The sequence below is a fragment of the Synechococcus sp. 60AY4M2 genome, assembly GCF_002760375.1.
Lineage (GTDB): Bacteria > Cyanobacteriota > Cyanobacteriia > Thermostichales > Thermostichaceae > Thermostichus.
Genome location: NZ_AUMZ01000001.1, coordinates 3,066,830 through 3,121,584, shown reverse-complemented (window position 1 = coordinate 3,121,584; position 54,755 = coordinate 3,066,830). Strand labels below are relative to the sequence as shown.

Here is a 54,755-nt window from a genome sequence, read left to right as displayed (position 1 = left end):
CTTTTTGGGCGCTCTGATGTAGCTGTCGAGGTCATACCTTCTCGCCCTACCGGATGGTGTACGTACTGCATGGATCCAGCCCTTCTGTTCCCATCGCCTCAAGGTGTGGAGACACACCCCAAAATAATCCGCCGCTTCTCTCGGTTTTACATACCTAGCCATACCAAGCAGCCATACTGAACATACTGGGCATTATTTTCAGTATAGTCCAGCATATCATTGACTAGAGTCATGCTCTCACCCCCTAGGCAGCTGAGTCCAAGGGCAGGATACGGCCATAGGCCCGCTGCAACACCTGCGGCTGCAACACCTGCTGCGGGGATCCCTGGGCAATCAGCACGCGGTTGAGGAGCAGCACCTCGTCAAAGTAGGCCAGCGCCTGCCCCAGGTCGTGGTGCACCACTATCACGATATGGCCGGCGTCGGCCAGCTCCCGCAACACCTGAAACACAATGGCCTCGCTGGGCTGGTCGATCCCGGCCAGCGGCTCGTCCAGGGCGTAGATCTCCGCTTCCTGCGCTAGAGCCCGCGCCAAAAACACCCGCTGCTGCTGTCCCCCTGATAGCCGACCAATGGGCCGATCCCGATAGGCTCCCATCCCCACCCGCTCCAGGGCTTGCGCGGCCCGCTCCCGACCTTCTGGCCCGATGCGGCGCAACCAGCCGGCAGCTCTTACCTGTCCCATCAGCACCACATCCCACACCGTGGCCGGAAAGCTCCAGTCGATGGCCGACCGCTGCGGCACATAGGCCACTTGCTCCCCCCGCAGCACCTGGCCGCCGTAGCGCACCTCGCCCCCCTCTTTGGGCACCAACCCCAACAGCGCCTTGAGCAATGTACTCTTGCCGGCCCCGTTGGGCCCCAGGATGCCCGTGATGCGCCCCGGCCGGATCTCGGCGCCGATCCTCTCCAACGCCAGCAACTTGCCGTAGCGCACCGTCAGATCCCGCACCACCAGGGAGGCCGGACGAAGCGGGAGAGAAACCGCTGGTTTTTTCATTTTCCTTTCATTTTCATCAAGACCAGTGTAACCTAGGGGGGTACATGAATCATGAAACGATTATGAAAATGAAAGCTTTGTTTTTTGCTGGGCGCCACTTGGCGGTGGGATTTGGCCTGGTGATCGGGGGTTGGCTGTCCCTGGCTGGCTTGGCTGTGGCGCGTCCCCGCGTCGTGGTCACCACCACCTTGATTGCCGATTGGGTAGGGCAGGTGGGGCAGGATCGCATCCAGCTCAGCAGCCTGCTGCAGCCGGGCGTGGATCCCCACGTCTATGAGCCGACGCCGGCCGATGCCGCGGCCCTGGAGCAAGCGGATCTGGTGTTTTACAACGGCTACAACCTGGAGCCGGGGTTAATTCGTCTTATCGAGGCCACGGCCCAAGGAGCGCGGCGGGTTGCCCTGGCCGAGATCCTTGAGCCCATCGTCGCCGATGAAGACGGGATCCCGACGCCGGATCCCCACGTGTGGGGCAATGTGGAAAACGTCATCCTCATGGTGGAGCACATTGCCCAGGAGCTGACGGAGCAAGTCCCCAACGAAGCCGCTTTTTTCCAGGCCAATGCCGCCGCCTATCGGGCGGAGCTGGAGGAGCTCCACACCTGGATCGGGGAACAGATTCAGACCATTCCCCCCGCCAACCGGGTTCTGGTGACCACCCACGATGCCTTTGCCTACTACACCCAAGCCTACGGCCTGAAGATGGGGGGATCCCTCCTGGGGATCAGCACCGAGGAACAGCCCAGCGCCCAGACGGTGGCCCAGTTGGTGGAGGAGATCCGCGCCCTGGGGGTGCCGGCGGTCTTTGCCGAGACCACCCTTAACCCCGCTCTCATCCAGACGGTGGCCGCCGAAGCCGGGGTGCAGGTAGCCGAACAGGAACTGTACTCGGACTCTTTGGGGGAAGCAGGCAGCGGCGCCGAAACCTACGTCGCCATGATGCGCCTCAACACCTGCACCATCGTGGCGGCCTTGGGCGGATCCCCTGACTGTCCTTGAGGGGCAGCATCGAGACGGTGGGGCTGAGTTTTGTATGATAGGGGCTCAGACCCTCGTTATCTCACCGCGTCCATGCCTGCTGCCATCCGTCGCCCGCCTCGTTCCCTCTACTGTGGCCAAGTGCGCCCGGCCCACATCGGCCAGACCGTCACCCTCTACGGCTGGATCGACCGCCGCCGCGACCACGGCGGTGTGATCTTCTTGGATCTGCGGGATCGCTCCGGCATCGTGCAACTGGTGGCCGATCCCCAGAAAACCCCCCTCTCCTACGAGCTGGCGGGGCAGGTGCGCAGCGAATATGTGGTGCGGGTAACGGGAACGGTTCACCAAAGACCTAGTGACTCCTTTAATCCCCGCCTGGCCACCGGCGAGGTGGAGGTCTACGCGGAAGAGTTGGAAATTCTCAGCCGGGTGGGCAAGCAGCTTCCCTTCAACGTCTCGGGGGAGGAAGGGGAAGAGGTGCGGGAGGAGATCCGCCTGCGCTACCGCTACTTGGACTTGAGGCGAGAGCGCCTGTCCCGCAACCTGCAGCTGCGTCACCAGGTCATCAAGGCCATCCGCCGCTTCCTGGAGGACGAAGAAGGCTTTATCGAGGTGGAGACCCCCATCCTCACCCGCTCTACCCCCGAAGGTGCCAGAGATTACCTGGTGCCGAGCCGCGTCAACCCCGGGGAGTGGTTTGCCCTGCCGCAGTCGCCCCAGCTTTTTAAGCAGTTGCTGATGGTGGCCGGCGTGGATCGCTACTACCAAATTGCCCGCTGCTTTCGGGATGAGGATCTGCGGGCGGATCGCCAGCCGGAGTTTACCCAGCTGGACATGGAGATGAGCTTTATGGATCAGGAGGCGATCCTGGAACTCAACGAGCGGCTCCTCTGCCATATCTTCAAAACCGTCAAAGGCATCGACCTGCCCCGCCCTTTCCCGCGGCTGACCTATGCCGAGGCCATGGCCCGCTACGGCTCCGACAAGCCCGACACCCGCTTTGGGCTGGAATTGGTGGATGTTTCGCCGCTGTTTCAGGGATCCGGCTTTAAGGTCTTCGCCAAGGCCTTGCAAGAGGGCGGTGTGATCAAAGTTCTGCCGGTGCCGGGCGGCGACGAAAAGATCTCCAACACCCGCATCAAGCCGGGCGGGGATCTGTTCAAGCTGGTCACCCAGTACGGGGCGGGTGGCCTGGCCTTCATCCGGGTGCGGCCCGGCAGCCTCGACACCATCGGCGCCCTCAAAGAAAGCCTCAGCCCCGAGCAGGAACAGCAGTTGCTGCAGCTTACCAACGCCAAGCCGGGGGATCTGCTGCTGTTTGGAGCAGGGCCGGCTGCCGTGGTCAACGAGTCGCTGGGCCGCCTGCGGCTGCACCTGGGCCAGGAGCTGGGCTTGATCCCGGAGAACGCCTTGAATCTCCTCTGGATCACCGATTTTCCCCTGTTTGAATTCAATGCCGAGGAAAACCGCCTGGAAGCCCTGCACCACCCCTTTACCGCCCCCCACCCCGACGACTTGGCCGACCTGAAAACGGCGCGGGCCCAGGCCTACGACCTGGTCTGGAACGGCGTGGAAGTGGGCGGGGGATCCCTGCGCATCTACCAGCGCGAGATCCAGGAGCAGGTTTTCCAGACCATTGGCCTTACCCCTGAGCAGGCGCGGGACAAGTTTGGCTTTTTGCTGGAAGCCTTCGAGTACGGCACCCCGCCCCACGGCGGCATCGCCTATGGCCTAGACCGGCTGGTGATGCTCTTGGCGGGGGAAGATTCCATCCGCGATGTCATCGCCTTTCCCAAAACCCAGCAGGCCAGGTGTTTGCTCACCGGTGCCCCTTCCGGCGTCGAGGCCAAGCAGCTCAAAGAACTGCACGTGGCCTCCACCTATCAGCCCGGCTGAACAGGATCCCCTGTTCCGGACTGTGGAAGGATAGAGAAGAACCTACCCCACCTTTCCGTATGCTAGACCTGACCGGAAAAAAAGCCTTGGTAACCGGCATTGCCAACGAGCGCTCCATCGCCTGGGGCATTGCCCAGCAACTGCACAAAGCGGGGGCGACGTTGGGGGTTACCTATCTGCCGGACGAGCGGGATCGCTTCAAGACCAAAGTCCAGCAGCTCACCGAGCCCCTGCAGCCGGATTTTCTCCTCCCTTGCGACGTGCAAAGCGACCAGCAGATTGACGAGCTGTTTCAGGCAATAGCCCAGAAATGGGGTCAGGTCGATATCTTGGTTCACTGCCTGGCTTTCGTCAAAAAAGAAGAGCTGAGCGGCAACTTTAGCGATATCTCGCGGGAAGGGTTTGCCCTGGCCATGGATGTGAGCACCTACTCCCTGATTGCCCTCTGCCGGGCCGCCAAGCCTCTCTTGAGATCCGGCAGCAGCATCCTCACCCTCACCTATTTGGGGGGGGTGCGGGTGGTGCCCAACTACAACATGGCCGCTGTCACCAAAGCGGGCCTGGAAACCTGCGTTCGCTACCTGGCGGCCGAGCTGGGCCCCGCCGGGATCCGGGTGAATGCCATCTCCGCTGGACCCATTCGCACCTTGGCTTCTTCGGCCATTGCTGATTTCCATGCCATGCTGCACGCGGTCGAGGAGAAAGCTCCGCTGCGGCGCAATATCACCCAGCTCGAGGTGGGCAATGTGGCAGCTTTTCTGGCCAGCGACCTGGCCAGCGGCATTACCGGCCAGGTGATCTATGTGGATAGTGGATATAGCATCCTGGGTTTTTAGGCTCTTGGGGATCCCCCTGGCATGAATCGCTTCTCGCCTTTGCAGCGGCTGCTGCTCACCTGGATTTTGATCGTCATCAGCGGCTGGCTGGCCCTACAGGTGGGCCGGCTGTTTGGCCATCTGCTCACCACCATCCTGACGGCGGCGGTGCTGGCTTTTTTGCTCAACTATCCGGTGCAGGTGCTGCGGCGCTATCGGGTAAGCCGCGGTTTGGCAGTCACCCTGGTTTTTGCCCTGTCGGTGGTGCTGCTGGCCTTGGTGGGGATCGCTGTGGTGCCCATCCTGGCCAAGCAGGTGGTGCAGTTGGGGGCGCGGATCCCGGAGTGGGTGGATACCTTACAAAGCTGGCTGGATCAAATCAGCCTGTGGGCGGCAGAGCGCAACATCAACCTCGGCCAGACAGAGCTGGTGAACACCCTCCTCAACCGCCTGCAGGCCAGCGCCGAAAAAATTGCCGGCCAATCCCTGGACATCCTCCTGGGCACCTTCAATCAGGTGATCGATCTGGTGTTGGTGTTGGTGCTGGCCCTCTACATGCTGCTCTACGGGGGGCAGTTCTGGCAGGGGTTGCTCAGCCTCTTCCCCAAGCCCTGGGGACCGCGCATCGGCGAAGCCCTGGCTCTGAGTTTCCAGAACTTTCTCATCAGCCAGTTGGTGTTGGGGTTCATCATGGCCCTGATGCTGGTGCCAATTTTTGGGTTTTTGCGCGTGCCCTTCGGGCTTTTGTTTGGCCTGTTGATCGGCCTGCTGGAGGTGATCCCACTGGTGGGGGGCTTTATTGGCATCGGCGCGGCAGCGGTGCTGCTGGCCTTTCAGGATATCTGGCTCAGCCTCAAGGTGGTGCTGGTCTCCCTAATTGTGCAGCAGGTTAAGGATCGGGTCATCGCCCCCCGCCTGATGGGGGAACTGATCGGCCTCAACCCGGTGTGGATCTTGATCGCCCTGTTGGTGGGGGCGCAACTGGGGGGCATCCTGGGCGTCATCGTCGCGATTCCCCTAACCAGTGTGGTGAAAAGCCTCTACGAGATCGCGCGTTCCGCCGACTTGGCCGCCGAAGAGGGCTTGGACTCGACCACGAGAGTGACCTCTCTGGGCGAAAGTCGCAGAGAAACTCGCCGGGATCCCACCTTGCCCAAACCGGAGACCCAACAGGTTTAGCGTGCTGACGTTCCAAGCGGAGCCGAACCCGAATCCGTATCTCCCCTCTCCCTTTGGGAGAGGGGCCGGGGGTGAGGGCCTCAGCGAATTTTTCCCTCGATAAAAGGCACCTCCAGCACCTTTTCGTGGTGGATGGGGCCATGGCCAAAATAGCCCCCTTCCCCGAACAATTCGCCGTGGTCGGCGGTAACGGTGATGTAGGTGTTTTTGGGAACCAGATCGAACAATTGTTCAAAAACCCCATCTAGGTAGCGCACCGCCTCGATCTGCCGCTGGCGCAGCTCCTCCAACTGGGCGGCGCTGAAAAAGGGGATCCCGGCCTCTTCCCCTTCATCCAGGCGCTTTAACACGCCATTCACCCCAGAGATGCGGGGCCACAGGCTGGGATCCTCATCGGGCAGGGCGTAGGGATAGTGAGTTTCGCCCACATTCAACAGGTAAAAGCTGGGGCGATCCGGATCAAAGCGCAACTGCTCCACCATGGCTGCCATGTCGTTGTGGCGCGGCATGAGGCGGTAGGAATCGAAGTCGCGGTTGAGCAGGGTGCTGGGGTTGAGCACCGGCAGGGAGACCATGGCGTGGGTGGTGTAGCCCAGTTGGTGCTTCAGTAGCGTCGGCAAATAGAGGTGGGGCAGCAGATGCTTGAACTCGATCGGCTGCCGGGTACCGAGGCGCTCGTTGTAGCGCAAATATTCCTGCTTGTAGTGTTCAGACGCGAAAACCTGGGTGGGGCTGGTGTGGGGCAGCAGGCCCATGAGCAGGTTGTAGTGGGCGGGAGCCGTCCAGGAAGCGTAGCTCCAGCGCTTTTCCAGGGATCCCAGCTTGAGCAGATGCTTGGGGTTGGCGGCCAGCAGGCTGTCGAAACGGCAACTGTCGAGAACGATCAGCAGATAGTTATTCTGTCCCTGGGGTTCCGGTCGAGGGTCGGACTCAGACGAGGGAGCCGCAGAAGATCGCCACCAGTTCAAGAGTCCCATTCCTCTTCCTCCTGGGCAGAATAGGGCCGTCGGACGATCCGCCAGTTGGGGGCTGTGGCCGCGTCGTCTTCCTCCTCAAGTTCTTCCTCAGGATTGGCAGATTTAGGAGCCGGGTCGCGAATGCGTTCCGGCGGGATATTGGAGTAGGAATAGCGGCCTGCCTGGGGATCCGGCAGATCCTGAGGCAAATAGTGGTCGGGGGGAATCATCTGCGCTTCCAAAAAGCGCACTCGCTCGATGAGCTGGTTTAACTTGCGGATTGCCTGTCGCTGGAATACCCGGTCGTGCAGCCGCCAAGCGCCCACATACAGAAACCCCAAGCCCACTCCTACCCCATAGGCCGTCAAGAGCGTCAGCGACAAAGGAATCGCAGCGCCAGCTTGCCCGGCTACGACTACGGCTGCCGCAGATCCCCAGTTTTGGACAAGGAAAACGAGCAGGGTCAGTATCCACAGGCCCAGGAGTATGGAGCGGATATTCTGGAGCATGGCCGCCACCTTCCCTCTTCACCAGGCTACCACCACCCCTGCAAGGAGCGGCGGAGGAAACCCCGACTCCTCAGCCACCTCCGATTGCGTTGGATCCCCAGCCCGGAGCCACTTGAGCCGCCCTGAGGATAAAGGCAGCCAGGTTGCGCAGCGCTTCATCATCCATCCAGGAGGGGGGCACGGGGCGGCAGCCATAGCTAACCTCGGTGCCATCGTAGCTGCGGGGATCCCGTTGGTACTCCACCAAGGCTTGAATGGTGTCGCGGGGTGGGGTGGCGCCGCGCAAGTCCTTGAGCGAAAGGGAAATGTTGGGGGCCGGTAGGGTAGAGCCACCCACGTGGCAGTTCAGACAGGCGGACTGAAAGCGATTTTTCCCGTCGGTAAGTTGCTCTGGAGTAAAGGTGAGCATGTGCCCTTCCGCATCCCAGGGCAGCTCTATCGGCTCAGTGGTTCGCAGATAGTGGCTCACGTAAGGATCAATGCGGCCTGCTGCTGGGCTAGCTAGCCCTAGCCATACCAGAAGCAGGATCCCGGCCCACCTCCAGCCACGGCCCGGGACCCGCCACCGCTTTGCCCCTTGAGTTTGCCCAGGCATCAGAGATAGGCCGAAAGGTCACTGTGGGATTCGCTCTTGGTGCCGCCCCAGCCGGGCACGGTCTTAGCCTGCACTAGGATGTAGCCGGCAATTAACTTCAGATCCTCATCGGTGAGGTTGCGCAGGCGAGGATACTCACTTAGAAGCTGGGTGTTGGGATGATATTCCACCAGGGACTCTACCCCGTCATAGGTGACCGGGTTCTTGATGTAGTCCACGATCGCCAACACATTATCGCGGGGAGGTGTTGCCCCCTCCAGATCCGAGAGCTTCAAGGTAACATCCGGATTGGGATAGGTCTGTCCACCCACATGACACTGGGCACAGGCCCTGTTGAATAACTGCTTTCCTCTGGCCAGTTGCGCTTCCGTGAAAGTGATGGACTCGGTTGGCGACAAGGCTACAGGAGGAATCTGCCTGGCCGCCAAGGCCGGCCCCCAGGCATACCCGGCCATCCCCAAAACCAAGATCAGGATCAGTAACCGACGACGCGCCGCCGCGAACGCTTTCTGAAGAGAAAAAAATTTGCTAAACATGGTTCTCCGTAGTTCGATCTTAGAAAAGGGGTCAGCTCTGCTCCAGCGACAAACCCGACAACAGGATCAAGAATAGACCATTGCGAGATCATTTGCAGATGGGATCCGGGATCCGTTTTGCAAGGCGTTCTCTTCGACCTTGGTGTTAAGTTTGATTGCGAATTCAGGGCCCCTTCAACGGTCGGGTTATTGCCCCCACCCTGCCGAGATCGGCAATGCGATACACAAAAGCAAACTCGGAGAAGGGATCTCTTTCCTCCTGGAGAGGACAGCAGAGGTTGGGACAGATAGGGTTGAGGAGTCCTCAAAGGCGGTTCAATTGCCAGGGATCCCCTGGCTGGGGCTATCCTGTAAGCATCTCTCCTGCGTGCGTTCTCTAAGTGGGTAGGCAATGCCTTGGGACCTGGGGCGGTTTTGGAACACGCTGACCTACTACGAAGCGCTGCCCTTTGCCGACCTATGGCGCTGGGTTCAGAATGGGTTCCAAGCAGCAGCGGTTGACTTCATGCCTCCTTCCCTGGCGACTTCAGCTCCTCTTCCCGTGATCTTCTTGGGCGATGGCCTACCAGTGGGGCTGGCGGAGGCGCTGCAACAGCAGGGGGCGGAAGTCCAGGAGAGAGGGGATGAGGTGACAGCCAGGGTCATCCTGGGTCTGGAGAACCGGGAGGAAGCTAAGGCCCACCTGGAGCGGCTGCGCCGCAGCGGCCAGACGGAACAGATGCTCTTTGACTTTCGCCGGCCTGACCCCCAGGTGAACCAGTTCTGGGGCATCCTAGACGATGTGGTGATGGGCGGGGTGAGCCAAAGCCAACTGCTCTGGGGCGAGGGCGAGCTGCTGTTTACGGGGCAGGTTTCCACGGCCAACTTCGGCGGCTTTGTTTCCACGCGCACCCGCAACTGGCAGCCTCCCTTGGATGTGTCGGGGTTTGCCGGCCTGGAGCTGCGGCTGCGGGGGGATGGGCAGCGCTACAAGGTTCTGCTGCGGGATCAAGGGGGTTGGGACAGCCCGGCCTACGGCTATGCCTTCGACACCACCCCAGGGGAAGAGCAGACCGTCCAGGTGCCTTTTGCCGAGATGGTGCCTACCTTTCGCGCCCGCCGGGTTGCTGCTCCCCCTTTGAATACCCGCCAGATCTATTCCCTGCAACTGATGCTGAGCAAGTTTGAGGCGGACGGCAGCCCCAACCCCCGCTTTCGGCCTGGGCCCTTCCAACTGGGCCTGCGCTGGATCGGGCTCTACCGCCGCGATCCGCTGCCGCAACTGATGGGGGTGGCGCGGGGATCCCTAACTCCCGATTGGGTGGCGGCCTTGCGGGAGAGCTCCAGCCGCTGGTGTGGGGTGGAGATTCCTGCAGAGATCGAGGGATCCGCTCTGGCAGCCCAGTTGCTGCGGCTATTGCACTCGCCCGAGAGTGTGGGCCGGGTGGTGCCTCTAGAAGCTGTCCATGGCTAAGCTTCTGGGCCGCCTCAAGGGATCCCTGGGGCTTTTGGCCGGCCTATGGCTGTGGGCGGGCCAGGGGATCCCTTACCTGTTTGACTGGGACGAGCTCATTTACGCCAGCTTGGCGCGGCAGATGCTGGCCAGCGGCGATCCCCTGGCTTTGCAAATTAACGGCGAGCCTTTTTTCGAAAAGCCCCCCCTCTTTTTTTGGCTGCAGGCCCTGGCGATGGCGGCCCTGGGGGTCAACGAAGGGGCGGCGCGGCTGCCCAATGCCTGGGTTGGCGGGATCACCGTAGCCCTTTTGGTGGCGTGGGGAGGGCGGCTGCGCGGGGCGGGGTTTGGCTGCCTCTGGGGGATCCTGCTCCTGACGGGCTACCTGCCCCTGTTTTTCTACAAAACCGGCCTCATCGACCCGCTGCTGAATTTGGGTATGGGCGTGGGGCTGGGATCCCTTTGGGCTGCTGAGGAGGCGCGTCGGGCCGGGCGCTCCGGTCAGGGGTGGAGAGCTCTGGGCGCGCTGGCTTTGGGCCTGGCGGTGTTGGCCAAGGGGCCGGTGGGGCTGGTGTTGCCGCTAGCCATCTGGATCCTCTACAAGCTCTGGCAGCGGGATCCGCCAATGGGGTGGGGGGAGATGGTGATCTTTTTGGGCCTGGCGGCGGCTGTTCCCCTGGCCTGGCTGGTGCTGGAAGTGACAGCGCGGGGGCTGCAGTGGCTGGCGGCGTTTTGGCACTACCAGTGGGGTCTGGTGAGTACCCCCAGCGGCCATCCGGGCCCGGTCTACCTGCATCTTTTGGCCTTTGCCTGGGGGTGCTTTCCCTGGGGGGCTTTGGCCCTGGCCGGGATCCTGGAGAGGATCCCCAGGAGTATTGACTCGGCGGCTGCGGATTTAACTCAGCGGGCAGAACGCCTGCTCTTGGTGGCCTTTGGGGTGGTGCTGGCCCTGTTTTCGCTCCTGGTGCAAACCAAGTTGATCCACTACACCTCGCTGCTTTACCCCATCGGCGCCTACTTTGCCGCCCTGCGCCTGCAAGGCCTGGTTGCCGAGAAAAGGGGGCCCAGCTTTGGGGAAACTGCCTGGATCCTGCTCAGCGGCCTGGGTTGGCTGGCCCTGTGGCTGCTATTGCCGTGGCTGGGATCCCAGGATCCGGCTTTGCGGGCCCAAGTGGGGGCCGCCTTGGGGATCCCCGACAGCCTAACCGGCCGTTTGGCCCTGGGATACCTACAGGCCGAGGTGGAATGGCCCTTCTTCACCTATGGCCCTGCTTTGCTCCTGGTGCTGGGGGGACTGGCCTGGATCAGGGCGCGGCAGAGCGTTCGGGGATGGGCCATCTTGCTCTTGGCCACTGGACTCAGCGCCCAGTTGGCCTGGAGCTGCATCTTCCCAAGGGTGTTGCAGCATACCCAGGGGGGATCCGTCTACTTTTTCCGCCAGTTTGCCGGCCCAGAACCGGCTCTTTCGGGAAGGGTTGGCCTCTACGGGCTCCGCTCGTTTGTACCCTATTTTTATGGTCCGCTGCGGGTGCCCTATGCCGCCAAGCTGGAGGAGCTGGCTGCCTGGCAAGCCCAAGGCCAGGTGCCCGACTATCTGGTGACCTGGGATCCCTTTGTAGCTGAGCTAACGGAGCCAGGGATCCCAGCGGCAGCTTGGCAGGCCGTGGAGCGCCGCAGCCCCTTTTGGCTGTTGAAGAAAACCTAGGGAAGATATGGGCCAGTACGTGTTGCGGATCAGCGACCTTCCCCTTCAGGATCGCCCGCGCGAGCGGCTGCTCAGCCAAGGGGCCAAAAGCCTCTCCCACGCCGAGCTGCTGGCCATTTTGCTCAATACCGGCCAGGGGCCGGGCAAGCTCTCGGCTGTGGGCCTGGCCCAGTTGCTCTTGAAAACATTGGAAGCCCAAGGGGATCCCCTGGCCCAACTGCGCCAGGTGGAAGCCGGAGAGCTGCTGCAAATTGAGGGCATTGGCCCAGCCAAAGCAGCAACAGTGTTGGCCGCCATCGAGCTGGGGCGGCGGATCTTTTTGGCCCGACCCCCCGAGCGGACGGTGATTGAATCGCCGGAACAGGCGGCCATGGCCCTAAGCGGCGACCTGATGTGGGAGCCCCAGGAGCATTTTGCCGTCCTGCACCTGGACATCAAACACCGCCTCATCGGCCAGCAGATCGTAACCCGGGGAACCGCCACGGAAACCCTCACCCACCCGCGGGAAACCTTCCGCAGCGCCATTAGGCAAGGGGCCAGCCGCATCCTGGTGGCCCACAACCACCCCTCCGGCAGCTTGGATCCCAGCCCGGAAGATCTTGCTCTCACCCGGCAACTCTTGCAGGCGGGGCAACTGCTGCAGATCCCGGTTTTGGATCACCTCATCCTCGGCGGCGGGCAGTTCCTCAGCCTGCGCCAACACACCCGCCTGTGGGAGGAATTTCCCCAGCCCGAGTAGTTCCAAGCGCTTCGCGCCGCTAACGCGACCACCCCCGCCCCCCTACATCCCCCCGCAGGCGGGGGGACAAGAGGGGGGCCGGGGCTAGGGATCCGGCAGCACCTCAAAGCGCATGCCCACCCTGAGTTGGCCGCCGTTGACCAGATCCCAGGCCGACTGTTCCTTCCTGCCGGGCAGTTGGGCCCGCCGGATGAGGAGGGATCCCTCCCCTGTGGCCACATACACCCCTTCTCCCCTGGCCAGTCCCACCACTTCTCCGGGGCTGCCCGGGGGAAGCTCGGCAGGTGGCGGGTGCAACTGGGGAGCGGCGGAGCGGACAATCTTAATCCGCTGCCCCTGCAAGCCGGTAAAACAGTCCGGGGAAAAGGCGCGGATTTGGTTGTGCAAGGCCTGGGCCGGGCGCTGCCAGTCGAGCTGGAAGTCCTGTTTTTTAAGCAGGGGGGCATAGGTTGCCCGCGAGTCATCCTGGGGAATGGGGGTCAGCTCTCCTTTTTCCAGTTTCACCAGGGTTTCCACCAGCAGCTCTGCCCCCCGTTGGGCCAGTTGGGAGGCCAGCTCCAAGCCGGTCTGCTCCGGCTCGATGGGCAGCTTGGCCTGCAGCAAGATGGCCCCCGTATCCATGCCTTCGTCCATGAGCATGGTGGTGACGCCGGTCTCGGTCTCGCCGTTGGCAATGGCCCACTGGATGGGGGCGGCGCCGCGATAGGCCGGCAGGAGGGAAGCGTGGACATTGATGCAGCCCAGCTTGGGCATCTGCAGCACCGCCGGCGGCAAGATCTGGCCGTAGGCCACCACCACAAACACATCGGCAGCCAGCGCCTCTAGCGCCGCCAGCACCTCTGGATCCCGCCGCAGCCGGCCAGGCTGCCACACCGGGATCCCGTGGGCTTGGGCGAGGATCTTGGTGGGCGGGGGGAGCACCTTCTGTCCTCGCCCCTGCGGCCGATCCGGCTGGCAGACCAATCCCACCACTTCAAAGGGAGACTGCGGCTGCAACAAGATCTGCAGCGAGGGCAGAGCAAACTCCGGCGTGCCAAAGAAAACAACCCGCATGGCCGACCCCCTGAGCCCTGCCCTTTAGTCTAGAGCGGCCGGGGAAGGTGGAGAGGGCTCGCCCTCGGCGGCGTCGGCTGCTGGAGAAGGAAAGGGAGAAAGCCTGGTCGGGGAAGCCTGCCAAAAGGCGGGCTGTTTGAGATCGAACTCTTGGCTCCAGGCCGGCAAGAAGGAGCCCAGCTTTTGCCCGGAAAGCCGCAGCCGCTGCACAAAGGTCCATTCCAGACGGGTCAAGGCCCGCCGCACAAAGTCCTTGGCCCAAGCCGGATCCGGAACTTCCGCTGCCTGCAAGTTCACCTGTAAGAGGCCCAGCTTGGGGTGCAGATGGACGCGGGCCTGGATCCCCTGCGGGCGCAGCAGGTAGTCGAGCACATACTGGATGGCTTCTCCATCCCCGCGTTGGGCGCGATACAAGGGGCTGTTGGGGTTGGGCGGCGGCTGGTAGCGCCACTCGCGGTGCCACTCCGGGATCCCTTCGTTGGGGGGAAAGCCAAACAGCTCCACCTGGCGCTGCCGGTAGCTCAACGCTATTTCCTCTAGGGTTGGCAAGAGGCCCTGCAGCAGCCGATCCGCATCCGGGAGGGGATCCCCTTCCAGGCGCAGCAACAGGCGGTGTCCGGAAAGACGCGCCTGCACCTGCAGATGTCCCAGCCCCTGGGATCCCAGGGCTGCTTGCAAGCGAGCCACGATCTCCGGGAGAGCCGCCTGGACCTCCACAGAATGGTCAGACATCGGCAGGGATCCGCAACAAGACCAGATCCAACCTAGCCCAAGTTCGGCAAGGGCTTGGAGGGGTTGCCAGCCGGGGCTAGATTCCCAGGATTAAGCGGGCAACGGAGAAGTAGATCAACACCCCTAGCACATCCACAATCGTGGTGATGAAGGGGGTAGCCATCAAAGCGGGATCGAAGCCGAAGGAGCGGAACAAAAAGGGCAGCCCCGCCCCCGACACCGAAGAGAGAACAGAAATCCCAAATAGGCTCAGCCCGACGCTGATCGCCACCAAGAGATCCCGCTGCAGGGCATAGGCCCAGCCGATGGTGATCAAGCTGAGCATGATCCCCAGCATGGCTCCCACCGCCGCTTCCCGGGCCAGCACCCCAAACCCGTCCTTGAGGCGCACCGTCGCCGTGCTCAGGCCGCGAATCACCACCGTCGAAGACTGGGAGCCGACGTTGCCGCCGCTATCCACCAACAGGGGGATAAAAGCCGCCAGGGCAATCACCTGGCTTAAGACTTCTTCCTGACCGGCAATAATCGTGCTGGTAAAGGTGTTGGTAAACAGCAAAATCAGCAGCCACACCACCCGCTTGCGGGCCGCCTGCCAAAAGCTGAGGTCGAAATAGTCCTCTTCTCCAGACTGCAACCCCCCCAAGGAGTAGATGTCTTCGGTGGCCTCTTGCTCCAGGATGTCCAGTACATCATCTACCGTAACGATCCCCACCAGTCGCCGCTCGGCATCCACCACCGGCACCGCCAACAGGTCGTACCGCTGGATGACCCGCGCCACTTCTTCTTGGTCGGTGTGGGTGCTGACAAACACCACCTCCCGGTTCATCACCTCCTCCAGCCGCTGGGCCGGGTCGGCCATCACCAACTCCCGCAAGGACAGGGTTCCCGTCAGGTGTCGCTCTTGGTCGGTGACGTAGAGGTAGTAGATGGTCTCGGTTTCGCGGGCCAAGAGGCGCACCCGCTCCAGCGCCTCGGCTGCGGTCAGGTTCTCTCGCAGGGAAATGTATTCCGGAGTCATGATCCGCCCCGCGGTGTTGGGGGCATAGCCCAGCAGCAAGGCTGTGGCTTCCCGCTCTTCGGGGCTGAGCTGCGGCAGCAGTTCGGCAACCACCTTGGCCGGCAGTTCGTCGAAGAGGCGGGCCCGGTCGTCCGGCGACATCTTGTCCAGGATGTCCTGGATCTCTTGGCTTCTGAACTCGCGCAGCAGCGTCTGTTGCAGCTCTATGTCCAGGTGTTCGTAAACGCGGATAGCCAGATCCTTGGGCAGCAAGCGAAAGGCCAGAGCCTGCTGCGCCTCCGGCAACTCCCCAATGACCTCGGCAATGTCCACCGGCTGCACCGGCAGCAGGAGAGATTTGGCCTGTTCCAAGTTGTTTTCCTTTAAGGCCAAGCTGAGCTGGCCGCGCAAGAGCTCACAAGATTGCTCGCGGCTCAACTCAGGACTGGGGGCGGGTGGGATCAGCGGGGCGGAATTCAACGGCCTTGCTCCCTGCAACTCTAGCTGTAACCAAAGGTCGGGCGGCGCAAGCCCCGGACTTTAGCCCTGGGGATAAGCCGCCTTATCTCGACTTTATGATGATGTCACGAGCGCCTGCGGATTTCGATCCACGGTATTGGTTCGAGCAATATCCGACGCAAGTATCTCGGCTTGGCCCAGTAGTTGGGGTTATGGCGTCCTCCCCAACCCCCCGTCTACGGGGGGCCCTGGAGAGAACGTCAATAATGCCAGCAAGGCTGAGCCCCTATTTCGCTGGCCACAGCTCGGCTAGAGCCCATAAAAGTCGGGGCCGGATCCCTCGTAGCTGGGGTTAACCCGCAGGTTTAAGTGGGGGCAGACGATCTCGCAGGTGCGGCACTGGATGCAGTTTTCCAAAGCCATGGCGTGGGAGCGGATGCCGTTTTGCTCGCGGATGTGGTGGACTTCCGCGGTGCAATCGGCCACGCAGGGGGTGGGGCGGTTGAGCTTGTCGTAGGTGGCAATGCACTGGCGGCAGATCTCGGCGCTGAACTCGAGGATGTGCCGGTTGCCTTCGGGGTAGCGGGGATCCGCAAAAAAGACGGCATCGGATCGCGAGAAATAGCCCGCTCGCGTGGTCAATGTTTCGGGATCCAGACCTGGGGGAGCCACAAAGTCCGCTTGGATGGCGGCATGGGGGGCGACATAGCCTTGGGGGGGCGGCTCGCCGGCGCTGACCCGTCCGCTGAGCAAGGTGTAGGCGCGCAGGAGTTCTCCGCCACGACGCACGGGATCCTGCAGGCCCCAGCGCAGAGATCCCAGCCAGGGATGGCCGGCATCGACGCTGCGGCAGATCTGGGGCAGGTATGCTTCCAGCAGGCGGGAGTTTTCCAGAAAGGCTTCCCGAAAATAGCGGCTGCGGTAGAGATCTTGGCCGACGGAGCTCTCCAGCACTGCTTTTTGGTAGGCCGCTTGGATGCGCAGATCCCCTTTCAAAAAGCCGTCGTGAATGAGGCCCGCCGCCAGGTAGCCGGTCTCCATGGCGTTGTTGATCCCGGCCAGGCTGCCCACATCCAGCACCCCCAGGGCATCGCCCAAAAGCAAAGCCCCTTCGACGCCAAAGCGGCTGGGCAAGCTGTAGTAGCCCCCCTCAGGAATGACGGCAGCCCCATATTTGAGCAACTTGCCGCCGGCAATGAGGGACTGGATCCAGGGGTGGGCCTTGAACTCCTGCAGGCGCTGCTGCGGGTTGAGGTTGGGGTTTTTGCTGTCGAGGCCGATGATCAAGCCCAGGGCCAGGCGGTTATCTTTGAGGCCGTAGACAAAGCCGCCGCTGAAGCTGCCATCCAAAACCGGGTAGCCCAGGGTGTGCCACACCTGCCCCTGCAGTGAGCAAGGGATCTGCCACAGCTCTTTGACCCCCACCGACCACAGTTGCGGGCGGGGGCGCAGGTGAAACTTCTCGACCAGATCTTTGGAGATAAATCCCTTGTCCCCGAAGCAGGTGAGCTCGGCAAAGACGCAATCTTCATAAACCTGGCCGGAGTCGCTTACCCGCACCCCAATGACCCGCTCGCCGTCATAGAGGATCTCGTGGGCGGCAAAGCCGGGGAACACATCCAGGGTGACGTTGGGGATCCCTTTGGCTTTTTCCTGCAGGGTTTCGGCCAGCCAGCGGATGACATGGCTGAGGGTAAGGATGAACTGCCCCTGTTTGCGCAGCCCCTTTGGGATCGCCGCCTCTGGCAAGTCCCAGCGCTCCTGGGATCCCAGTACGCTCAGGTGGCTCACCTCCACCCGCCCCTCGTGGGGAAATCCTTGGCTCTCAAAATCCGGGAAAAGCCTGGCGATTACCTGGGGATTGCAGATGGCACCACTGATGATGTGCCCGCCGAATTGCCGGGCTTTTTCCAAAAGGGCGATGGAGAGCTTGAGCCCCGAGAGCTTGGCCAGATCCAAAAGGCGATGGGCCAGGATCAGGTTGGAGGAGCTCCCCCCCACCAAAAGCAGGTCGTAGCGGATGGCGTCACTCATGCAAAATTCCCCACCCAGTGGCTCTGGAGAGTCTGCCCGTATCCTAGAAAGGAAAAGTGGAAAGATCCCAAAACTTTAGACCTTCTCAAGGCTTTGGGCGTTCTCCCCGCGGGGGCCCACCCCCAGCCTCTTGCCTTGCTTGGGTAGGGATCCCTCCTTCCTGCAATTTTTCCAGCTAGCCGGATTCGAGCCTCTCTTGCCAGAGAAAAAGGGGCTGTCTTTGAGCTGGCTTGCGGTCTTACTGCTAGCTGGCAGAGCTTGGATTCTACGCTAAACAAGTTGTAGGCGGCAATGAAGGAACATCCTCTGTCCAAGTCTTTCTTGGCAACGCTGGTTGGAGCCTTCTTTGTTCTTTTAGGCTGCAGCGTTGTGCGGCACCACTTGTTTCAGTCGGGAGGGTATGATCTCGGTATTTTCGACCAAGCTGTTTATTTAATCAGCCGTGGCGAGGTTCCTTTTTCTACTATTCGCGGGATCCACATTCTTGGGGATCACGCAGCTTTTATCTTGTATCCTCTCAGTCTCTTGTATCGCATTGTTCCCTCTGTATATTGGCTGTTTGGCATCCAAGCTCTGGCACTAACGCTGGGAGCGCTGGCCGTTTACCATCTGGCGCTCCAGGCCGAGATTGATTCTGGCAGGGCGAGAACAATTGCCGCCGCCTATCTTCTCTACCCAGCCATCTTCAACGCCAACCTTTTTGATTTTCATCCAGAAGTGTTGGCCGTTCCCCTTTTTTTGGCCGCTATACTCTGTGTTCGCTCTGGCAAGCTGTGGGGGTTTTTGCTGTGCCTAGGCGGCATCCTCGGCTGTAAGGCGGCATTGTCTCTCAATGTCGCTGCCCTGGGAGTTTGGCTTTTGATCTGGGAAAGCCGGCGGATTGACAAGCGCTGGCAACGGCGCTGCCAAGTGGCCGGCTGGCTTGCCATAGCGGCAGGGTCGGCTTGGTTTGGCGTGGCTACTTTTTGGATTATTCCTCACTTCAGTGGCAGCGAGCCGGCAGCCGTTTCTCACTATAGCTATTTGGGCAGTTCTGTTCCTGAAATTATCCAAAACTTGGTTCTCAAGCCAACATTAGTCCTGGGCAAGGTCTTCTCTCTCGACACCCTATTCTATGGATTTTTGTTAGTCATCCCTGTGGCTTGGGGCCTCTCTTGGCGCCACTGGGATCCCTGGATCCCTGCCCTGCCAACTTTGGGGCTGAATATCCTTTCTAGCAATCCTGCTTATCGGGACCTGGTGCACCAGTACGCGCTGCCTGTTGTTCCTTTTCTATTTCTAGCTGTTATCGAAAACGGGAAGACGACCAACCCTCCCGCCTCTTCTGCGAAAGTAAACAAAACAGCCCTGATCTGGTCTTTGCTGGCTTTTTTGGCTTTGGCCAAGTATACCTTTTTCGGCTCCCTCTATCTCCAGTCTCTCGACACTTGGCAGGCCACTCGTGAGGCCCTTGCCCAGATCGCCACCTCAGGGGGCGTTCTCACCACCCATGAGATCAGCCCCCACCTCACCCATCGGCGGGTTATTTACTTTACCGACGAGAGCCGCTTTAAGGGATCCCCTCCCGACCAATGGGATCCCTTTGATTATGTCTTGCTCAACAGCCGCCATCCGGGGTGGCGCAGCAGCCCAGAGTTCTCCCAGACCCTGATTGCCGCTTTACAAAACGAAACCTCATTTCGACTTCTCTACCATCGCGATGGGGTGTATCTGTTCTCCAAGCTACGAGAAAGATCCTGACAGGCAGCCGCAGCAATGCCCTGCCTCATCGCAACAAATCGTTAAAAAAAATTGTTACGTCGATCTAAAGAAATTCTCCAAATCGGCAAGGCTTAACCTGGGCTTGGTCTCTCCTTAACTTCGAGCCACTAGTTTTGTAGTGCCTATCCTTATGCGTGAAAACAGTCACGCGGGGAATAGATGTTTTTTGTAAAACATCTAGCTTCTAGAAGACCGACAAGACAAGAGAAGAGGAGAACCAAAGTGAATAGCAATCCGCATGGCCCCCGGCTCCGTCATGGGGACGAGCCTCTGTGCAATCATTCGCCCAACCCTACCTTCAGCAGCATTCTGGAAACCCGCCTGCAGCGGCGCCAAGTGCTGCAGGGCGGCATTGCGGCGGCAGTGGCCACCTTTTTCGGCCTGCCGGCGCTAAACGGCGCTTCCAAATCTGCCAAAGCGGCCAGCGGCAGCTCCTTGCTGGGCTTCAAGGCGATCCCCGTGAGTGCAGAAGACAAAGTGGTGGTGCCCGAAGGCTACACGGCTCGACCGCTGCTGGCCTGGGGTACCCCCATCACCGGCACCTACCCACAGTTCAAGCTGGAAAACACCGGCGCCGAGCAAGGGATGCAGGTGGGCAGCCACCACGACGGCATGCACTTCTTCCCCATTGATGGGAAGGATCCCTGGCAGGGCCGCTCTGATGAGGGCTTGTTGGTGTTCAACCACGAGTATGTGGAGCCGCGCTTCATGCACGCTGCCGCCAAGGGGCAAAAGTTTGACGACGAGGACTATCCGGTCAATCCCGACGGCAGCCGCGATCCCGATCAAGTACTCAAAGAGCTGAACGCCCACGGGGTGAGCATTGTCCACATCAAGCAGCAGGGGGACGGCAACTGGACTGTGGTGCGGGATCGCCTCAACCGCCGCATCACCGGTCTTACCCTCATGGAGATCCACGGCCCGGTGCGGGGATCCGACTTCGTGAAAACCAAGTTCAGCCCTGAAGGCACAATGACCCGGGGTACTTTGAACAACTGCGCCCACGGCGTTACCCCCTGGAACACCTACCTCACCTGCGAAGAAAACTGGGCCGGCTACTTCACCAACACCAGCAAAGGGCCGGATCAAAAGCCCAACCTGCCCCGCGAGCACAAGCGCTACGGCGTGAGCACCGAGACCTCCCGCTACGGCTGGGAGCTGGCCAGCAACAAAGCCGACGAGTTCATCCGCTTCAACGCCACCCCCACGGGCGCCGATCCCACCCAGGACTACCGCAACGAGCCCAACACCTTCGGCTGGGTGGTGGAGATCGATCCCTTTGATCCCAGCAGCACGCCCAAGAAGCGCACCGCTCTGGGCCGCTTCGCCCACGAAGGCGTGGTGTTTCAGCCGCCGGTGGAAGGCCAGCCGATTGTGGCCTATATGGGGGATGATGCCCGCTTTGAGTACATCTACAAGTACGTCTCTGCCGAGCCCTACCGCAAGGAAACGGCGGGTGGACATCTGTTGGACAATGGCACCTTGTATGTGGCCAAGTTCAACGAAGATGGCACAGGGGAGTGGCTGCCGCTGGTGTTTGGGAAAAACGGTCTAACCCCGGAAAACGGCTTCACCAGCCAAGCAGATGTGTTGGTGAATACCCGCACGGCGGCGGATTTTGTCGGTGCTACTAAAATGGACCGGCCTGAGTGGGGAGCGGTGGATCCGCAAACCCGCATGGTCTACTTCACCCTGACCAACAACAGCCGTCGGGAACCAGACCAGGTGAACGCTGCCAACCCCCGTCCCAAGAACCAGTGGGGCCACATCATCCGCTGGAAAGAGATGGGCAGTCCCCAGTCCACCCGCTTCGAGTGGGACATCTTTGTCTTGGCCGGCCCCTCCGCCGACAGCCGTACCCTGTCAGGGCAGCCTCTCAACGCAGACAACATCTTCAATTCTCCCGATGGGCTGTGGTTCGACGCCAGCCGTCGCCTCTGGATCCAGACCGACACCAGCGAAAGCAATCTCAACCAAGGGGATTTTGCTCCTTTTGGCAATAACCAAATGTTGGCTGCCGATCCGGATACAGGGGAAATTCGCCGCTTCTTGACCGGGCCGATTGGGCAGGAGATCACCGGTGTGGTCACCACTCCCGATCAGCGCACCATGTTCATCAACGTGCAGCACCCAGGCGCCACCACCAGCGAGGACGACTTTGCTGCCGGCAAGGTCGATTCCCGCTGGCCAGACTACGACCCCAATCTCTACCCCCGCTCGGCGGTGGTGGTGATCACCAAAAATGACGGCGGGATCATCGGCACTTAATCGGCGCTGAATCCTCATTATCAACCGCATCACGCAATCAGGCGGCAGGGATCCTTCATCTCTGCCGCTTTCTTGCACTTAACCCAGCAAGGCTGATCCCTGCAGGGTCAGGAATCTGGAGCTATCTCTCAAGTACCAATTCTCCCTCTGGGAGACGAGCTGGGGGTGAGGGAAATTAATCCCACAGGTTTAAATCCGTCACCGCCCCCAGGCTGCTGCTGGAGACCAGCTTGGCGTACTTGGCTAGGGTGCCCCGTTTGTAGCGAGGCTCAGGAGGAGACCAGCGGGCGCGGCGGCGGGCCAGCTCTTCCTCACTAACATGCAGGTGCAACAGGCGAGCGGGGGCATCGATGGTAATGAGATCCCCTTCCTCCACCAGGGCAATGGGGCCGCCTACGTAGGCCTCAGGGGCCACATGGCCCACCACCATGCCGTAGGTGCCGCCGGAGAAGCGGCCATCGGTAATCAGGCCCACGCTGTCCCCCAGGCCGGCGCCGATGATGGCCGAAGTGGGGGAGAGCATCTCCCGCATGCCGGGGCCGCCCTTGGGGCCCTCGTAGCGGATCACCACTACGTCCCCCGGTCGAATTTGGCCGGCGAGGATGGCCTGCAGGCAGGATTCTTCTGAGTTGAAGACTCGCGCCGGCCCCGCGATCTTGGGAGTCTTGACGCCGCTGATCTTGGCCACCGCCCCTTCGGGCGCGAGGTTGCCTTTGAGGATAGCGATGTGCCCTTGGGGGTAAAGGGGGCTGTGCCAGGGGCGGATGACCTCTTGGTCGGGGCTGGGCTCGTCGGGCACGTCCCGCAAAACCTCGGCAATCGTCTGGCCGGAGATGGTGAGGCAGTCGCCGTGCAGCAGGCCGTGGTTGAGCAAGATCTTCATTACTTGGGGGATCCCGCCGGCCCGGTGCAGATCGGTGGCAACAAACCGGCCTGAAGGCTTGAGGTCGCAGAGGACGGGCACGCGGGCGCGGATGGTCTCGAAGTCATCCAGCGTCAGGGGCACTTCTGCTGCGTGGGCAATGGCCAAAAAGTGGAGCACGGCGTTGGTGGATCCCCCTACCGCCATGATGACCGAGATGGCGTTCTCAATGCTCTGGCGGGTGATGATGTCCCGGGGTCGGATATTGGCTTGGATGGCCTCAGCCAAGACCTTGGCCGATTGGGCAGCGCTTTCGGCTTTCTCTTCGTCCTCTGCCGCCATCGTGGAAGAGTAGGGCAGGCTCATGCCCATGGCCTCAAAGGCGCTGGACATGGTGTTGGCCGTGTACATGCCGCCGCAGGATCCAGCACCGGGACAAGCATGGCGCTCGACTGCCAGCAGCTCGTCCTCGGAGATGCGGCCAGCGCTGTACTCCCCTACGGCTTCAAAGGCGCTGACGATGGTGAGGTCGCGGCCGTTGTAATGCCCCGGCTTGATGGTGCCGCCGTAGACGAAGATGGCGGGCACGTTGAGACGGGCCATGGCGATCATCGCCCCCGGCATGTTTTTGTCGCAGCCGCCGATGGCCAAGAGACCATCCATGCTCTGGCCGTTGACCACCGTCTCGATAGAATCGGCGATCACCTCCCGCGACACCAAGGAGTATTTCATCCCCTCCGTACCCATGGAAATGCCGTCGCTGATGGTGATGGTGCCGAAGACCTGAGGCATGCAGCCGGCGGCCCTGAGGGCAGCTTCGGCGCGCTCGGCCAGGGTTTGGATGCCGATGTTGCAGGGAGTGATGGTGCTGTGGGCGTTGGCGATGCCGACAATGGGCTTGCCGAAATCCTCATCGCGGAAGCCCACGGCCCTGAGCATGGCGCGGTTGGGAGAGCGCTGCACCCCCTGGGTGACCACTTGGCTGCGCAGCGGAAAAGGAGGGTTGGCCATCATAGGTAAAGAGCGGGACAATAAGCCCGCGCTGGGATCCAATTCAAAAAAAACAAGTAGAACCTATCCTACTCGGTTTTTCGCCAGGCAAGCCGAACGAGAACCCTGCCGGCAGGCCAAATCTAAAGCAACCCTGTAAGTTCTCGGCTCTCGCTGTCGGGATTGGCCAGCCTAGCTAGTAAGAATCCTGAGGAAGCCTGCGATTATGGTGGTCAGTTCTTCTCCGCCCGTAGTGCCCAGCAGCGCCGAGCGCGAGATGGCGCGGGATGTGCTTACCCTCTCCCGGCATGTGCTGCAGCAGTTTAGCGGCTTTACCCCTGAGGCCCAAGACTTCAGCGCCCTGATGAACCGCATTGCTCTGGCCGGCAAGATGATCGCCCGCCGCCTCAGCCAGGCAGGGCTGATCGAGGGGACGCTGGGGGTAACCGGCAGCGTCAATGTGCAGGGGGAAGAGCAGCAGCGGATGGACGACTACGCCAACCGGGCCTTCATCCGCGCTTTGGAGCAGACCGGCCTGGTGTGCCGGCTGGTATCAGAAGAGCTGAAAACGCCGGCCCGCCTGCCGGAAAACTGCTCCCTCAGCCGCTTGGCCCTGCTGATCGATCCCTTGGATGGATCCTCCAACATTGACGCCAACCTCAGCGTCGGCTCTATCTTCTCCGTTCTTCACCCCCTTGAGGATCGTCCGGAAGCAGACAACCAAGATCTCCTCCAGCCAGGCCGTCGCCAACTGGCCGCCGGCTACATCCTCTACGGCCCCAGCACGCAACTGGTCTATTCCGTCGGCAAGGGAGTACACAGTTTTACCCTGGATCCCAGCTTGGGCGAGTTCATCCTCTCCAAGAGCGACCTTCGCATTCCCGAACGCGGCTCCGTCTACAGCCTTAACGAGGGCTACTTCTGTCAGTGGAGCGAAGGGATCCAGAACTATGTCCGCTATGTCCACCGCCGCGATGGCTACACCGCCCGCTACAGCGGCGCTCTGGTGGCGGATTTTCACCGCATCCTGTTGCAGGGAGGAGTGTATCTCTACCCTGGCACCCGGCAAAAACCAGAGGGCAAGCTGCGGCTGATGTACGAGGCCAACCCGCTGGCGTTTTTGGCTGAGCAGGCGGGAGGCGTAGCCACCACCGGCACCGAGGCCATCCTGGACATCGTGCCCCAATCCCTGCACCAACGAGTGCCTTTGATTATCGGCAGCCGCAAGAATGTGGAAGAAGTGTTGCGCTGCCTGGAAGGGTCGTTGACCCCCTAGCCACCCTTCCCAACCCCGCCCACCCAAGCTGAGCCGACCCTATGGCAACCCTGACTGAAAACCCCTTGCGCGTTGGCCTCAACCAAGAGCGCATTCCGGATCCTTGTATTTTGGTGCAGTTTGGTGCTTCCGGAGATCTGGCCGCCCGCAAGCTGATCCCGGCCTACTACCGGCTATTCGTGCAGCGACGGCTGCCGCCGGAGTTTACCCTGGTGGGGGTGGCCCGGCGCGACTGGAGCCACGAGGTCTATCGGGACAAGATGCGGGCGGCCCTGGAAGAATTTGCCCCCCAAGATCTGGGGCCAGAAGCCCTCTGGCAGGACTTCGCCAGCCGCCTGTTCTATTGTCGCCTCGATATCGGAGAGGCCGAGGGCTACCTGCGTCTCAAGCAACTCCTCGGCCAACTGGATGAGGAGCGGGGCACCCGCGGCAACCGGGTGTTTTATCTGGCGGTGGCGCCGGACTTCTATGCCCAGGCCCTCCAGCAGTTGGGGGCAGCGGGGATGCTGGCGGATCCAACCAGGACGCGGGTGGTGATCGAAAAGCCCTTCGGCCACGACCTCACCTCGGCCCAGGAGCTGAACCGCCTTGTGCAGCGCATCTGTCAGGAAGAGCAGGTCTACCGCATCGACCACTACCTGGGCAAAGAGACGGTGCAAAACCTGCTGGTCTTCCGCTTTGCAAACGCCATCTTTGAGCCTCTCTGGAACCGCAACTACATCGACCACGTGCAGATTACGGTAGCGGAAACGGTGGGGGTGGAGGACCGGGCCGGCTACTACGACGCTGCCGGCGCTCTGCGGGACATGGTGCAAAACCACCTGATGCAGATCTATTGCCTGACTGCCATGGAGCCGCCCGTCTCCTTGCGCAGCGACGGCGTGCGCAATGAAAAGACCAAAGTGCTGCAGGCCACCCGTCTGGCCGACACTCGCAACGTGGCAGCCGCAGCGGTGCGGGCCCAGTATGGTCCCGGCTGGATTGGCGGCAAGCCGGTGCCAGGCTATCGCCAAGAGCCCAATGTTAACCCCAACTCGCAAACCCCCACCTACGTTGCCCTGAAACTGGAATGCGACACCTGGCGGTGGCAGGGGGTGCCCTTTTACCTGCGCACCGGCAAGCGCCTAGCCAAGAAGGTCTCCGAGGTGGCCATCTACTTTAAGCAGGTGCCGCTATCTCTTTTTCCTTCGGCAGCGCGGGAGGTGAGCCCCAACATCCTGGTGCTGCGCATCCAGCCCAACGAGGGCATCTCCTTGCGCTTTGAGGCCAAGATGCCGGGGCCGGAGATCCGCACCCGCTCGGTGGAAATGGATTTTCGCTACGGGACAGCCTTTGGGTCAACCACGCCAGATGCCTACGAGCGCCTACTGTTGGACTGCCTGCTGGGGGATCCCACCCTGTTCACCCGCGCTGACGAGGTGGAAGCCGCCTGGCGGGTGGTGACGCCGGTTTTATCGGCCTGGGAAGCCCAGCCCGGCGGCAATGGCAGCAGCGTTGCGCCGCCGCTGTACACCTACGAAGCCGGCACCTGGGGGCCGAAGGCCGCCGAAGACCTGCTGGCCCAGTCGGGGCGGCGGTGGCGACGCCTCTAGTTTGTTTCAATCGCTGCCTTTACCCCCAGCCCCTCTTCCTCAGGGAGGGGGGAGTTGGAGGCCGCCGACACGTTCGCGACAGCGTTGGATAGCAATATGGTTGAAACCAGTCCTGGCAGGAAGGATCCCCGCTTGCTGCAGCTAACATGGGCATGGCCTGTTTTTGCGTGGGTGTCATGCCGCCACTGTTATTCCGGTTGTCTGTCCGGTTTTTGCTAACCTTGCCGCTGGGCCTCGCCATGGTGTTGGGGAGAGGGAAATGGGATCCCGCTCGAGCCCAGGTGTTGCTGCGTGTTCCCCTGCCCAATGGGGAGTTGATGCGGGCGCAGGGGCTGCAACTGGCCACGGACGCGCTGCGGCTGGCCCAGTTTGGCCAGACGGAAGAGGCGCTGCGCCGCCTGCAACTGGCGGTGGCCATGGTGCCCACCTCTTCCGAGCTGCTCTACGTTTTGGGCAACGTCCACCTGGAGCTAGGAGACTATGGCCAAGCCATCCAAGCGCTGCAAAAGGCCCGCGCCCTGGCTCCCGACGACGCCGACATTCTCTACTCGCTGGGATCTGCTTACTTGCGGCAGGGCAGCTATTTTGCCGCCGCTGAAACCCTGGAACGGGCTGTTGCCTTGCAGCCAGATAGCCCCAACGCCCGCTTTCAACTGGGCAATGCCTACCTCATGCTCGACCAATGGGATCGCGCCCGGCAGGAGTATGAGAAAACCTTGGAGTTGGATCCCGCCTATTGGCCGGCCATGAACAACATCGGCCTGGTGGACTATGAACAAGGGGATCTGGAGGCGGCCATCGAGCGCTGGGAACGCACCATCGAGATGAACGACGCGGTGGCAGAGCCCTACCTAGCCCTGGCTACGGCCCTCTACGTTCGCGGCGAAACCGAACGGGCGGAAGAACTGGGGGCCAAGGCCATGCGCCTGGATCCCAGCTATGCCCGGCTAGAGGTGCTGCGGGAGAACCTGTGGCGGGAGAACCTGCTGCGGGATGTGCAAATCCTCCTGCGCACCCGTCCTGTTGCAGAGGCTCTGCAGCAAGCCGCCATCGAGCAGTTCAACCAGCAGATGGGCCTTGGGAAAGAGTAGGCTCAGGAGCTGCCCAGAATAGCTTGAGCCTGCGAGGCCCTCTGTCCCTGAAGGGCCTCGACCTTGGCCCGGATGCGCTCGGCAATGCCGACGCTGTTCAGGCCCAGTTCCGCCAGCGATTCTTCAGGAGTGGCGTGCTCCACCCACACATCCGGCACCCCCAGGCGCAACAGCGGCACTCGGATATCGGCATCCAGGAGAGCTTCCCCCACTGCCGAGCCAAACCCGCCCATGAGGCAGCCTTCTTCCACCGTCACCACCAGGCGGCTCTGTTGGGCCAGGGGCAGGATCAGCTCGGTATCCAGAGGCTTGGCAAAGCGGGCATTGACTACCGTCGTGGAGATGCCGTGTTCCTTGAGGATCTCCGCTGCCTGCAAACTGGGATGCACCATCGACCCATAGGCTAGGATCAGGACCTCGCCGCCGCTGCGCAGCACCTCTGCTTTGCCGATGGGAATGGGCTCCCACCCCTCTTCGGCCAGAGGCACCCCCACGCCAGCTCCGCGCGGGTAACGCATGGCGATGGGGCCCTTTGTGTACTGGATCCCGGTCACCACCATGCGCTGCAGCTCCGCCTCGTCTTTGGGGGCCATCAGCACCATCTCGGGAATGCAGCGCAGATAGGCAATGTCGTACATGCCCTGGTGGGTGGGGCCGTCCGCTCCCACCACCCCTGCCCGATCCAAGCAGAAAAAGACCGGCAGCTTTTGAATGCAGACATCGTGGATGATCTGGTCGTAGGCCCGCTGCAGGAAGGTGGAATAGATGGCCACCACCGGTCGCATCCCCTCGCAGGCCATGCCAGCAGCCAAAGTAACAGCGTGCTGCTCGGCAATCCCCACATCCACGAACTGATCCGGCAGTTTTTCTTTGAGCTTGTCTAGGCCGGTGCCGGTGTCCATAGCCGCCGTGATGCCAATGATGCGGGGATCCCGCTCCGCCAGTTTACAAAGAGTGTGGCCGAAGACCTTGCTATAGCTAGGGGGAGTGGGTTTGGTAGGAGGATAGGGTTTGCCGGTGGCTAGGTCGAAGCGGGATTGGGCGTGATAGCTTACCTGCTCAGCCTCTGCCGGTGGGTAGCCCTTGCCCTTGACCGTAGCCACGTGCACCAGCACCGGCCCAGAGATGCCGTGGGCCAGCTCAAAAGCATCCAACAATTCCGCCAGGTTGTGCCCGTCCACCGGCCCTACGTAGGTAAAGCCCAGCTCCTCAAAGATGATGCCGGCCTTGTTGTTCTGCACGGCAGTAACCAGCTTCACCGTCTCCTTGAGACGGTCGATTTCCGGGCTGAGGCTGGAGCCAACTAGAGGTAGGTTCTTTAGCTGCTCCTCCAGGCTGTCGGCCAAAAACTGCACCGGTGGGCTGAGGCGCAGGCGGTTTAAATAGCGCGGGATCGCCCCCACATTGGGGGAAATCGACATGCCGTTGTCGTTGAGAATCACCATCAAGTTGGTCTTGGGCAGGTGCCCGGCGTGGTTGATGGCTTCATAGGCCATGCCCCCAGTCAGGGCGCCATCCCCGATGATGGCCACCACCTTGAAGTTTTCTCCCCGCCGATCCCGAGCGATGGCCATGCCCAGGGCTGCCGAGATGCTGGTGGAGGCGTGCCCGGCCCCAAAGTGGTCGAAGCGGCTCTCACTCCGCTTGAGGTAGCCGGAAATCCCTCCTTTCTGGCGAATGGTATGGAAGTTGTGGTAGCGGCCAGTAAGCATTTTGTGGGCATAGGCTTGGTGGCCCACATCCCAAATCACCTTGTCGCGATCCAGGTCGAGGGTTTTGTAGAGCGCCAAGGTCAGCTCCACCACGCCCAGCCCCGGCCCCAGGTGACAGCCGACTGGAGAGTTGGCAGCCGTTTGCAAGTGCTTTTCGCGAATCTGGCGGGCTAGGCTGCGCAACTGGCTGAGGCTGAGGTTGCGGAGCTGGTTGGGGTGAGTGATCTCACTCAGGTGCATAGGGGACTTGTCCTTCCGGTGTAATCTCACTGTGACATACTCCCGCACTCATGCTGACGTATAGAGTGCGGGCTTCTCGCTTCGTCGGGGAGCTTCTGCAAGAACCCTCTGCGTTCGGCTTTGCCGTGCCGTTAGGGATGCAGACATGGAATGCCCTACCGCGTAGTTGCACCAGGTTCCGGCAACGCCGTTTTCTACAACTAGATCCATTTTATTGTTGCGAGTCTGCGACGGGGGTATCTGGCACTGACTGCCTCTCGACAGTACAGTGCGGGGCTGATCTACCCCCGAACCCCCTTCAGCTAAATCATTTTCTGGGCGGGTTTTGTTGCCATCCCCTGCGGAACTTCGGAAAACATCGGGATCCCCTGGTCCAAGGGCAGTGAGATCCTGAGAGGGAGCACCAAGGAGCTCATGCAGGGGTTAGCATCGCACAAGGCCCTCGGCTGCTCTGGACTTGAGGCCGACGGCCTGCTGTCGCGATCGGTTTCTGCCTTTTTGTGAACCATGAAAATTGCCGCCAACATCACTCAGCTCATCGGTCGTACCCCTCTTGTGCGGCTAAACCGGATCCCTCAATCCGAAGGGTGTCTGGCTGAGATCGTCGTGAAATTGGAGAGCTTTAACCCTGCCGCCTCGGTGAAAGATCGCATTGCCGTGAGCATGATCGAGGCTGCCGAACGAGCTGGCTTGATCACCCCCGGCAAGACCATCTTGGTGGAGCCCACCTCTGGCAATACCGGCATTGGCCTGGCCATGGCTGCTGCTGCCAAGGGTTACCGGCTGATCATCGTTATGCCTGAGAGCATGAGCCTGGAGCGGCGGCGGCTGCTGAAGGCTTACGGAGCAGAGGTGCACCTGGCCAGCAGCGCCGGCGGCATGGGGGAGGCCATCTGGAAGGCCGAAGAGATCGTGCGCCGCACCCCCAATGCCTATATGCTGGGCCAATTCACCAATCCGGCCAACCCTCAAATCCACGCCCGCACCACTGGCCCGGAGATCTGGGAGGATACCGATGGCCAGGTGGACATCTTGGTGGCGGGGGTGGGTACCGGCGGCACCATCACAGGGGCAGGCGGCTTCCTCAAAAGCCAAAAACCCTCCATTCGACTGGTGGCCGTCGAGCCCAAGGCCAGTGCTGTTTTAAGTGGAGGGCGGCCCGGTTTTCACCGCATCGAGGGCATCGGGGCGGGGTTTGTGCCGGAGGTGTTGCGGCGCGACCTGCTGGACGAGGTAATTGCGGTAGATGACGAGGAGAGCATGGTCTACAGCCGCCGCCTGGCCAAAGAAGAAGGGATCCTCTCCGGCATCTCCACCGGGGCAGCCCTGGCTGCCGCTATCCAGGTGGGGCGGCGACCGGAAAACGCCGGCAAGCTGATCGTGATGATCCAGCCCAGCTTTGGCGAGCGCTACCTGAGCACGCCCCTCTTCCGCAACCTGGAGCGGGAGGAGGCCGACGCCGGGATCCTGCAGGCCAACCCAACCTAGGCCAACAATTCCGACAATCCATCCGACGTTCAAAATTCGCCGGCCAGGGCTGCCACACAGCGCTCGCACAGCTCTGGGTGTTCGGCAAACTCGCCCACCCGGGTGGAATAGTTCCAGCAGCGCACGCATTTTTTCCCCTCCGCTGGCTGAACGGCAACCTGTAGATCCTCCTCTCCAGGGCCGGCCTTGACCAACTCGACTTGGGAAGTGATAAACAGGTAGCGCAGCTCGGCTGCCCGCTCCTCCAGCAGGGCATGTAGGTGGGGATCCGCCACCTTGAGGATGAGTTTGGCCTCGGTGGAAGCGCCGATGACCTTGTCGGTGCGGGCCTGCTCCAGGGCCTTGTTCACCTCCTGCCGCACCGCCCGCAGCTTTTCCCAGGTGGCGGCCAACTGGGGATCCCGCCACTGCTCCGGCAGCCGCATCCAGCCCCCTTCGAACACCGAGCGGGTGGGCTTGGGGTAGGGCAGGTAGCTCCAGATCTCTTCGGCTAGGTGGGAGAGCACGGGGGCAATGGCCTTGGCCAAGTTCTCCAGCACCAGCGACAGCACCGTCTGGCACTGCCGCCGCCGCAGGCTGCGGGCGTGGCTGATGTAGAGGCGATCCTTGCCGATATCCAAGTAGAAATTGGAGAGATCCACCACACAGAAGTTTTGAACCGCTTGGAAAAAGCGGTAGAACTGGTAGTTTTCAAACGATTCGGTGATCTCCGCTCCCACCTCCTGCAGGCGGTGCAGGATGTAGCGATCCAACTCCGTCAACGCTTCAAAAGGAACAGCATCCTGCGCCGGGTTGAAGTCGTAGAGGTTGCTCAGCAAAAAGCGGGCCGTGTTGCGGATCTTGCGGTAGACATCCGCCATCTGCCCCAGAATGGTCTTGCCTATCGGCACATCGCCGGAGTAGTCGACGCTGGAGACCCACAGCCGCAGCACATCGGCCCCGTAGGCGGGATCCGTCTGCGGATTGCTGCCGCCGTTGATGAGCAGCAGGGGATCGATGACGTTGCCCAGGGACTTGCTCATCTTCTGGCCCTTTTCGTCCAGCACAAAGCCGTGGGTGAGCACCGCCTTGTAAGGGGCCTGGCCGTTGACGGCCACGGAAGTCAGCAAGCTGGACTGGAACCAACCCCGGTGCTGGTCGGAACCCTCCAGGTAGAGATCCACGGGGTAGCCCAACCCGCGCGCCTGGGCCACCGCCGCCCAGGAGGAGCCAGAGTCAAACCAGACATCCATGGTGTCTGTGCCCTTGCGGTAGGTGCGGCCATGGCGGCGGTACTGCTCCGGCAGCAGCTCTTCCACCGGGCGCTTCCACCAGGCGTCGGATCCCTCTTGGGCGAAGATGGCCTTGATGTGGTCGATAGTTTCGGCTGTGAGCAGCACCTCGCCGGTCTCCTCGTCGTAAAAGACGGGGATGGGCACGCCCCAGGCCCGCTGGCGGGAGATACACCAGTCGGAGCGCTCCTTGACCATGGCGGTGATGCGGTTTTCCCCTTCCGGCGGGATCCACTTCACGGTTTTGATGGCCTGCAGAGCCAGCTCCCGGAAGCCGGCTACAGAGGCAAACCACTGCTCGGTGGCCCGGAAGATGGTTGGTTCTTTGGTGCGCCAGTCGTAGGGGTATTTGTGGTTGTAGGGTTCTTCCTTGAGCAGGGCGCCGACAGCCCGCAAAGCCTTAATGACAGCTAGGTTGCCACTGGTTTCTGGTTCTTTGGAGAGCACATCTAGCCCGACAAACTGGGATCCGGCCTCGGCGGTGAATCTCCCCTGCTCATCCACAGGGCTGAGGATGGGCAGGCCGTATTTTTGGCCGGTCTTGAAGTCCTCTTCCCCATGCCCCGGCGCCGTGTGGACAATGCCGGTGCCGGACTCGGTGGTAACATAGTCCCCCAGCACACAGAGGCTGCTGCGGTCGAAGAGGGGGTGGCGTCCCTGGCAGTACTCCAGGGCGGATCCCGGCAGGGTGGCCTTGACCTCTAAGGGGGTCTCCAGGACTTTCTCCAGCCGCTGCCGCAAATCGGCGGCAATCAGTAGTAGGCCGAAGCGGGGAGACTCCACCACCGCATAGGTAAGCTTGGGATTGAAACAGAGAGCCAAGTTGGCCGGGATCGTCCACGGGGTAGTCGTCCAGATGGCCGCCCGCAGGCCTGGCAAGAAGGGCTCCAAAATCGGCTGCGCCGCCGGGCTGAGGCTCTGCAGAGGAAAAGCTACGTAGATGCTGGGGGAGATGTGGTTGTCGGGATATTCCAGCTCCGCTTCCGCCAGGGCTGTCTGGGAGCTGGGGCTCCAGTGGACGGGCTTGAGGCCGCGGTAGATGTAGCCTTTAAGGGCCATCTGGCCAAACACCTCGATCTGGGCCGCCTCGTACTCCGGCGATAGGGTCAGGTAGGGCCGATCCCAATCTCCCCATACCCCCAGCCGCTGAAAACTGGCCCGCTGCACGTTGACGTAGTGCAAGGCGTACTCTCTGGCCTTTTGCCGCAGTTGTAGGGGGGTGAGGCTCTGCCGCTCCTGGGGGGAGAGGCTTTGCAACACCTTCAGCTCGATGGGCAGACCGTGGCAATCCCAGCCGGGCACATAGCGCACCTTGCGCCCCTGCAGGAGGTGGTACTTGTTGATGATGTCCTTGAGGATCTTGTTGAGGGTGGTGCCCATGTGGATGTCGCCATTGGCATAGGGCGGCCCATCGTGCAGCACAAAGGGATCCCCAGGATTGTTCTCCGACAGACGCTGATAGATTTGCTCTTCCTGCCAAAAGGCTTGGATGGCGGGCTCCCTCTTGGCAGCCTCCGCCCGCATGGGAAACTGGGTTTGCGGCAGGTTGAGGGTACTTTTGTAGTCCACGGCAACTTGAGCAGGCTAAAGGGCGTCCTTCTATCCTACGCCGTTGCCTCGTTCTCAGTCTCCTTGGCCTGAGGGGAAGGGATCCGGCCCGCCACCTTGGTAAAGATTTGTGCTAGCCTCAGGATGTCGTTGAGTAAGGGAGGTTCCAGCGGATGCCAGATAGTAGTTGTTGTAAGGGTCGTCAAGTTGGGTTCAGCCGGCTGTGCGCCGGGGCTGTTCTCTAACGGCCTGAACTCAGATCCTTAGCTTGCTGAGGAGTCTTCGCGTTCTGGCTCGCTTGGAGTTCCTCCCGGCAGTCAGGTTCCAGTTGAAGGCCCGCTAGACCGCTCTCTCCTGGACCGCCTGTTTTGCCTGGGTGGTGGGGGAGAGCGGATAGTTTTTCTGCAAGTTTTCGACGACCGCCGGGGCTTGGAGTCGAGCAGAAATCTTCCGAGGGCTTCCAGACCTCTCAAATCTCAGCTTCGCCCAAAAGATCTCAACAACTACCCAGGTCAAGAGTCCTTAAGGGCTGTCGATCCCTCAGGGTTGAATGACGAGGCGCCGGCTTTCGACAACAAGGCCACTCTGGTTGACTAGCATCACCGAGAGCCAGCGGGCGCCAGCTTCTGGCGGCGCATCTGCCTGCAGGAAGAGCCCGCCCGCCTGCAGAGGTTCAAGGGCAAACGAAGTTAGATCTAAGTAGCCGGCCGCAGCCACGGGCTGCTCCTCGACGGCGCCCAACAGCAAAGATTGGGCGAGGGGCTCGGCCACAATGGCCTGCAGCGAGTAGGGGGATCCCGGCTTGACCACCTCCGGCAACCTGAAGGTGACGGTGGGGGGCGCCGAGCCGGAGGTGAGGGTGCTGGCCTCCCGCAGCACTTCCTGCTCCACCAACAGCAGTTGCTCCGGCTTGGCCGCATTCGGGCGGTAGCGGTTGCGCACCAGGGCAGAGGCCTGCACCTGAAACTCCCCCCGCGCTGAAGATTGGGATCCCTGCACTTGGCTGGCGATCTCGGCCACGATCTCAGGGCCTAGCCGCCGCCAAGAGAGAATTTCCGCTGCGTAGGTCAGCTGGGGATGGGCCTCCCACAGCTTGCGAATGGCCCTTTCCACCCCCTGCCGATCCAGGCCGTCGCGGTGGCGGAAGTCGGGGCTATAGCCGGCCATCACCTCCTCCAGATCCCGCCGGTTGGCGGCCTCTATTTGCTCTTGCAGCCACTTCACCAAGGGAGCCGGTGCCGGGGCGGAGACCTGTTTTTGGATCCCGCTTTCCAGAGGCAAGGGGGCAGCCTGGGCCGCTGCCTTGCTGGGCAAAGGGATCCCCCAGCTCAAAGTCAGAGCAAGGAACCCAAGCAGTTGGGAAAGGGTGGATTGGAAGCTCAAACTGGGGGCCTCCGGCGGCAAATCTGCCTTTCTTTAGTTTAGCTTGCTGAGGATCGAGGTTTTGAGGTTTGGCGTTGCCTCACTGGAGTGGGCCTGGGTTTATCCTGGGAGCTGGGTTCTCGGCGAGGTGTGCATGGCGTCCCACCACTCCCCTGCTTTCTTAGCTTTGGTCAACGAGGCCAAAAGCCGCATCCAAGAGCTGACAGTCGAGCAAGTCAGGCAGAAACAACTGCAAGGGGATCCCTTTTATTTGGTCGACGTGCGGGAAGAGTCGGAGTGGCAGGCCGGCCACATCGTCGGCGCCATTCACCTCAGCAAAGGCATTATCGAGCGGGACATCGAGAAGGTGATCCCAGACAAAGAAGCCGAGATTGTCCTCTATTGTGGCGGCGGCTTTCGTTCGGCGCTGGCAGCCGATAACCTGCAAAAGATGGGCTACCGCCGCGTGATCTCCATGGACGGCGGGATCCGCGCTTGGCGAGAGGCCGGCTTTCCCGAATCTCAGCCCTCACCCCCAGCCCCTCTCCCAGAGGGAGAGGGGAGTTAGAGCGGTGCGTTCGCAACCGCGTCGCCTAGCAATAACGCAGAAGCCCTTGGCTACTGCTTCGCAGTTGACCAGCGGCCTAGGTAGCCGGTTCCTCTCTTCCCATCTGCTTTCCCAAGGTAAAGAGAACTATATTGGTCTCTAAGGTCATCGGCCCAGATCTCCCTCTCATCCCCACCATGCTCCAAACCCTGCCCCGCCTGGATATTGCCACTCGTTTGCAGCAGTTGCGCCAGCTTTTGCAGGAACAAAATCTCGATGGCTTTTGGGTGCCCTCGGCTGATGAGCACCTCAATGAGTATTTGCTGGAATATCGCAAGCGGCGGCAGTGGATCACGGGCTTTACCGGCTCGGTGGGCGATGCCCTAATCAGCCAAGACCGCGCCTGGCTGTGGGTGGATCCCCGCTACCACGAGCAGGCGGAGCGGGAGGTGGATCCCAACCTGTTTACGGTGATCAAAGGCGGCCTGCCGGATCAGCCCAGCCTGATGGAGATCGTGGAAGAGCTGGGATCCGGCTTTCGCCTGGGGGTGGATCCTTTTACGGTGTCGGTGGCCACCTACCGCCAGTTGCAAGCCCACGCCCAAGCCGGAGGAGTGCTGCTGGTGCCGGTTAGCGAAAACCCACTGGACAAGCTGGCCAAGGAATCTAGCCAAGCCCTCTTGGAGCAACCCATCTACCCTGTCCCTGCCCAGCTCTGCGGAGCCCCCCCCAGCGACAAGCTGGCCCAGGTGCGCCAGGAGATGCGCCGCAAGCGGGTGGGACTGTTGCCCCTAACCAAACTGGATCAGGTAGCTTGGCTGTTTAACCTGCGCGGCTCCGACATTCCCTACAACCCGGTCTTCCGCGCCTATGCGCTAGTTGCCCTGGAGAGGGTTGCCCTGTTTACTGATCTGGAGCGCCTCACTCCCTCCGCAAAGCAAGTGCTGGCTGAGGCAGGGGTAGAGCTCTGGCCCTACGAGGCCTACCGGGAACAACTGCCCCAGTGGGCCGAGCGCTACGGGCCAGTGGGAGTAGATCCCAAGCAGACTACCCAGGGCACGCAAGAGCTGCTGCGGGGGGCAACCTGTCGCGAGTTGGATCACCCCGTGGATCTCCTCAAGGCGGTCAAAAACCCCACCGAGCTGGAGCAGATGCGCCTGGCCAACCGCAAAGCCAGCCGGGCCAAGATCCGCACCCTGGCCTGGATTGACCGGCAAATCCAAGCAGGGATCCCCATCAGCGAAGCCGATGTGGCCGCTGTTATGGAGGCCCACTACCGCGAGGAAGGGGATTGGGTGGGCCTGAGCTTCAACACCATTGCCGGGGCCGGCGCCAACAGCTCCATCGTCCACTACGGCACCCCCGATCCCCAGAAGTTCTTGCAGACAGGCGAGTTGTTTCTGTTGGATTCCGGATCCCACTACCTGGGGGGCACGACCGACGCTACCCGCACCCTCTGGATTGGCCCGCAACCGGCGGATCCCCTGTGCCGGCGGCGCTACACCGAGGTGCTCAAAGCCCACATTCACTGCGCCCGTCAGATCTTCCCCCCCGATACCTACGGCGTCTCCTTGGATGGCATTGCCCGTTCCAGCCTTTGGCAAGCGGGGCTGGACTACGGCCACGGTACCGGCCACGGTGTCGGCGCCTTTTTGAACGTCCACGAGGGGCCCAACGGGATCCACCGCCGCGCCAGCACCCCCCTCAAGGTAGGCATGATCACCAGTATCGAGCCGGGCTACTACCAGCCGGGCTGGGGTGGAATTCGCCTAGAGAACCTCTACGAAGTGATTGCAATTCCGGAGCCAGAGGGCTGGATGGGCTTTCGCTCCCTGACTTGGATCCCTTTCGATAGGCGGCTGATCGATTGGGATCTCTTGGACGAGGCACAGCGGGCTTGGCTTGAGGAGTATCACCGCCAGGTCTACGCCATTCACCACGCCACCTTGTCAGAACAAGATGCCGCCTGGTTAAAACGCGCCTGCGGCCTCGCCGAGTGAGACTGCCCCTGGCCAGCCCCTTCCCAGCTCGCTCAGGGCCCCAGAACCCCGACCGCCAGCGGCACCTCTAGCGACAAGGGATCCCGCCATGAACCCGACAACCCAACATCGGCTCATCCTCAAAATTGTGGCCGGCTCCGCCTGGGCCGATGGGCACCTAGAGCCGCAGGAGTTGGCCTATCTGAGATCCCTGCTGCGCCGCTATGGTTTGGAGCACGATGCCGAGCTGCGAGAGCTGATCCAAGAGCCCATTCCGATGGCGCAAACGGAGCGCTGGATGGCCGATTATCTCGCCCAGGCCACCGAAACCGAGCGCCTACAACTTCTGGGGGCAATCGGCAACCTGATGATGGCCGACAACGCCGTTTCTCCGGAAGAGCACGACCTTTTGGATGACTACTACACCCTAATGGCAGGGATCCCGCCTCGCCCAGAATCGGCACCCCATCTGGTGAAGGGCGTGGGGCAGTTTTTCCGGCGCCTGGTCAAGGCTGTAAGGGGGGACATTGCTTAATCAATTCTTAGCTGAAAAATAGGGTTCTCATAACCTGTACGAGGTGCAATCTACTTCTGGAATAGACATAAGTTTGGAAAAGTTAAAAACTTGCTCTGAATTCTATAATTCTATAAAACGGCTAGATTTCATGGATAAATAGAAGGGGCTGTGCTAGACTGAAGCCATCGCTGGGGACAGGGCTATGGCTGAGCGTTATAGACAGGTAGAGCGGGTTGGGTTTGGCTCGCGGCTGGCCAGTTCTTTTGTATCAGTGTTTGTTGAATTGTTTTGGGATCGTTCTGGCTTTTGTTTTGGAATGAGGGGCGGGTCAACCTTGCCCAAGTGGCAACTGGGGCCATTGAAATCAGTCCATTGGGCTCGCCCTCTGCGCCTCTTGGAAGCTTAGTATCGCTCACAGGCCCAATTACCAGCAATGAGCTTTTGGGCGATAATCTCTTCCTGCGGCCAGGGCCGTATATTGCCGTCAGGCGCAAGGCGGAAATGTATGCTTGGGAAGAGGAAAAAGAAACTCGCACTCAAGAGGAGTTTGGCGGATAGGAAGTCAGAGAGACAATCTATACTTACACCAAAGTCTGGACGGAAAACCCCGAAGATTCAAGCCGGTTTTATCGCAGCAGTGAGCACGTCAACCCACCGATGGCTTTTTCCAGCCAACTCTTTCGAGTCAGCCAGGCTCAAATTGGGAATTACCGAATTGGAATGCAAGATTTGCAGATCGAAACTCCCTACGCTGTTCCTCTGGAGCCCCAAACGTTGATCCTGGGGATCCCAGCTAGGGTGGAAGGCTCTTATGTTTTCAAGGGGCGGGGAACCCTGGCCAATCCACAAATTGGCGATATGCGAACTTCGTACACTGCCTTGTACAGCGGAACTCAAGTAACTGTCTTTGGTCGTTTGGCCACCCCTAACAGCCTAGAGAGCTACCTGGGGCCGCGCAGCATTCGATTTTATCGGCTATTTGCCAGCGATCGATTTGCAGCCATTGAGCGTCTTGCTGCCGAACACAATGCCCTGACTTGGATCCTGCGCTTTGTGGGATTCTTGATGATGTGGATCGGGGCCGACTCTTTCTTCGTCCCCCTTCATACGATGCTCAGCATCTTTCCTTTTCTAAGCGGCCTGGGGCGATCTATGACGAGAGTGGTCACCTTTTTCATAGCCTTGGTTTTAACAGGGACGACTATTTTAGTCTCATCGATAGTGCATAATCCGGTGGCGCTGCTCCTCTGTTTGGGTGTGGCGGGAGTTTTCATCCTCAACGTGCTGGGGCGACGTCCCAGACGGCAAGTGGCAGGTTTTTAAGAGTTCCTCTGCCGGCACAGCAAAGAGCTTGCAGCGCTGCTGCATCCATTCAAATATGGCTGCTCCGAAGAGCAGCGAAATAGCTTGTCTCGATTCCTCTTACTTTCCCCTCACCCCCAACTTCTCTCCCGAAGGACAAAAGGAGCTGGGGATCAAGGCAAACGGTTTCAACGCAATTTGGAGCGACCAACCTACTAATCCCCGAAGGTTAAGAGCCGCTTTGTGGCTGCCCTAGCAGATTCTTTTTCCTATATTGATCGTTGGCCCATGAGTTTGTACAGTTGCTCTCCGAGGATCTGGATGCCGCTGAGGATGCGCTCTTCCGGTTGGTAGCTGAAGGCGAGGCGCAGGGCGTGATCCCCTTGGCCATCAGCAAAGCAGTGGGTACCCGGCAAGAAAGTTACCCCCAGCGCTCGGGTGGCCGACAGCAAGGTGTTGGCACTCAGGGGAGGGGGCAGCTCGCACCAGATAAAGAATCCACCCCCAGGGGCCTCCACCTTGACTTCAGGGGGAAAACATTGAGCGATGGCCTCCAACATCAGGTGGCACTTTTCTCGGTAACGGCGGATCAAAAGCTGAATGTGGCTCTCTAGGCGGCCTTCCCCGCAGTATCGGGCCACCACCCGGCCCAAAAAAGGCCCCAGGGATCCCTCGCTGCGAAACATCTCCAAGCGGCGGATGATCTCGGGATGGCCACAGGCCCAGCCCACCCGCACCCCCGGCGCCACAATCTTGGAAAAGGTGCCCACGTGCAGAACCCAGCCCTCTTTATCCAGCGCGGCCAAACTGGGCAAGGGATCCCCGACAAAGCGCAGGTCGTAGTAGGCCTCGTCCTCCACCACCACCACGCCGTATTCAGCCGCCAACTGCAGCAGCTTCTGCCGCCGCGGCCAAGAGAGGGTGCAGCCCCTAGGGTTGTGAAAGGTGGGAATGGTGTAGATAAAGCGGGGTGGGATCCCTTGGCGGGCTAGCTCGCGCAACACCTCTTCCAGGCGATCCACCACCATGCCCTCCCCATCCACCGGGATCGAGATCAGACGCGCCCCTGCCGCCGCAAAACGGCTGACCGCCCCCATGAAGGTGGGCCCCTCCACGATCACCACATCCCCCGGCTCCACAAAGACCTGGGGCAAGAGGCCAAGGATCTGCCCAGAGCCATAGCCGATCAAGAGGTTTTCCGGCTGCGCCTCCACCCCTCTGGCCCGCATCAACTGCTGCACCACCTCGATCAACCCGGCAAAGGTGCCGCCGTAATTGAGGGCAGCATCCCCATCTTCCGCCAACACCTCCGCTGTCGCCCGCGCCAGGTCGGCCTTGGGAAACAACCGCGGATCCGCCAGGCCAAAGGTAAAACTGGTTACTACCGGCACCGCCCCAGCGATCTCCGCGCCAACAGGAGGCGGGATCACCGCCTGGGCCCGCCGGGCGAACAGGGTCTCTAAGAGGGGCCGCATCCGAATCTTCAAGGCAGGAGAAGAACTCAGGCCAACGCTTGCCACGATAACAAGAACGAGCTGGCTAAGAGCAGGGATCCCAAAAACTGTCGCCAGCCCCGGCAGGGGATCTCCGCCAAGACGCCACCGGCACTCAGGCACAAAAAGGGCAGGGCCACCAGGCCCCAACGGGCGCTTTGCTGCAACAGGTTCATCTGGGGATCCCAAAGCCAAGCTGCTAGCACCCCCATCCACAGGACATGGCCCAAACCAGCCAAGCTGAGCAGGGTTTGTTGGCGTTCCGCCCAGGGCCAACCCAGCCGCACCAAGGCCAGCCCCAAGGGCAACATCAAGGTGGCCAGAACAGCCAGGCCGCTTTGGCTGGTGAGCGAATAGGACACCGTCGCCGTAGGAAAGCGCTCTGTCCCGGTGAAGGGATCGGCGGGCAGCTCGACCCGCAGCAACCAGGAGAGGCCAATCACCAGCAGCAGCCAGAGTAGCCCTTGCAACCGCTGCCGCGGCCAGTGTTGGCTAGTCCATAGCGCCCCCCAGAGCAGGGCCAAGAGCCAAACTTTGTAGCTCAAGGCACAGGCCAGCGCCAAACCCCCCCAGCGCAGGCGGGATCCCGGTCCAACACCGCTGCTGACCAACAAGACCAGGCTGGCCAAGATCTCGTTGCCCGGCTCCAAACCCTGGGTCAGCACCCAGGGGCTGAGTCCCCACAGGCCAGCGCTCCAGAAATTGCCCCAGCTCCAGCACAACAGCAGGATTACCAGGCAGGCCAGGGCCGAGACAGCTCGCAGGATCCCTTCGGGGGGGATCCCGGTTCCCTCAGCCAGCCAGGGCAGTAGCCCGTTTGCAATTGAATGGTAGAGAGGCAGTTCCGCTTGGACAGGGGGCAGGGATCCCTCAGGGCCACTGATGGGCACAGCGCGCCACCACAGCATCTGAGCCGGTTGCCCCACAAAGCGGAGCCGCTGACCCAGCAGCAACCCGATCCCTCCCCACAGCAGCCAGTGGCTCACCCAACTGAGCCCGTCTGGGCGGTGGTGCCGACGTTTGTCCGCCCTGGACAGGCTCAGTTGAGGAAAAGAGGGACGAGACAGCCGTTTGCCCTGAGGAGGCATGGCGGGGGGAAACTTCATAGGGTAGGCCTAGTCAACTCTAGATCGCCCGTCAAGGGACACCCAGCCTCCTGCCAGCGACGAATGGCTTGGGCGGTCAGTCCTTCGGTGACGTCGCGGACAGGAACACCGGCGCCGGTAACCTGCAGGCGCACCAGTTGCCAGGGATCCCCAGGTGTAGCCCGCAGCACATAAGCTTCATAAGCCAGTTGCAGGGTTTCGCTGCGCCGACCGGCTAGGGGGTTATCCTCCCGCTCGGGCTGCTGGGGCAGAACCAAGCGGCGCTCCAGCGTGGTGAAATACAAGCGAAAGCCTTGGGAAGCCGAGGCGGCTGGGCTATCCGGCAGAAGCTGGGCCAGCTCCTCGGCAGAGAGGAGTTCGGCCTCTGGCCGGCCCACCAACACCACCTGAAAGTCTGAGCGGGCGCGGCTCAAGGCCAAATTGAGAAACAAGGGCAACTGCTCTGTCAGGGCTTCAGCCCAGGTTTGCGGATCGGCAGCACAAACTTCTCCTCTGGCTGCTGTGGCAGTAAGGCAGCACAACCCCAAAGCCGCCGACAAACCTATCCGCCACCCCCCTCGGGCGGGGTGGGGGAAAAGATACCCGCCCGCTTGTCTTCTTCGCCGGCTACACCAGCCTAGGAACGGCATTGCCCCAATCCTCAGCCGATCGCTTCCTCTACAGCTTGAAAGCGTTGCCAGGCCGAAACGGGATCCGCAGCCGCCGTGATGGGGCGGCCCACCACCAAATAATCGGCCCCCGCCCGCAGCGCTGCCGCGGGGGTGCAGACCCGCCGCTGGTCGTCCTCCGCTTCTGGATCCCCAAGGCGGATCCCTGGGGTTACCAGCAGCACCTCCGGCCCCAAAGCCTGCCGTAGCCGTCCCACTTCCTGGGGGGAGCAGACCAGCCCGCTCACGCCTTGATCCAGAGCTAGCCGCGCCAACTGCAACACATAGTCGCCGGGATCTCGTTCAACGCCCAACTCCTGCCGCACCTGGTCGGGGCCAAGGCTGGTGAGAAGAGTAACTGCCAACAGCCGGCAAGAACTGCCCTGGGTGGCGGCCACTGCTGCCCGCAACATGGCACTGCCGCCAGCGGCATGAACGGTGAGCAGATCCACCCCATAACCAACGGCCACCTGAGCGGCCCGCCCCACTGTGTGGGGAATGTCGTGCAGCTTTAAATCGAGAAAAATGCGCTTGCCCCGTTCCTTAAGGGCCTGCAAAATCTGAGGGCCAACAGCCGTAAACAGCTCCAGGCCCACCTTCCACCACAGCACCTGGGGCAGGCGATCCACCCACTTCAGGGCCTGCTCCCAAGAAGCGGTATCTAGAGCAACAATGAGGCGGCTACCCTGCATGGCGAAAGCCCTCAGGCCGGCTAACGCGAAGGGCTCCGCTCTCGCGGCTCATAGTGGGGGCAGCCTTCACAGGGGCCATAGGGGTTGACGGCACAGCGCAACTCCGGGGAAAGGGCATTGTAGCGACAGGTGGGATCCCCAATCCAGCCAGGCGGCGAAGCGACATAAGTATAAACAACTACACCCCCGAACCCCAGTGGGCTGACGAAGAAACGGCTGGTGCTGAAGGACTCCCCCCCAGCAGGGTTGAACGTTTCCTCATCGAGCTCTGAACCGGGCTGCGGCTCCTCCTCCAGGCTCCAGAAGGCTTCCCACTGCCGAAGGGTTTCTTGGAGAGGCGCGGCCAGGTGTTCCGCCAACTCCGTCAGGGCGGCTTCCAAAGCGGTGAGGCTTTCTTCCGCCGCCTGGGTGAAGGCTGCCACCCATTCCTCCAAGAGCTTCTCAAAATCCATGCAGCAGCAACCTGAGAGCTTTCTTTTCACCTTACCGCTTGCCTGGGCAAGCCGGCTAACTTCCCCCTTGACAAACGGCATCTACTAACTCTTGGTTGACCAAGGGAAACAGCTCCGCCAATTCTTCGGCAGATAGGTTGCCGGTACAAACATTGGCGCGGATATGCCACTCTGCCCACATCAGCGCCGAGGGAACGGTGGGATCCTGGCCTTGCTCGGAGCCGGAACCCTTTGCGGGCCCTGGAGCCAGGCGGCGTCCGGGCCCGATGTTCAGTTGCAGTACGTTGTCGCGGTTGATGCCCGTCAGAGAGGTCTGGGCAGGGGCTTCTCCGACAAAGGCAAAAGGGAAAGACAAAGCCACCCAAACCAACCCCCGAAGGGCAAGCCGGCAAAGCATGGGATCCCTCCCCCGCGAGATAGGGTTGAGTTTTGAGGGCAATTATAGCTGCTATTTTTGGCAGCTAGGATTTGTCAAAAGCCGCCTTTGGCAGGCCAATCGCCGACCACTGCACGCAACGACGGCCCTGGTCATCCTCTAAGGCCCCCTCGCGGCGATAGGAAAAGAAATCCTGAGGCTGGCCAAAGGTGCAATGAGGACTGATGGCGATGTGCTCCGGCGGGATCCCCTGAGCTTCGGCCTGGGCGCGGTTGATCCAGCGCAGATCCAGGCGCACCTTACCCGGCAGAGGATCTGGCCAGAGGGCAGGTTGTGGGTCTACCCCTGAAGGCAGCGACTGCAGCACCTGCTCGGCCACTTCCTGAGAAACCTGGTAGGCTGGCCCGGAGATGGCCGGCCCCAGGGCAATGCGGATTTGGCTGGCAGGGATCCCCCCCTGGAGAAAGGCCTGCAGCACCTTAGTCAGGATACCGGCAGCCGTCCCCCTCCAGCCGGCGTGAACTGCGGCCACCCAGTGGGGGCTGGCCACCAAAATGGGCACACAGTCGGCAGTGCAAACCCAGGCCGAGTCCCCTGGGCGACGGGCGATCACGGCATCTGCTTCGGGACGGGCGAAACTCCCTTCCCCGACGTGAGAACCTGAAGCCCTCCCCTGGGAGAAGACAACTGCATCCGCCCACGTCCAGCGACAGCCATGCACCTGGTGGCCCCACGCAGCTCGTTCTGGGAGGAGTTGCAACTGGTCGGCCATATCGGCTGGTTGATAGGGGGAAGCTTGACGACAGCCAAAAGCATGGGGCCACCCCGCCAGCAGTTGACACTGCAGCCAACGCCATCTCCCTGCCTCTTGCCAAACCCAGCCCCCGGAACCGCTCATCGGCCTGATGGGTGGAAAGGGGATCCCTGCCGTCGGGCGTGCAGGTGGCCTAGCCGCTCCTCCAGGCAGATGCGCAGCTCGACCGGGTTGAAGAGCATCGGCAAAAAGTGAATGCTCCGGCTTTCTCGGAAGAAAAACAAAATCGGCACCGGCCGCCAGAAGATCTGCCAGTCCTGCCACTCGCTGTAGGGGAACTCGCGGATGCGCCGGGAGCCGCTGTAGACCTGCAGCGCCGTGCGGGTAAAGGCCAGCCCGATCAGACAGGTCTGTACCAGCAAAAACAGGCCAAACAACCCCACTCCCAACCCTAGCCAAAACGAGAGCCACAACAGCGGCACCGCCAAAGCCAGCACTGCCAAGCTGAGGCGGAAGTCGGGGGTCAACAGATGGGCAGAGTGGGGTTTGATCACTTTTTGCTTCTCCTCCGCTTGCCAGCTCCATTTTACGCCGCTGCCACTACCTTTCTCCGGAGGGATCCCGCCTCTGGGTAAGTTGGGGGCATACCAAACAAGTTGTTTTGATGTATCCTGACAGAGCACACAGGAACGCGGCTTTTGATCATGGCCCTAACCGCATCTGACCCCAAAGCTCTCCCCAGCGGCGGCTCCCTGAGCTTTTTTGAGCGCTATCTCACCCTTTGGGTGGCCCTGTGTATTGTTGCCGGGATCCTCCTGGGGCGATGGTTTCCGGGCGTGGCCGAGGCTTTGGATGCCTTGAGCCTCTATCAGGTCTCCCTTCCCATTGCCGTCTGCCTGTTTTTCATGATGTATCCCATCATGGTGAAAATTGACTTCGGCCAGGCAGCCTATGCTTTGAAATCTCCCAAGCCAGTGCTGTTGACCCTGGCCGTGAACTGGCTGGTGAAGCCCTTTACCATGGTGGTGATCGCCCAGTTTTTTTTGGGGTGGCTGTTTGCCCCTTGGATAACCGGCACGGAAATCATCCGCGGCACAGAGATTAGCCTCAGCAGCTCCTACATTGCCGGGGCCATTTTGTTGGGCATTGCTCCTTGTACAGCCATGGTGCTGATGTGGGGCTATCTCAGCTATGGCAACCAGGGCCACACCCTGGTGATGGTGGCGGTGAACTCTTTAACCATGCTCTTCCTCTACGCACCGCTGGGCCGCTGGCTGCTGGCCATGAGCGATTTAACGGTGCCCTGGCAAACCATTTTGCTGTCGGTGGCCGTCTATGTGGGCCTACCGTTAGTTGCAGGAGCAGCCTCCCGCTATTGGATTCTCAAAACCAAGGGCCGGGAATGGTTTGAAAAAGCTTTTTTGCGCTACCTCAACCCCATTGCCATCGCCGCCTTGCTGGTGACGTTGGTGCTTCTTTTTGCTTTTAAAGGGGATCTCATTGTGGAAAATCCCTTCCACATTTTGTTGATCGCAGTGCCTCTTTTCGTTCAAACCAACCTCATTTTCGGCATCACCTATGTGGCAGCCCAGAAACTGGGCTTGTGCTATGAGGATGCGGCTCCGGCAGCTTTAATCGGCGCCAGCAACCACTTTGAGGTGGCGATTGCAACGGCGGTGGTGCTGTTTGGCTTGAACTCAGGGGCCGCCCTGGCCACCGTCGTAGGGGTGTTGATCGAGGTGCCGGTGATGTTGATGTTGGTGGAGATCTGCCGGCGTACCGCCTTTTATTTCCCCCGCCAGCCGGAAAAGGCCAGCTTGCCCGATCCCCGCTGCCTTAAAATTAGCCCCTGAGGGATCCCTTCAGCCCATGAACCTGCCCCCGGATCGCCAACGGGAACACCAGGCCAACGAGCGCACCTTTCTGGCTTGGCTGCGCACCTCTGTGGCTCTCATTGCCTTTGGTTTTGCCCTCACCCGCTTCAGCCTCTTTCTGCAGCAGATCGAAGCTTCCAGCTCCCCCGAGCAGCCCTCCCCGAGCCACGGCCTCTTGAGTACCCAGAACCTGGGCCTCCTGTTGGTGATCTTTGGGATCCTGACAATTGGCCTTTCAACCTGGCGCTACAACCAGGTGATGCGGCGAATCGAGGCGGGCAACTTTCGCCCCAGCCGTTTTCTCGTCTGGATCATGGCTGCGGTGGTGGCCCTGTTTGGGCTGCTGAGCCTTCCCCTGATGCTGCGCCGCCCCCGCCCTCAGGAGCCTTCCCGGCTCAGCCTGCCGGAGTGAAGGGCTGCCAGCGGCTGCAATTGCCGGGCTTGCTGCTTGAGCCGCTCGATCAACTGCCTGCACACCACCTCGCACAGCTCAAAGCAGATGGGATCGGCAATTTGGTAGTAGACGCTCACGCCCCTGGGCTCGCGGCTGACGATCCCTGCCTGCGCCAAGATCTTGAGATGTTTGGAAACGTTGGCCTGGCCCATGCCGGTGGCCTCTAAGATCTGGGTGACGTTCTTGGGTCCCGAGCGCAACTGACACAGGATCTGCAGCCGGCTGGGCTCCGCCAAAACCTTGAAGTACTCCGCTACGCTGGTCAGCACTTCCGGCGTCAGAGTCAACTGGCACTCGTCTTTGCCACCTTTCACGAGCTCGTCCCAATCCATAGCCTGTCTTGAGGGATGCGCTGGCTTGATTTTAACACTAAATAGTTATACAGTAGATCTAGAGGCCCGAATTGGATCGCGTTCGGGTTTTGCCAACAGACAGGAGGGCAGCATGCTATTTCGCCAACTGTTCGACACCGAGACGAGCACCTACACCTATTTAATCGCAGACCCAGACACCCGCGAGGCAGCTCTGGTGGATCCCGTTTTGGAGCAGGTGGAGCGGGACTTGAAGTTAATTCGAGAGCTGGGTCTGACCTTGAAGTACTGCTTGGAAACCCACGTCCACGCCGATCACATCACCGGCACTGGCAAGCTGCGCGAGCTGACCGGCTGCCAAGGGGTGGTGCCGGTTCAGGCCAAGGCGCAATGTGCGGATCGCTTTATCGGCCATGGGGAAACGCTGCAGGTGGGATCCATTGTCATCGAGGCCATCGCCACCCTGGGCCACACCGACAGCCACATGACCTATCGCGTCAATGGGGATCGCGTTCTTACCGGCGATGCCCTGCTCATTCGCGGCTGTGGGCGCACGGATTTCCAGAGCGGGGATCCCGGCCTGATGTATGACCATGTTACCCAGCACCTGTTTACCCTGCCGGACGAGACGTTGGTCTATCCCGGCCATGACTACCGGGGGCACACCGTCTCCACTATTGGCGAAGAGAAGCGCTGGAACCCCCGCTTTGTGGATCCGGAGACCGGAAATTTGCGTTCGCGGGAGAGCTTCATCGCCCTGATGAACAGCCTCAACCTACCTCAGCCCAAGAAGATTCAGGAGGCGGTGCCGGCCAACGAGCAGTGCGGCCAAGTGGCAGCAGCCGCGGTTTAGGGGGAGGCCGCAAGGCTTGGCGCTGGGTAGACTTCTCTCAGGCAGCCCGTCAGGAGGGTTGAGAGTGGAACCCCAAAATCTCTATGAGAGGGATTTCTATGCTTGGACGCAGCAACAAGCCCAACTGCTGCGGGAGCGGGCCTGGGAGAAGCTAGACCTGCCCCATTTGATTGAGGAGATGGAATCGTTGGGCAGGCAACAGCGGCAAGAGCTGCGCAACCGGCTAGGGGTTTTGGTGGGGCACCTTCTGAAATGGGAGTATCAGCCGCAGGCTAGATCTGTAAGCTGGCTTCTTACCCTACAGGTGCAGCGACAGGAAGTTCTGGATCTATTGGAAGAAAGCCCCAGCTTGAGGCCCTATTTGCCGGAGGCCATCTCCAAGTCTTACTTGAGGGCGCTGCAGCTGGCCCTGGAAGAGACAAAGCTGCCCAGAAAAACTTTTCCCAAGACCTGTCCTTATTCTCCCGAGCAAATCCTGGATAGCCAGTTTTACCCCGGCGAGCCCAGCAGGTTGCTTGAGGAAGAAGGTTAGTTACCCGGGGAGGAAACCAATGACTGTAGCCCGACAAAATCCTACGCCTTCCGCTCAGCAGGAACGGGATCCCCGTCTCAAGGAGATCGACGCCCTGACCTTAAAGCAGTGGCTGGATCAAGGGCGGGTACAGCTCATCGACGTGCGGGAGCCGGGAGAATATGCCGATGAGCGGATCCCAGGGGCGATCAACATGCCTCTGTCTAGCTTTGATCCGGCCAAGGTGCCCGCCTCGACGCCGGAAAAACCGGTGGTGTTGCAGTGCCGCATGGGCAGCCGCTCCATCCGCGCCGGCTGTCAGTTGCTGGAGTACGGCTGGCCGGAAGCGATGAGCCTAAAGGGCGGGATCGAAGCCTGGAAGGCCGCCAAGCTGCCCACCACCCGCACCCGCAACGCCCCCATCTCGCTGATGCGGCAGGTTCAAATTGCGGCGGGATCCCTGGTGGTGGCCGGCACCCTGCTGGGAGCTTTTGTCCATCCGGCCTGGCTGCTGCTGAGCGGCTTTGTGGGAGCCGGGCTGGTGTTTGCCGGGATCACCAACACCTGCGGCCTGGCGCTGCTGTTGGCCCGCATGCCCTGGAACCAAGGTCAGACGCTATGAGCAGCGAGATCCCGTCCGCCTCTTCTACAAAGCAGGGGATCTGGGCGCGCTACCTGCCCTTTGCCAAGGATTCCTTGTGGTGGCTTCGCTATCGGCGAGAGGATCTGCCGGGGGATCTCATTGCCGGACTGGTTACAGCCACTCTTCTAGTGCCCCAGAGCATGGCCTACGCGCTGCTGGCCGGGCTGCCTCCCCAGGCGGGCCTCTACGCCAGCATCCTGCCGGTGATCGCCTACGGCTTTCTGGGATCCAGCCGGGCTTTGTCGGTGGGGCCGGTGGCCATCATCTCCCTGCTGGTGGCCGCGGGCTTGGAGCCGCTGGCGGAGCCGGGCAGCCCGGAGTATGGCCGGCTGGCGCTGGGCTTGGCCCTGGAAGCGGGCTTGATCCAAGTAGGGGTAGGTCTGCTGCGCTTGGGGTTTCTGGCCAATTTCTTGAGCCACTCAGTGGTAACGGCCTTCGGCAGCGCGGCAGCCTTGATCATCGCCTTCAGCCAGCTCCGCCATCTGCTGGGGGTGAAGATCGCCAACACCGAGTCCTTCTGGCTGCTGCTGCAACGGCTCTGGCAGAGCTTGGAGGGAGTCAACTGGGCCACCCTGGGGCTGGGGCTGTTGGCCATCACCCTCTTGGTGTACGCCCAGCAGAAGCTCCCCGCTCAACTGCGCCGCTGGGGGATCCCACCCCTCTGGGGCCTACTTCTCACCAAGGGCGCGCCGCTGGGAGCCGTCTTCCTGACCACGCTGCTGGTGTGGGGGTTGAACCTCTCAGAGAGAGCGGGGGTGGCGGTGGTGGGATCCATTCCGGCTGGCCTGCCCTCCCTGGCCTTCCCTTGGCTGAGCTGGGCAGAGTGGAGAGCTTTGCTGCCCACAGCTTTGGCCATCAGCTTGGTGGGCTTTACGGAAAGCTATGCGGTGGGGCAGTCGCTGGCCAGCCAGCGGCGCCAGAAAGTGGATCCCAACCAGGATCTGGTGGCCCTGGGGGTGGCCAACCTGGCGGCAGCCGTGAGTGGTGGCTACCCGGTAACCGGTGGGATCAGCCGCTCGGTGGTTAACGCTCAGGCCGGGGCCAACAGCGGCCTGGCCTCGGTGGTCACGGGATCCCTGATAGCCCTGGCAGTGAGCTGGCTGATGCCCCTGTTTACCTTCCTGCCCCAGACGACCCTAGCAGCTATTGTGCTGGTGGCAGTGCTGGGACTGGTGGATTTTCACCCCTTGCTGCAGAGCTGGCGCTACGACCGCGGCGATGCCTTGGTTTGGCTGGTCACCTTTGCCAGCGTGTTGGGGATCGGGGTGGAGCCGGGGATTGGGCTGGGGGTGCTGGTTTCCATCCTGCTCTTTCTTTGGCGGGCCAGCCGTCCCCACATCGCCATTGTTGGCCAGGTGCCGGGCACCGAGCACTACCGCAACGTGCTGCGCCATGAGGTGATTACCGATCCGCGCATCTTGGCGGTGCGGGTGGATGAAAGCCTGTTTTTTGCCAACGCGGCCTACCTGCAGGAGTCCATCCTGCAGGAGGTAGCAGCGCGGCCAGCAGTGGAACAGGTGCTGCTGGTGGCCAGCGCCATTAACTTCGTCGACGGCAGCGCTTTGGAGGCCCTGGCCCAGTTGGTAGAACGTCTGCAGCAAATGGGGGTGGGCTTTGCCCTGGCCGAGGTGAAGGGGCCGGTGATGGATCGCCTCAAAAGGGCTGGGTTTGTGGAGAAAGTGGGCGCCGAGCGCTTCTTCTTGTCGACCCACCAGGCGATGCAGGTTCTCAAGTCTCAGACGAACTCTATGCCGGCAGCCGCTTCCGGATGAGCACAATCGGCGTTTGCTCTGCCGCATTGCCGGCTGGGTTCTTGCGCAGCGCCTGCTCCACCAGCTCCTCCTCCACGCCAGGGCTGGTTGCCAGAACGCTTACTTCGCCTAGATCGTTGGCATCGACAATGGCCACCTCGTAGCCGGTCTGGGCATGGAGCTCGGCCACCAGCTTGGCCGGATCCCGCGGCCCCAAGACGATGAACTGGTCGTAGGGGGGCAAAGTGCCGGTGACATCGTCGATCAAGGCCGCCTGCTCCCCCGCCAGGGCGTAGAAGGCTCCGCGGATCCCCAGCAATTTGGCCAGGGATCCGACGACAAAAGCCCCCAACACCCGCCAGGCCCCCGAACAGTCGATCAACGTCTGCATCCCATAGCAGCTTGAGAGACTGGTTTTGGAAGGGAAGAAGTAGCAGAGGGTGCGGGCCAGCCAGCCGGGCTGCACCTGCAGGGGATGGCGAAAGTTGCCCTGGACGATGGCCGCCGCGCTTTCCGAGATGGCCACAATATCGCCGGGCTGGATATGGGGGCCTACGTAGTGCCGCAGCACCTCGGCTAGGTCGTCGCTGGGGGTAAGCAGATGGGTGGGAACAGGAGCCCAACTCACCAGCCCCTGCTGCTGCCAGGCCAGCTCCGGCAAGGGCTCCACTTCCTGCAAGGGCAGGATCAGGTGGCTGGTCTTCAGGGTGCGCCGTTGCCGCCCGTACTGGATGTAGTCCAACTCCAGCCAGGCCGAGCGCAAATCTGCCAGCCCTTCCCCCTCTAGCTCGATCTCGACTTCTAAGCCGGTCTGGCTTTGGGGGGAGATGATGTAGGCCTGCCAGTAGTTGTCTGGGCGGGGGGGCAGATCCGGATGGCGGGAGCGCAGGCGGATCCTACTTTGGATCCCTTCGAGGGAGCCGGCGCTGAGCAGATGCAGCCGCGGCTGCACCTGGGCCAAGGTGACCTCAAAAAGGGGGTTGAGGTTGCGGGCCACAAACTCGGCCTGGATAAGCCAGCGATGAGGGCTGAGGCGGCTGAGGCGCCAGCTCTGGGGCTCCACCAGCAGACAGTCGGCGGGGCGGGTCTTCAGCCAGTACAGCAACGTCGCCACACTTAGGAGCAGCCCGGCCACCACCTGGATCCAGGCCGAGGGATCCCAAAGCCAGCGCCCGATCCCCCAGAGGCTCAAGACCATGCCAGCCAATACGCCAGCCACCACACCTCGGCTCACCATCCGAATGGTTGCCATTGGGATCCCACTCCTTAAACCCTGCTCAAGTCTGCCCCTTCCTTCAGGCCTGCACCCTAGACTACAGGTACGCTCCCCAGCCCTAGCCATCCTACCGGGAAACCGCCAGCACCCTGTAGCAGGATCCCTATCTACACCTTCATCTCAAACAGTTAGACTAAAAATAGATTGCACCCTAAGTTTTCTGCCGCATCCTTTGGAGGTTGCCCATGGCCCAAAAACAGCAGTTCAAGAGCTTTGACGACATGATCCAGGGATCCAAAACTCCCATTCTGGTGGACTTTTACGCTACCTGGTGTGGTCCCTGTCAGGTGATGGCTCAGGTGTTGGAGCAGGTGAAGCCGCAGGTGGGGGATGCTATTTCCTTCGTGAAGGTGGATATAGATAAATACCCCAACATTGCTGCCCGCTGGGGGATCTACGCTGTGCCGACTCTCATCCTGTTCAAAGACGGGAAGCCGGTTGACCGCATCGAGGGGCTGTTGCAGCCTCGCGCCCTGGTGGAGCGGTTGCGGGCGCAGATCGGCCTGCCGGTCAGCTAAGGGCAGATAGACCTTGAGGGCGTTTTGGCAGGAGCTTGAGGCGGGGCCGGTTCTCCAAGTTCACCAGGCGGGAGAGGTGCCCTACCGCAGGGCGTGGGCTTGGCAGCAAGTCAGGTTGGCCCAGATGATCCGCGATCCCCAGGTGCCAGATGGGCTTTTGTTGCTCACCCACCCGCCGGTCTACACCCTGGGGGCGGGGGCCGATCCCAAGTTTCTCAAAAGCCTGGCTGGACAGATAGGATCTCCAGACACTCAGCCAGAGTCCCCTGTTACTGAGGGGCCGGAGATCCTGCGGGTGGAGCGGGGCGGCGAAGTGACCTACCACGGGCCGGGCCAGTGGGTGGGTTATGCCCTGCTCAACCTAAAGCGCCATAGGACTGTCTACGGCTCCCACGGCCAGCCGGATCTGCATCGCTACCTGCGCCACCTAGAAGAGGTGCTCATCCAGACTGTGGCCCACTTCGGCCTGCAGGGGGAGCGGATCCCTGGCCTAACAGGGGTTTGGGTGCAAGGCCACAAGGTGGCGGCCATCGGCATCAAGGTCTCCCGCTGGGTGACCTACCACGGCTTTGCCCTCAACGTCTGCCCGGATCTAGCTGCCTTCGAGGCCATCGTGCCCTGTGGGATCCCTGATCGCCCGGTGGGATCCCTGGTTCAGTTTTGTCCCCGAGTAACGATGGCGGCAGTGGCCCCGGTGGTGGTGAAGTCCTTTTGTCAGGTCTTTGGGCTGCAAGCTCAGGAAGTTTCCTTATCAGAGTGGTTGGGAGAACGCAAGTCTCTAAAGACTCAAGGCTAATCCACCCCCAACTGGCGCAGCAGTTGCTGCAGGATGGCCTGGTTGGCAAAGTTGCCACTCTTGGAAAAGAGAGCCAAGGCCTGGCGAAAGTCGGCCATGGCGGCTTCTCGATCCCCCAGTTGCAGGTGGGCCACGCCGCGGCTGAAGTAGGCTTCTGGAATTCGCGGATCCAACTGAATGGCCCGCTCCGCATCGGCCAGAGCTTCTTCCGGCTGGCGCAACTGGTTGTAGACGTAGCTGCGGTTCACATAGGCCGGAGCATAGCTGGGATCCAACTGCACCGCCCGATCCAGATCCGCCAGGGCAGCTACGGGATCCCCCCGCAGCAACTTGAGGGATCCCTGCCAGTTGAACTCGGAAGCGGTGTTTGGGGCCGAGGTCTTCTCAGGAGGAGGTGGGAAGGCAGGCAAAGAGATGGCAGGGGCAGGAGCGAGGAATGCTGCCAAGAAACCTATCAGAGCTATCCTTCCCCATCGACACTTGATTGTGCTCCGCACCGCTAATGACGTCCTGATACATTCACGCTGAACTCTCCTGAACATGGTTCAGGAAAGAAGCGATCGCATCCTGCCTATCTCTGAGCAGGAAGGCGGTATCCCGCAAAGCCCTGAGGAATACCCCCCGAGCGCTTTCCCCCTTCACTTCCCGGCAACCGTTGCGGTGGACTCAAGGATCAGGGGGAAACTTGGTCTACTATATCCCTCTCAATGACTTTTGCCAAACCGCCTAAAGCTCAGTAAATTCAGCAAAGTTCAGGGTTTTGGGGGTTAGAGGCATGCTCTCACCGCAAGGCGGCGATCCTTCGCCCGTGGGATCTCGGAGAGA

At 61.2% G+C, this 54,755-nt stretch carries 50 protein-coding genes; 25 read left to right on the top strand and 25 right to left on the bottom strand.

Annotated elements, in window-relative coordinates; genetic code table 11:
• Both SYN60AY4M2_RS13670 and SYN60AY4M2_RS13665 read right to left on the bottom strand, forming a co-directional pair.
• Positions 1–162, bottom strand: a 162-nt coding sequence (locus SYN60AY4M2_RS13670; protein WP_143597332.1) for a helix-turn-helix domain-containing protein, incomplete at its 3' end; no start/stop codon positions are given.
• A gap of 82 nt (positions 163–244) precedes the next feature.
• Positions 245–1,000: a metal ABC transporter ATP-binding protein gene (locus tag SYN60AY4M2_RS13665; RefSeq protein WP_099813164.1), complete on the bottom strand. Its 756-nt coding sequence runs from the start codon at positions 998–1,000 to the stop codon at positions 245–247.
• Between the two features lie 44 nt (positions 1,001–1,044).
• Here SYN60AY4M2_RS13665 and SYN60AY4M2_RS13660 point away from each other — a divergent pair, with 44 nt between their 5' ends.
• The 4 genes from SYN60AY4M2_RS13660 (at position 1,045) to SYN60AY4M2_RS13645 (ending at position 5,870) form a co-directional block, all read left to right on the top strand.
• Positions 1,045–1,998: a zinc ABC transporter substrate-binding protein gene (locus SYN60AY4M2_RS13660; RefSeq protein ID WP_240527869.1), complete on the top strand. Its 954-nt coding sequence runs from the start codon at positions 1,045–1,047 to the stop codon at positions 1,996–1,998.
• A 72-nt stretch (positions 1,999–2,070) separates the two neighbouring features.
• Positions 2,071–3,876: an aspartate--tRNA ligase gene (aspS, locus tag SYN60AY4M2_RS13655; RefSeq protein WP_099813162.1), complete on the top strand. Its 1,806-nt coding sequence runs from the start codon at positions 2,071–2,073 to the stop codon at positions 3,874–3,876.
• A 59-nt stretch (positions 3,877–3,935) separates the two neighbouring features.
• Positions 3,936–4,712 (top strand): enoyl-ACP reductase FabI, encoded by a 777-nt coding sequence (gene fabI, locus SYN60AY4M2_RS13650; protein ID WP_011430514.1) that lies wholly within the window; start codon positions 3,936–3,938, stop codon positions 4,710–4,712.
• A gap of 21 nt (positions 4,713–4,733) precedes the next feature.
• A complete protein-coding gene (locus SYN60AY4M2_RS13645; protein ID WP_011430515.1) occupies positions 4,734–5,870 on the top strand; it encodes an AI-2E family transporter in 1,137 nt (378 codons plus the stop codon).
• Between the two features lie 80 nt (positions 5,871–5,950).
• Here the strand turns inward: SYN60AY4M2_RS13645 and SYN60AY4M2_RS13640 are convergent, their stop codons facing one another.
• The 4 genes from SYN60AY4M2_RS13640 to psbV all read right to left on the bottom strand — a co-directional run bounded on the left by SYN60AY4M2_RS13640 (position 5,951) and on the right by psbV (position 8,466).
• A complete protein-coding gene (locus SYN60AY4M2_RS13640) occupies positions 5,951–6,847 on the bottom strand; it encodes a sulfatase-like hydrolase/transferase (RefSeq protein WP_083759164.1) in 897 nt (298 codons plus the stop codon).
• On the bottom strand, positions 6,835–7,335 hold the full coding sequence (locus tag SYN60AY4M2_RS13635; RefSeq protein ID WP_011430517.1) for a hypothetical protein: 501 nt from the start codon (positions 7,333–7,335) through the stop codon (positions 6,835–6,837). Before SYN60AY4M2_RS13635 ends, SYN60AY4M2_RS13640 begins: the two co-directional genes overlap by 13 nt.
• Before the next feature lie 70 nt (positions 7,336–7,405).
• On the bottom strand, positions 7,406–7,930 hold the full coding sequence (psbV2, locus tag SYN60AY4M2_RS13630; RefSeq protein ID WP_011430518.1) for a photosystem II cytochrome PsbV2: 525 nt from the start codon (positions 7,928–7,930) through the stop codon (positions 7,406–7,408).
• Positions 7,930–8,466: a photosystem II cytochrome c-550 gene (gene psbV, locus SYN60AY4M2_RS13625; RefSeq protein ID WP_011430519.1), complete on the bottom strand. Its 537-nt coding sequence runs from the start codon at positions 8,464–8,466 to the stop codon at positions 7,930–7,932. The genes psbV2 and psbV overlap by 1 nt, the downstream gene beginning before the upstream one ends.
• A 391-nt stretch (positions 8,467–8,857) precedes the next feature.
• On the opposite strand from psbV, the gene SYN60AY4M2_RS13620 reads away from it, so the two are divergent.
• Genes SYN60AY4M2_RS13620 through radC form a run of 3 tightly spaced genes read left to right on the top strand, consistent with a single transcriptional unit; the run spans position 8,858 to position 12,342 of the window.
• Positions 8,858–9,919, top strand: coding sequence for a CIA30 family protein (locus SYN60AY4M2_RS13620; protein ID WP_011430520.1), 1,062 nt, complete (start codon positions 8,858–8,860; stop codon positions 9,917–9,919).
• The gene (locus SYN60AY4M2_RS13615; RefSeq protein WP_011430521.1) at positions 9,912–11,603 is read left to right on the top strand and encodes a phospholipid carrier-dependent glycosyltransferase; all 1,692 of its coding nucleotides are present in this window, start codon (positions 9,912–9,914) and stop codon (positions 11,601–11,603) included. The genes SYN60AY4M2_RS13620 and SYN60AY4M2_RS13615 overlap by 8 nt, the downstream gene beginning before the upstream one ends.
• Before the next feature lie 7 nt (positions 11,604–11,610).
• Positions 11,611–12,342, top strand: a complete 732-nt coding sequence (gene radC, locus SYN60AY4M2_RS13610) for a DNA repair protein RadC (RefSeq protein WP_011430522.1) — start codon at positions 11,611–11,613, stop codon at positions 12,340–12,342.
• Between the two features lie 84 nt (positions 12,343–12,426).
• Here radC and fmt read toward each other — a convergent pair whose 3' ends face one another.
• The 4 genes from fmt to SYN60AY4M2_RS13590 all read right to left on the bottom strand — a co-directional run bounded on the left by fmt (position 12,427) and on the right by SYN60AY4M2_RS13590 (position 17,617).
• Positions 12,427–13,395, bottom strand: a complete 969-nt coding sequence (fmt, locus tag SYN60AY4M2_RS13605; protein ID WP_099813161.1) for a methionyl-tRNA formyltransferase — start codon at positions 13,393–13,395, stop codon at positions 12,427–12,429.
• Between the two features lie 24 nt (positions 13,396–13,419).
• A complete protein-coding gene (locus SYN60AY4M2_RS13600) occupies positions 13,420–14,127 on the bottom strand; it encodes a hypothetical protein (RefSeq protein WP_071813519.1) in 708 nt (235 codons plus the stop codon).
• 76 nt (positions 14,128–14,203) lie between these two features.
• Positions 14,204–15,604, bottom strand: a complete 1,401-nt coding sequence (gene mgtE, locus SYN60AY4M2_RS13595) for a magnesium transporter (protein ID WP_099813160.1) — start codon at positions 15,602–15,604, stop codon at positions 14,204–14,206.
• Between the two features lie 288 nt (positions 15,605–15,892).
• Positions 15,893–17,617, bottom strand: a complete 1,725-nt coding sequence (locus SYN60AY4M2_RS13590; protein WP_099813159.1) for a 4Fe-4S dicluster domain-containing protein — start codon at positions 17,615–17,617, stop codon at positions 15,893–15,895.
• A gap of 369 nt (positions 17,618–17,986) precedes the next feature.
• Between SYN60AY4M2_RS13590 and SYN60AY4M2_RS13585 the strand changes: the two genes are divergently transcribed.
• Together SYN60AY4M2_RS13585 and SYN60AY4M2_RS13580 are read left to right on the top strand one after the other, a co-directional pair.
• Positions 17,987–19,357 (top strand): DUF2079 domain-containing protein, encoded by a 1,371-nt coding sequence (locus SYN60AY4M2_RS13585; protein ID WP_240527868.1) that lies wholly within the window; start codon positions 17,987–17,989, stop codon positions 19,355–19,357.
• A 243-nt stretch (positions 19,358–19,600) separates the two neighbouring features.
• A complete protein-coding gene (locus SYN60AY4M2_RS13580; protein ID WP_099813157.1) occupies positions 19,601–21,646 on the top strand; it encodes a PhoX family phosphatase in 2,046 nt (681 codons plus the stop codon).
• Positions 21,647–21,821: 175 nt separating this feature from the next.
• On the opposite strand, the gene ilvD is transcribed toward SYN60AY4M2_RS13580, so the two are convergent.
• Positions 21,822–23,519, bottom strand: a complete 1,698-nt coding sequence (gene ilvD / locus SYN60AY4M2_RS13575) for a dihydroxy-acid dehydratase (protein ID WP_099813398.1) — start codon at positions 23,517–23,519, stop codon at positions 21,822–21,824.
• Between the two features lie 256 nt (positions 23,520–23,775).
• Between ilvD and fbp the strand changes: the two genes are divergently transcribed.
• From fbp to SYN60AY4M2_RS13560, 3 genes are all read left to right on the top strand, one after another.
• On the top strand, positions 23,776–24,774 hold the full coding sequence (fbp, locus tag SYN60AY4M2_RS13570; protein WP_011430530.1) for a class 1 fructose-bisphosphatase: 999 nt from the start codon (positions 23,776–23,778) through the stop codon (positions 24,772–24,774).
• Between the two features lie 41 nt (positions 24,775–24,815).
• Positions 24,816–26,366, top strand: a complete 1,551-nt coding sequence (gene zwf / locus SYN60AY4M2_RS13565; protein ID WP_099813156.1) for a glucose-6-phosphate dehydrogenase — start codon at positions 24,816–24,818, stop codon at positions 26,364–26,366.
• 176 nt (positions 26,367–26,542) lie between these two features.
• The gene (locus tag SYN60AY4M2_RS13560) at positions 26,543–27,457 is read left to right on the top strand and encodes a tetratricopeptide repeat protein (RefSeq protein ID WP_240527867.1); all 915 of its coding nucleotides are present in this window, start codon (positions 26,543–26,545) and stop codon (positions 27,455–27,457) included.
• A 2-nt stretch (positions 27,458–27,459) separates the two neighbouring features.
• Here SYN60AY4M2_RS13560 and dxs read toward each other — a convergent pair whose 3' ends face one another.
• Complete coding sequence (gene dxs, locus SYN60AY4M2_RS13555; RefSeq protein WP_011430533.1) at positions 27,460–29,409, bottom strand: 1-deoxy-D-xylulose-5-phosphate synthase; 1,950 nt, start codon at positions 29,407–29,409, stop codon at positions 27,460–27,462.
• Between the two features lie 507 nt (positions 29,410–29,916).
• Here dxs and cysK point away from each other — a divergent pair.
• Positions 29,917–30,897 (top strand): cysteine synthase A, encoded by a 981-nt coding sequence (gene cysK, locus SYN60AY4M2_RS13545; RefSeq protein ID WP_011430534.1) that lies wholly within the window; start codon positions 29,917–29,919, stop codon positions 30,895–30,897.
• A 29-nt stretch (positions 30,898–30,926) separates the two neighbouring features.
• Here the strand turns inward: cysK and ileS are convergent, their stop codons facing one another.
• Both ileS and SYN60AY4M2_RS13535 read right to left on the bottom strand, forming a co-directional pair.
• Positions 30,927–33,692 (bottom strand): isoleucine--tRNA ligase, encoded by a 2,766-nt coding sequence (gene ileS, locus SYN60AY4M2_RS13540; protein WP_240527900.1) that lies wholly within the window; start codon positions 33,690–33,692, stop codon positions 30,927–30,929.
• A 564-nt stretch (positions 33,693–34,256) separates the two neighbouring features.
• Positions 34,257–35,030, bottom strand: a complete 774-nt coding sequence (locus tag SYN60AY4M2_RS13535) for a nuclear transport factor 2 family protein (RefSeq protein ID WP_240527866.1) — start codon at positions 35,028–35,030, stop codon at positions 34,257–34,259.
• A 202-nt stretch (positions 35,031–35,232) separates the two neighbouring features.
• On the opposite strand from SYN60AY4M2_RS13535, the gene SYN60AY4M2_RS13530 reads away from it, so the two are divergent.
• The 4 genes from SYN60AY4M2_RS13530 to SYN60AY4M2_RS13510 all read left to right on the top strand — a co-directional run bounded on the left by SYN60AY4M2_RS13530 (position 35,233) and on the right by SYN60AY4M2_RS13510 (position 39,444).
• The gene (locus SYN60AY4M2_RS13530) at positions 35,233–35,646 is read left to right on the top strand and encodes a rhodanese-like domain-containing protein (RefSeq protein ID WP_099813392.1); all 414 of its coding nucleotides are present in this window, start codon (positions 35,233–35,235) and stop codon (positions 35,644–35,646) included.
• A 131-nt stretch (positions 35,647–35,777) separates the two neighbouring features.
• Entirely contained in the window at positions 35,778–37,625 is a 1,848-nt protein-coding gene (locus SYN60AY4M2_RS13525) for an aminopeptidase P family protein (RefSeq protein WP_240527865.1), read from the top strand.
• Between the two features lie 88 nt (positions 37,626–37,713).
• Entirely contained in the window at positions 37,714–38,139 is a 426-nt protein-coding gene (locus tag SYN60AY4M2_RS13520) for a TerB family tellurite resistance protein (RefSeq protein ID WP_011430539.1), read from the top strand.
• 555 nt (positions 38,140–38,694) lie between these two features.
• Entirely contained in the window at positions 38,695–39,444 is a 750-nt protein-coding gene (locus SYN60AY4M2_RS13510; protein WP_099813152.1) for a TMEM43 family protein, read from the top strand.
• Positions 39,445–39,692: 248 nt separating this feature from the next.
• On the opposite strand, the gene SYN60AY4M2_RS13505 is transcribed toward SYN60AY4M2_RS13510, so the two are convergent.
• From SYN60AY4M2_RS13505 to SYN60AY4M2_RS13470, 8 genes are all read right to left on the bottom strand, one after another.
• Positions 39,693–40,898 (bottom strand): PLP-dependent aminotransferase family protein, encoded by a 1,206-nt coding sequence (locus tag SYN60AY4M2_RS13505; RefSeq protein WP_099813151.1) that lies wholly within the window; start codon positions 40,896–40,898, stop codon positions 39,693–39,695.
• A 26-nt stretch (positions 40,899–40,924) separates the two neighbouring features.
• Positions 40,925–42,022, bottom strand: a complete 1,098-nt coding sequence (locus SYN60AY4M2_RS13500) for a hypothetical protein (RefSeq protein WP_240527864.1) — start codon at positions 42,020–42,022, stop codon at positions 40,925–40,927.
• Positions 42,019–42,561 carry a hypothetical protein gene (locus tag SYN60AY4M2_RS13495; RefSeq protein WP_187147154.1) on the bottom strand — a complete coding sequence of 181 codons (543 nt, stop codon included), beginning with the start codon at positions 42,559–42,561 and terminating at the stop codon, positions 42,019–42,021. Before SYN60AY4M2_RS13495 ends, SYN60AY4M2_RS13500 begins: the two co-directional genes overlap by 4 nt.
• 101 nt (positions 42,562–42,662) lie before the next feature.
• Positions 42,663–43,361, bottom strand: a complete 699-nt coding sequence (gene pyrF, locus SYN60AY4M2_RS13490; protein WP_011430543.1) for an orotidine-5'-phosphate decarboxylase — start codon at positions 43,359–43,361, stop codon at positions 42,663–42,665.
• Positions 43,362–43,381: 20 nt separating this feature from the next.
• Positions 43,382–43,813, bottom strand: coding sequence for a DUF6464 family protein (locus SYN60AY4M2_RS13485; protein ID WP_240527863.1), 432 nt, complete (start codon positions 43,811–43,813; stop codon positions 43,382–43,384).
• A gap of 55 nt (positions 43,814–43,868) precedes the next feature.
• On the bottom strand, positions 43,869–44,210 hold the full coding sequence (locus tag SYN60AY4M2_RS13480) for a hypothetical protein (RefSeq protein WP_011430545.1): 342 nt from the start codon (positions 44,208–44,210) through the stop codon (positions 43,869–43,871).
• Positions 44,211–44,274: 64 nt separating this feature from the next.
• On the bottom strand, positions 44,275–45,087 hold the full coding sequence (gene pgeF, locus SYN60AY4M2_RS13475) for a peptidoglycan editing factor PgeF (RefSeq protein WP_011430546.1): 813 nt from the start codon (positions 45,085–45,087) through the stop codon (positions 44,275–44,277).
• Entirely contained in the window at positions 45,084–45,497 is a 414-nt protein-coding gene (locus tag SYN60AY4M2_RS13470; protein WP_011430547.1) for a DUF3119 family protein, read from the bottom strand. The genes pgeF and SYN60AY4M2_RS13470 overlap by 4 nt, the downstream gene beginning before the upstream one ends.
• Before the next feature lie 150 nt (positions 45,498–45,647).
• Between SYN60AY4M2_RS13470 and arsB the strand changes: the two genes are divergently transcribed.
• Both arsB and SYN60AY4M2_RS13460 read left to right on the top strand, forming a co-directional pair.
• Entirely contained in the window at positions 45,648–46,796 is a 1,149-nt protein-coding gene (gene arsB / locus SYN60AY4M2_RS13465) for an ACR3 family arsenite efflux transporter (RefSeq protein WP_099813388.1), read from the top strand.
• Positions 46,797–46,812: 16 nt separating this feature from the next.
• Complete coding sequence (locus tag SYN60AY4M2_RS13460; RefSeq protein ID WP_099813149.1) at positions 46,813–47,229, top strand: DUF202 domain-containing protein; 417 nt, start codon at positions 46,813–46,815, stop codon at positions 47,227–47,229.
• Here SYN60AY4M2_RS13460 and SYN60AY4M2_RS13455 read toward each other — a convergent pair.
• Complete coding sequence (locus tag SYN60AY4M2_RS13455; protein ID WP_206336922.1) at positions 47,196–47,603, bottom strand: metalloregulator ArsR/SmtB family transcription factor; 408 nt, start codon at positions 47,601–47,603, stop codon at positions 47,196–47,198. The two genes, SYN60AY4M2_RS13460 and SYN60AY4M2_RS13455, sit on opposite strands and share 34 nt — an antisense overlap.
• A gap of 112 nt (positions 47,604–47,715) precedes the next feature.
• Between SYN60AY4M2_RS13455 and SYN60AY4M2_RS13450 the strand changes: the two genes are divergently transcribed.
• The 4 genes from SYN60AY4M2_RS13450 to sulP all read left to right on the top strand — a co-directional run bounded on the left by SYN60AY4M2_RS13450 (position 47,716) and on the right by sulP (position 51,361).
• Positions 47,716–48,435, top strand: a complete 720-nt coding sequence (locus SYN60AY4M2_RS13450) for an MBL fold metallo-hydrolase (protein ID WP_099813148.1) — start codon at positions 47,716–47,718, stop codon at positions 48,433–48,435.
• A 64-nt stretch (positions 48,436–48,499) separates the two neighbouring features.
• Positions 48,500–48,967, top strand: coding sequence for a DUF29 domain-containing protein (locus SYN60AY4M2_RS13445; RefSeq protein WP_099813147.1), 468 nt, complete (start codon positions 48,500–48,502; stop codon positions 48,965–48,967).
• A 19-nt stretch (positions 48,968–48,986) separates the two neighbouring features.
• On the top strand, positions 48,987–49,568 hold the full coding sequence (locus tag SYN60AY4M2_RS13440; RefSeq protein WP_099813146.1) for a rhodanese-like domain-containing protein: 582 nt from the start codon (positions 48,987–48,989) through the stop codon (positions 49,566–49,568).
• A complete protein-coding gene (gene sulP / locus SYN60AY4M2_RS13435) occupies positions 49,565–51,361 on the top strand; it encodes a sulfate permease (protein WP_099813145.1) in 1,797 nt (598 codons plus the stop codon). Before SYN60AY4M2_RS13440 ends, sulP begins: the two co-directional genes overlap by 4 nt.
• Here the strand turns inward: sulP and SYN60AY4M2_RS13430 are convergent.
• Positions 51,336–52,592 (bottom strand): coenzyme F420-0:L-glutamate ligase, encoded by a 1,257-nt coding sequence (locus SYN60AY4M2_RS13430; RefSeq protein WP_240527862.1) that lies wholly within the window; start codon positions 52,590–52,592, stop codon positions 51,336–51,338. The two genes, sulP and SYN60AY4M2_RS13430, sit on opposite strands and share 26 nt — an antisense overlap.
• 209 nt (positions 52,593–52,801) lie before the next feature.
• Here SYN60AY4M2_RS13430 and trxA point away from each other — a divergent pair, with 209 nt between their 5' ends.
• Both trxA and lipB read left to right on the top strand, forming a co-directional pair.
• On the top strand, positions 52,802–53,134 hold the full coding sequence (gene trxA / locus SYN60AY4M2_RS13425) for a thioredoxin (protein WP_011430556.1): 333 nt from the start codon (positions 52,802–52,804) through the stop codon (positions 53,132–53,134).
• A gap of 13 nt (positions 53,135–53,147) precedes the next feature.
• Positions 53,148–53,930, top strand: coding sequence for a lipoyl(octanoyl) transferase LipB (gene lipB / locus SYN60AY4M2_RS13420; protein ID WP_099813144.1), 783 nt, complete (start codon positions 53,148–53,150; stop codon positions 53,928–53,930).
• On the opposite strand, the gene SYN60AY4M2_RS13415 is transcribed toward lipB, so the two are convergent.
• Positions 53,927–54,376 (bottom strand): tetratricopeptide repeat protein, encoded by a 450-nt coding sequence (locus tag SYN60AY4M2_RS13415; protein WP_168173345.1) that lies wholly within the window; start codon positions 54,374–54,376, stop codon positions 53,927–53,929. The genes lipB and SYN60AY4M2_RS13415 overlap by 4 nt on opposite strands.
• Between the last annotated feature and the right edge of the window lie 379 nt (positions 54,377–54,755).

What these genes read in the sequence shown, in the direction of transcription:
- SYN60AY4M2_RS13665 (WP_099813164.1), bottom strand. Translation starts at nt 1,000, where the DNA reads ATGAAAAAACCAGCGGTTTCTCTCCCGCTTCGTCCGGCCTCCCTGGTG.
- SYN60AY4M2_RS13660 (WP_240527869.1), top strand. Translation starts at nt 1,045, where the DNA reads ATGAATCATGAAACGATTATGAAAATGAAAGCTTTGTTTTTTGCTGGG.
- aspS (WP_099813162.1), top strand. Translation starts at nt 2,071, where the DNA reads ATGCCTGCTGCCATCCGTCGCCCGCCTCGTTCCCTCTACTGTGGCCAA.
- fabI (WP_011430514.1), top strand. Translation starts at nt 3,936, where the DNA reads ATGCTAGACCTGACCGGAAAAAAAGCCTTGGTAACCGGCATTGCCAAC.
- SYN60AY4M2_RS13645 (WP_011430515.1), top strand. Translation starts at nt 4,734, where the DNA reads ATGAATCGCTTCTCGCCTTTGCAGCGGCTGCTGCTCACCTGGATTTTG.
- SYN60AY4M2_RS13640 (WP_083759164.1), bottom strand. Translation starts at nt 6,847, where the DNA reads ATGGGACTCTTGAACTGGTGGCGATCTTCTGCGGCTCCCTCGTCTGAG.
- SYN60AY4M2_RS13635 (WP_011430517.1), bottom strand. Translation starts at nt 7,335, where the DNA reads ATGCTCCAGAATATCCGCTCCATACTCCTGGGCCTGTGGATACTGACC.
- psbV2 (WP_011430518.1), bottom strand. Translation starts at nt 7,930, where the DNA reads ATGCCTGGGCAAACTCAAGGGGCAAAGCGGTGGCGGGTCCCGGGCCGT.
- psbV (WP_011430519.1), bottom strand. Translation starts at nt 8,466, where the DNA reads ATGTTTAGCAAATTTTTTTCTCTTCAGAAAGCGTTCGCGGCGGCGCGT.
- SYN60AY4M2_RS13620 (WP_011430520.1), top strand. Translation starts at nt 8,858, where the DNA reads ATGCCTTGGGACCTGGGGCGGTTTTGGAACACGCTGACCTACTACGAA.
- SYN60AY4M2_RS13615 (WP_011430521.1), top strand. Translation starts at nt 9,912, where the DNA reads ATGGCTAAGCTTCTGGGCCGCCTCAAGGGATCCCTGGGGCTTTTGGCC.
- radC (WP_011430522.1), top strand. Translation starts at nt 11,611, where the DNA reads ATGGGCCAGTACGTGTTGCGGATCAGCGACCTTCCCCTTCAGGATCGC.
- fmt (WP_099813161.1), bottom strand. Translation starts at nt 13,395, where the DNA reads ATGCGGGTTGTTTTCTTTGGCACGCCGGAGTTTGCTCTGCCCTCGCTG.
- SYN60AY4M2_RS13600 (WP_071813519.1), bottom strand. Translation starts at nt 14,127, where the DNA reads ATGTCTGACCATTCTGTGGAGGTCCAGGCGGCTCTCCCGGAGATCGTG.
- SYN60AY4M2_RS13590 (WP_099813159.1), bottom strand. Translation starts at nt 17,617, where the DNA reads ATGAGTGACGCCATCCGCTACGACCTGCTTTTGGTGGGGGGGAGCTCC.
- ilvD (WP_099813398.1), bottom strand. Translation starts at nt 23,519, where the DNA reads ATGGCCAACCCTCCTTTTCCGCTGCGCAGCCAAGTGGTCACCCAGGGG.
- fbp (WP_011430530.1), top strand. Translation starts at nt 23,776, where the DNA reads ATGGCGCGGGATGTGCTTACCCTCTCCCGGCATGTGCTGCAGCAGTTT.
- zwf (WP_099813156.1), top strand. Translation starts at nt 24,816, where the DNA reads ATGGCAACCCTGACTGAAAACCCCTTGCGCGTTGGCCTCAACCAAGAG.
- SYN60AY4M2_RS13560 (WP_240527867.1), top strand. Translation starts at nt 26,543, where the DNA reads ATGCCGCCACTGTTATTCCGGTTGTCTGTCCGGTTTTTGCTAACCTTG.
- dxs (WP_011430533.1), bottom strand. Translation starts at nt 29,409, where the DNA reads ATGCACCTGAGTGAGATCACTCACCCCAACCAGCTCCGCAACCTCAGC.
- cysK (WP_011430534.1), top strand. Translation starts at nt 29,917, where the DNA reads ATGAAAATTGCCGCCAACATCACTCAGCTCATCGGTCGTACCCCTCTT.
- ileS (WP_240527900.1), bottom strand. Translation starts at nt 33,692, where the DNA reads ATGCGGGCGGAGGCTGCCAAGAGGGAGCCCGCCATCCAAGCCTTTTGG.
- SYN60AY4M2_RS13530 (WP_099813392.1), top strand. Translation starts at nt 35,233, where the DNA reads ATGGCGTCCCACCACTCCCCTGCTTTCTTAGCTTTGGTCAACGAGGCC.
- SYN60AY4M2_RS13520 (WP_011430539.1), top strand. Translation starts at nt 37,714, where the DNA reads ATGAACCCGACAACCCAACATCGGCTCATCCTCAAAATTGTGGCCGGC.
- SYN60AY4M2_RS13505 (WP_099813151.1), bottom strand. Translation starts at nt 40,898, where the DNA reads ATGCGGCCCCTCTTAGAGACCCTGTTCGCCCGGCGGGCCCAGGCGGTG.
- SYN60AY4M2_RS13500 (WP_240527864.1), bottom strand. Translation starts at nt 42,022, where the DNA reads ATGAAGTTTCCCCCCGCCATGCCTCCTCAGGGCAAACGGCTGTCTCGT.
- pyrF (WP_011430543.1), bottom strand. Translation starts at nt 43,361, where the DNA reads ATGCAGGGTAGCCGCCTCATTGTTGCTCTAGATACCGCTTCTTGGGAG.
- SYN60AY4M2_RS13485 (WP_240527863.1), bottom strand. Translation starts at nt 43,813, where the DNA reads ATGGATTTTGAGAAGCTCTTGGAGGAATGGGTGGCAGCCTTCACCCAG.
- SYN60AY4M2_RS13480 (WP_011430545.1), bottom strand. Translation starts at nt 44,210, where the DNA reads ATGCTTTGCCGGCTTGCCCTTCGGGGGTTGGTTTGGGTGGCTTTGTCT.
- pgeF (WP_011430546.1), bottom strand. Translation starts at nt 45,087, where the DNA reads ATGAGCGGTTCCGGGGGCTGGGTTTGGCAAGAGGCAGGGAGATGGCGT.
- arsB (WP_099813388.1), top strand. Translation starts at nt 45,648, where the DNA reads ATGGCCCTAACCGCATCTGACCCCAAAGCTCTCCCCAGCGGCGGCTCC.
- SYN60AY4M2_RS13460 (WP_099813149.1), top strand. Translation starts at nt 46,813, where the DNA reads ATGAACCTGCCCCCGGATCGCCAACGGGAACACCAGGCCAACGAGCGC.
- SYN60AY4M2_RS13455 (WP_206336922.1), bottom strand. Translation starts at nt 47,603, where the DNA reads ATGGATTGGGACGAGCTCGTGAAAGGTGGCAAAGACGAGTGCCAGTTG.
- SYN60AY4M2_RS13450 (WP_099813148.1), top strand. Translation starts at nt 47,716, where the DNA reads ATGCTATTTCGCCAACTGTTCGACACCGAGACGAGCACCTACACCTAT.
- SYN60AY4M2_RS13440 (WP_099813146.1), top strand. Translation starts at nt 48,987, where the DNA reads ATGACTGTAGCCCGACAAAATCCTACGCCTTCCGCTCAGCAGGAACGG.
- sulP (WP_099813145.1), top strand. Translation starts at nt 49,565, where the DNA reads ATGAGCAGCGAGATCCCGTCCGCCTCTTCTACAAAGCAGGGGATCTGG.
- SYN60AY4M2_RS13430 (WP_240527862.1), bottom strand. Translation starts at nt 52,592, where the DNA reads ATGGCAACCATTCGGATGGTGAGCCGAGGTGTGGTGGCTGGCGTATTG.
- trxA (WP_011430556.1), top strand. Translation starts at nt 52,802, where the DNA reads ATGGCCCAAAAACAGCAGTTCAAGAGCTTTGACGACATGATCCAGGGA.